Annotated in this window: 52 protein-coding genes (1 of these 52 only partly in view); 18 read left to right on the top strand and 34 right to left on the bottom strand. The window is 70.9% G+C overall.

What is annotated here, in order from left to right:
• The 4 genes from KZC57_RS08390 to KZC57_RS08375 all read right to left on the bottom strand — a co-directional run.
• A protein-coding gene (locus KZC57_RS08390) for a carbohydrate ABC transporter permease (protein ID WP_199787660.1) crosses the window boundary here: on the bottom strand, window positions 1-283 show its beginning. The gene continues 638 nt to the left of window position 1, outside the view; 283 of the gene's 921 nt are visible here — the first part of the coding sequence; it begins with the start codon at window positions 281-283; its stop codon lies off the left edge, out of view.
• Entirely contained in the window at window positions 280-1,227 is a 948-nt protein-coding gene (locus KZC57_RS08385) for a carbohydrate ABC transporter permease (protein WP_025105358.1), read from the bottom strand. The genes KZC57_RS08390 and KZC57_RS08385 overlap by 4 nt, the downstream gene beginning before the upstream one ends.
• Window positions 1,228-1,230: 3 nt before the next feature.
• A complete protein-coding gene (locus KZC57_RS08380) occupies window positions 1,231-2,544 on the bottom strand; it encodes a sugar ABC transporter substrate-binding protein (protein ID WP_060923268.1) in 1,314 nt (437 codons plus the stop codon).
• Window positions 2,545-2,606: 62 nt separating this feature from the next.
• The gene (locus KZC57_RS08375; RefSeq protein ID WP_247641472.1) at window positions 2,607-3,842 is read right to left on the bottom strand and encodes an aminotransferase class V-fold PLP-dependent enzyme; all 1,236 of its coding nucleotides are present in this window, start codon (window positions 3,840-3,842) and stop codon (window positions 2,607-2,609) included.
• 166 nt (window positions 3,843-4,008) lie between these two features.
• On the opposite strand from KZC57_RS08375, the gene KZC57_RS08370 reads away from it, so the two are divergent.
• Window positions 4,009-4,686 carry a FadR/GntR family transcriptional regulator gene (locus KZC57_RS08370; protein ID WP_085605550.1) on the top strand — a complete coding sequence of 226 codons (678 nt, stop codon included), beginning with the start codon at window positions 4,009-4,011 and terminating at the stop codon, window positions 4,684-4,686.
• 104 nt (window positions 4,687-4,790) lie between these two features.
• On the opposite strand, the gene KZC57_RS08365 is transcribed toward KZC57_RS08370, so the two are convergent.
• From KZC57_RS08365 to KZC57_RS08345, 5 genes are all read right to left on the bottom strand, one after another.
• A complete protein-coding gene (locus tag KZC57_RS08365; protein WP_062637081.1) occupies window positions 4,791-5,306 on the bottom strand; it encodes a glycine cleavage system protein R in 516 nt (171 codons plus the stop codon).
• A gap of 21 nt (window positions 5,307-5,327) precedes the next feature.
• Window positions 5,328-6,386, bottom strand: coding sequence for a PLP-dependent cysteine synthase family protein (locus KZC57_RS08360; protein ID WP_102209423.1), 1,059 nt, complete (start codon window positions 6,384-6,386; stop codon window positions 5,328-5,330).
• A gap of 74 nt (window positions 6,387-6,460) precedes the next feature.
• Window positions 6,461-7,273, bottom strand: a complete 813-nt coding sequence (locus KZC57_RS08355; RefSeq protein ID WP_247641471.1) for a GntR family transcriptional regulator — start codon at window positions 7,271-7,273, stop codon at window positions 6,461-6,463.
• Entirely contained in the window at window positions 7,273-7,677 is a 405-nt protein-coding gene (rbsD, locus tag KZC57_RS08350; RefSeq protein WP_025105365.1) for a D-ribose pyranase, read from the bottom strand. The genes KZC57_RS08355 and rbsD overlap by 1 nt, the downstream gene beginning before the upstream one ends.
• A 14-nt stretch (window positions 7,678-7,691) precedes the next feature.
• Window positions 7,692-8,654: a ribokinase gene (locus tag KZC57_RS08345; protein WP_247641470.1), complete on the bottom strand. Its 963-nt coding sequence runs from the start codon at window positions 8,652-8,654 to the stop codon at window positions 7,692-7,694.
• Window positions 8,655-8,772: 118 nt separating this feature from the next.
• Here KZC57_RS08345 and KZC57_RS08340 point away from each other — a divergent pair, with 118 nt between their 5' ends.
• Window positions 8,773-9,435: a transaldolase family protein gene (locus KZC57_RS08340; RefSeq protein ID WP_247641469.1), complete on the top strand. Its 663-nt coding sequence runs from the start codon at window positions 8,773-8,775 to the stop codon at window positions 9,433-9,435.
• Window positions 9,436-9,439: 4 nt separating this feature from the next.
• Here KZC57_RS08340 and KZC57_RS08335 read toward each other — a convergent pair whose 3' ends face one another.
• Window positions 9,440-10,117 (bottom strand): FadR/GntR family transcriptional regulator, encoded by a 678-nt coding sequence (locus KZC57_RS08335; RefSeq protein WP_025105368.1) that lies wholly within the window; start codon window positions 10,115-10,117, stop codon window positions 9,440-9,442.
• 47 nt (window positions 10,118-10,164) lie between these two features.
• On the opposite strand from KZC57_RS08335, the gene KZC57_RS08330 reads away from it, so the two are divergent.
• Entirely contained in the window at window positions 10,165-11,064 is a 900-nt protein-coding gene (locus tag KZC57_RS08330; RefSeq protein WP_247641468.1) for an amidohydrolase, read from the top strand.
• A gap of 358 nt (window positions 11,065-11,422) precedes the next feature.
• Here the strand turns inward: KZC57_RS08330 and KZC57_RS08325 are convergent, their stop codons facing one another.
• Window positions 11,423-12,214, bottom strand: a complete 792-nt coding sequence (locus KZC57_RS08325; RefSeq protein WP_247641467.1) for an SDR family NAD(P)-dependent oxidoreductase — start codon at window positions 12,212-12,214, stop codon at window positions 11,423-11,425.
• Window positions 12,196-13,056 (bottom strand): fumarylacetoacetate hydrolase family protein, encoded by an 861-nt coding sequence (locus tag KZC57_RS08320; RefSeq protein WP_247641466.1) that lies wholly within the window; start codon window positions 13,054-13,056, stop codon window positions 12,196-12,198. Before KZC57_RS08320 ends, KZC57_RS08325 begins: the two co-directional genes overlap by 19 nt.
• Before the next feature lie 123 nt (window positions 13,057-13,179).
• On the opposite strand from KZC57_RS08320, the gene KZC57_RS08315 reads away from it, so the two are divergent.
• The 3 genes from KZC57_RS08315 to KZC57_RS08305 are packed head-to-tail and all read left to right on the top strand — an operon-like array spanning window position 13,180 to window position 15,872.
• Window positions 13,180-14,475: an L-fuconate dehydratase gene (locus KZC57_RS08315; protein WP_060922366.1), complete on the top strand. Its 1,296-nt coding sequence runs from the start codon at window positions 13,180-13,182 to the stop codon at window positions 14,473-14,475.
• Window positions 14,462-15,430 (top strand): aldo/keto reductase, encoded by a 969-nt coding sequence (locus KZC57_RS08310; RefSeq protein ID WP_247641465.1) that lies wholly within the window; start codon window positions 14,462-14,464, stop codon window positions 15,428-15,430. The genes KZC57_RS08315 and KZC57_RS08310 overlap by 14 nt, the downstream gene beginning before the upstream one ends.
• Before the next feature lie 22 nt (window positions 15,431-15,452).
• Window positions 15,453-15,872 (top strand): RbsD/FucU family protein, encoded by a 420-nt coding sequence (locus KZC57_RS08305; protein WP_025105374.1) that lies wholly within the window; start codon window positions 15,453-15,455, stop codon window positions 15,870-15,872.
• 95 nt (window positions 15,873-15,967) lie between these two features.
• Here KZC57_RS08305 and KZC57_RS08300 read toward each other — a convergent pair whose 3' ends face one another.
• Window positions 15,968-16,969, bottom strand: coding sequence for a LacI family DNA-binding transcriptional regulator (locus KZC57_RS08300; protein WP_247641464.1), 1,002 nt, complete (start codon window positions 16,967-16,969; stop codon window positions 15,968-15,970).
• A 188-nt stretch (window positions 16,970-17,157) separates the two neighbouring features.
• Between KZC57_RS08300 and KZC57_RS08295 the strand changes: the two genes are divergently transcribed.
• The 4 genes from KZC57_RS08295 to KZC57_RS08280 all read left to right on the top strand — a co-directional run bounded on the left by KZC57_RS08295 (window position 17,158) and on the right by KZC57_RS08280 (window position 21,878).
• Window positions 17,158-18,027, top strand: coding sequence for a sugar phosphate isomerase/epimerase (locus KZC57_RS08295; protein ID WP_105950513.1), 870 nt, complete (start codon window positions 17,158-17,160; stop codon window positions 18,025-18,027).
• Window positions 18,028-18,205: 178 nt separating this feature from the next.
• The gene (locus tag KZC57_RS08290; protein ID WP_025105377.1) at window positions 18,206-19,708 is read left to right on the top strand and encodes a sugar ABC transporter ATP-binding protein; all 1,503 of its coding nucleotides are present in this window, start codon (window positions 18,206-18,208) and stop codon (window positions 19,706-19,708) included.
• Window positions 19,708-20,742 carry an ABC transporter permease gene (locus KZC57_RS08285; RefSeq protein WP_174521432.1) on the top strand — a complete coding sequence of 345 codons (1,035 nt, stop codon included), beginning with the start codon at window positions 19,708-19,710 and terminating at the stop codon, window positions 20,740-20,742. The genes KZC57_RS08290 and KZC57_RS08285 overlap by 1 nt, the downstream gene beginning before the upstream one ends.
• A 134-nt stretch (window positions 20,743-20,876) precedes the next feature.
• Window positions 20,877-21,878 carry an ABC transporter substrate-binding protein gene (locus KZC57_RS08280; protein WP_060922356.1) on the top strand — a complete coding sequence of 334 codons (1,002 nt, stop codon included), beginning with the start codon at window positions 20,877-20,879 and terminating at the stop codon, window positions 21,876-21,878.
• Between the two features lie 166 nt (window positions 21,879-22,044).
• Here the strand turns inward: KZC57_RS08280 and KZC57_RS08275 are convergent, their stop codons facing one another.
• The 7 genes from KZC57_RS08275 to KZC57_RS08245 all read right to left on the bottom strand — a co-directional run bounded on the left by KZC57_RS08275 (window position 22,045) and on the right by KZC57_RS08245 (window position 28,430).
• A complete protein-coding gene (locus KZC57_RS08275) occupies window positions 22,045-22,341 on the bottom strand; it encodes a putative quinol monooxygenase (RefSeq protein WP_060922355.1) in 297 nt (98 codons plus the stop codon).
• Between the two features lie 23 nt (window positions 22,342-22,364).
• Window positions 22,365-23,333 (bottom strand): phosphotriesterase, encoded by a 969-nt coding sequence (locus KZC57_RS08270; RefSeq protein ID WP_247641463.1) that lies wholly within the window; start codon window positions 23,331-23,333, stop codon window positions 22,365-22,367.
• The gene (locus KZC57_RS08265; RefSeq protein WP_060922353.1) at window positions 23,333-24,283 is read right to left on the bottom strand and encodes a shikimate dehydrogenase; all 951 of its coding nucleotides are present in this window, start codon (window positions 24,281-24,283) and stop codon (window positions 23,333-23,335) included. The genes KZC57_RS08270 and KZC57_RS08265 overlap by 1 nt, the downstream gene beginning before the upstream one ends.
• On the bottom strand, window positions 24,280-25,281 hold the full coding sequence (locus KZC57_RS08260) for a phosphoglycerate dehydrogenase (protein WP_247641462.1): 1,002 nt from the start codon (window positions 25,279-25,281) through the stop codon (window positions 24,280-24,282). The genes KZC57_RS08265 and KZC57_RS08260 overlap by 4 nt, the downstream gene beginning before the upstream one ends.
• The gene (gene xylB / locus KZC57_RS08255) at window positions 25,257-26,747 is read right to left on the bottom strand and encodes a xylulokinase (protein ID WP_060923619.1); all 1,491 of its coding nucleotides are present in this window, start codon (window positions 26,745-26,747) and stop codon (window positions 25,257-25,259) included. The genes KZC57_RS08260 and xylB overlap by 25 nt, the downstream gene beginning before the upstream one ends.
• Window positions 26,748-26,756: 9 nt before the next feature.
• A complete protein-coding gene (locus KZC57_RS08250) occupies window positions 26,757-27,332 on the bottom strand; it encodes a glucose-6-phosphate isomerase family protein (RefSeq protein WP_060923618.1) in 576 nt (191 codons plus the stop codon).
• Window positions 27,333-27,455: 123 nt separating this feature from the next.
• Complete coding sequence (locus KZC57_RS08245; protein ID WP_083370936.1) at window positions 27,456-28,430, bottom strand: acetylxylan esterase; 975 nt, start codon at window positions 28,428-28,430, stop codon at window positions 27,456-27,458.
• Window positions 28,431-28,510: 80 nt separating this feature from the next.
• On the opposite strand from KZC57_RS08245, the gene KZC57_RS08240 reads away from it, so the two are divergent.
• On the top strand, window positions 28,511-29,320 hold the full coding sequence (locus KZC57_RS08240) for a DeoR/GlpR family DNA-binding transcription regulator (protein WP_025105387.1): 810 nt from the start codon (window positions 28,511-28,513) through the stop codon (window positions 29,318-29,320).
• Window positions 29,321-29,331: 11 nt separating this feature from the next.
• Here KZC57_RS08240 and KZC57_RS08235 read toward each other — a convergent pair whose 3' ends face one another.
• The 6 genes from KZC57_RS08235 to KZC57_RS08210 form a co-directional block, all read right to left on the bottom strand.
• Window positions 29,332-30,219, bottom strand: a complete 888-nt coding sequence (locus KZC57_RS08235) for a LacI family DNA-binding transcriptional regulator (protein ID WP_231919662.1) — start codon at window positions 30,217-30,219, stop codon at window positions 29,332-29,334.
• A 68-nt stretch (window positions 30,220-30,287) separates the two neighbouring features.
• Entirely contained in the window at window positions 30,288-32,549 is a 2,262-nt protein-coding gene (locus KZC57_RS08230; protein ID WP_247641461.1) for an FAD-dependent oxidoreductase, read from the bottom strand.
• A gap of 37 nt (window positions 32,550-32,586) precedes the next feature.
• Complete coding sequence (locus tag KZC57_RS08225) at window positions 32,587-34,392, bottom strand: BNR-4 repeat-containing protein (RefSeq protein WP_247641460.1); 1,806 nt, start codon at window positions 34,390-34,392, stop codon at window positions 32,587-32,589.
• A gap of 11 nt (window positions 34,393-34,403) precedes the next feature.
• Window positions 34,404-35,729: an extracellular solute-binding protein gene (locus tag KZC57_RS08220; RefSeq protein WP_060922928.1), complete on the bottom strand. Its 1,326-nt coding sequence runs from the start codon at window positions 35,727-35,729 to the stop codon at window positions 34,404-34,406.
• Between the two features lie 50 nt (window positions 35,730-35,779).
• Complete coding sequence (locus KZC57_RS08215; protein ID WP_025105392.1) at window positions 35,780-36,685, bottom strand: carbohydrate ABC transporter permease; 906 nt, start codon at window positions 36,683-36,685, stop codon at window positions 35,780-35,782.
• The gene (locus KZC57_RS08210) at window positions 36,682-37,536 is read right to left on the bottom strand and encodes a carbohydrate ABC transporter permease (protein WP_174235390.1); all 855 of its coding nucleotides are present in this window, start codon (window positions 37,534-37,536) and stop codon (window positions 36,682-36,684) included. The genes KZC57_RS08215 and KZC57_RS08210 overlap by 4 nt, the downstream gene beginning before the upstream one ends.
• A gap of 245 nt (window positions 37,537-37,781) precedes the next feature.
• On the opposite strand from KZC57_RS08210, the gene KZC57_RS08205 reads away from it, so the two are divergent.
• The 4 genes from KZC57_RS08205 to KZC57_RS08190 all read left to right on the top strand — a co-directional run bounded on the left by KZC57_RS08205 (window position 37,782) and on the right by KZC57_RS08190 (window position 43,726).
• A complete protein-coding gene (locus KZC57_RS08205; protein WP_105950504.1) occupies window positions 37,782-38,225 on the top strand; it encodes a hypothetical protein in 444 nt (147 codons plus the stop codon).
• Between the two features lie 161 nt (window positions 38,226-38,386).
• The gene (locus KZC57_RS08200; RefSeq protein WP_247641459.1) at window positions 38,387-42,460 is read left to right on the top strand and encodes an Ig-like domain-containing protein; all 4,074 of its coding nucleotides are present in this window, start codon (window positions 38,387-38,389) and stop codon (window positions 42,458-42,460) included.
• Window positions 42,451-43,056: an SGNH/GDSL hydrolase family protein gene (locus KZC57_RS08195; RefSeq protein WP_247641458.1), complete on the top strand. Its 606-nt coding sequence runs from the start codon at window positions 42,451-42,453 to the stop codon at window positions 43,054-43,056. Before KZC57_RS08200 ends, KZC57_RS08195 begins: the two co-directional genes overlap by 10 nt.
• Before the next feature lie 19 nt (window positions 43,057-43,075).
• Window positions 43,076-43,726, top strand: coding sequence for a GntR family transcriptional regulator (locus tag KZC57_RS08190; RefSeq protein WP_060922931.1), 651 nt, complete (start codon window positions 43,076-43,078; stop codon window positions 43,724-43,726).
• Between the two features lie 253 nt (window positions 43,727-43,979).
• Here KZC57_RS08190 and KZC57_RS08185 read toward each other — a convergent pair whose 3' ends face one another.
• The 8 genes from KZC57_RS08185 to KZC57_RS08150 form a co-directional block, all read right to left on the bottom strand.
• Window positions 43,980-44,789 (bottom strand): amidohydrolase, encoded by an 810-nt coding sequence (locus tag KZC57_RS08185; protein WP_247641457.1) that lies wholly within the window; start codon window positions 44,787-44,789, stop codon window positions 43,980-43,982.
• Window positions 44,790-44,810: 21 nt separating this feature from the next.
• Complete coding sequence (locus tag KZC57_RS08180; RefSeq protein ID WP_247641456.1) at window positions 44,811-45,755, bottom strand: aldo/keto reductase; 945 nt, start codon at window positions 45,753-45,755, stop codon at window positions 44,811-44,813.
• Entirely contained in the window at window positions 45,725-46,507 is a 783-nt protein-coding gene (locus KZC57_RS08175) for a dimethylmenaquinone methyltransferase (RefSeq protein ID WP_060922547.1), read from the bottom strand. Before KZC57_RS08175 ends, KZC57_RS08180 begins: the two co-directional genes overlap by 31 nt.
• Complete coding sequence (locus tag KZC57_RS08170; protein ID WP_247641455.1) at window positions 46,504-48,420, bottom strand: hypothetical protein; 1,917 nt, start codon at window positions 48,418-48,420, stop codon at window positions 46,504-46,506. Before KZC57_RS08170 ends, KZC57_RS08175 begins: the two co-directional genes overlap by 4 nt.
• The gene (locus KZC57_RS08165; RefSeq protein WP_017204137.1) at window positions 48,417-49,271 is read right to left on the bottom strand and encodes a carbohydrate ABC transporter permease; all 855 of its coding nucleotides are present in this window, start codon (window positions 49,269-49,271) and stop codon (window positions 48,417-48,419) included. Before KZC57_RS08165 ends, KZC57_RS08170 begins: the two co-directional genes overlap by 4 nt.
• Window positions 49,271-50,254, bottom strand: coding sequence for a carbohydrate ABC transporter permease (locus KZC57_RS08160; protein ID WP_231919661.1), 984 nt, complete (start codon window positions 50,252-50,254; stop codon window positions 49,271-49,273). Before KZC57_RS08160 ends, KZC57_RS08165 begins: the two co-directional genes overlap by 1 nt.
• A gap of 99 nt (window positions 50,255-50,353) precedes the next feature.
• A complete protein-coding gene (locus tag KZC57_RS08155) occupies window positions 50,354-51,622 on the bottom strand; it encodes an ABC transporter substrate-binding protein (protein ID WP_060922545.1) in 1,269 nt (422 codons plus the stop codon).
• A 140-nt stretch (window positions 51,623-51,762) separates the two neighbouring features.
• Window positions 51,763-52,299: a CGNR zinc finger domain-containing protein gene (locus KZC57_RS08150; protein ID WP_105950498.1), complete on the bottom strand. Its 537-nt coding sequence runs from the start codon at window positions 52,297-52,299 to the stop codon at window positions 51,763-51,765.
• 38 nt (window positions 52,300-52,337) lie between these two features.
• Here KZC57_RS08150 and KZC57_RS08145 point away from each other — a divergent pair, with 38 nt between their 5' ends.
• From KZC57_RS08145 to KZC57_RS08135, 3 genes are all read left to right on the top strand, one after another.
• Window positions 52,338-53,282: a DMT family transporter gene (locus KZC57_RS08145; RefSeq protein ID WP_186326373.1), complete on the top strand. Its 945-nt coding sequence runs from the start codon at window positions 52,338-52,340 to the stop codon at window positions 53,280-53,282.
• 194 nt (window positions 53,283-53,476) lie between these two features.
• The gene (locus KZC57_RS08140) at window positions 53,477-54,142 is read left to right on the top strand and encodes a GntR family transcriptional regulator (RefSeq protein ID WP_025105405.1); all 666 of its coding nucleotides are present in this window, start codon (window positions 53,477-53,479) and stop codon (window positions 54,140-54,142) included.
• Entirely contained in the window at window positions 54,139-55,665 is a 1,527-nt protein-coding gene (locus tag KZC57_RS08135; RefSeq protein WP_144881981.1) for an MmgE/PrpD family protein, read from the top strand. Before KZC57_RS08140 ends, KZC57_RS08135 begins: the two co-directional genes overlap by 4 nt.
• The last annotated feature ends 117 nt before the right edge of the window (window positions 55,666-55,782 follow it).

Genomic DNA, 55,782 nt, shown 5'->3' with positions numbered 1-55,782 from the left:
AGCTCTTCTCGAACAGGCTCGTGAAGTTGTCCAGCGAGGGCTCGCTCGGCCAGTACTCGATCGGGAAGCGGTTGATGGTCCCCGGCGACTTGAACGCGGTGAGCGTGATCCAGTACAGCGGGAACAGCGTGATGAGCAGCCACAGCCCCAGGCCGACGATACGCACCACGCCGCCCACCGTGACGCGGGGCTTGGGGCGCGGAGCGGCTTTCGGGTCGGGCACCGTGATGCGACGGGTCTCCGTGACCGAGGAGCCGGTCCGGATGGATGAGGTGATGGTCATCGCTGCACTCTCCGCATCGCCATCAGGTAGAACGCGCAGAACACCATGAGGAACGCCACGACGATGAGCCCGATGGCGCTCGCGATGCCGTAGTTGCCCTGCTGCGTGTAGTTGATCATCCACGTCGTGATGATGTGGGTCTGGTTGGCGGGGCCGCCGTTCGTCATCGCGTAGATGATGTCGGGGAAGTTGAAGATCCAGATCACGCGCAGCAGGATCGTCAGCAGCAGCGTCATCGAGATATACGGGATGATGATCGAGAACAGCTGCCGCACCTTGCCGGCGCCGTCGAGGCTCGCCGCCTCCAGCATCTCGTCCGGCACCGACTGGAGAGCCGCGAGGATCATGATCGCGAAGAAGGTCACGCCGTACCAGATGTTCGCGACGATCACGGCGAACATCGCGAGTTTCGGGTCGGCCAGCCACGGCAGCGGCGCGTCGATCAGGCCGGCCTTCATGAGCAGGTCGTTGACGACGCCGAACTCGGCGTTGAACATCCAGCGGAACAGCATGCCGATGAGGAAGCCGGACACTGCCCACGGGAAGAAGACCAGCGCCTGGTAGAGACCGCGGAAGCGGAACCGCTTGCGCAGGGCGAGCGCGATGAGGAACCCGATCACGAGCTGCGGCACGAGCGAGCCGACCACCCAGAGCACGGAGTTCCAGGCCACGGTCGGGAACGCCGGGTCGCGGAAGACGGCGAGGAAGTTGTCGAAGCCCACGAACGGCGTCGACGTGAGATCCCACAGGTTCCAGTCGTGGAAGGCCATGCGGGCGCCCTGCAGCATCGGCCAGTAGGTGAACCAGCAGACGAAGACGATCGCCGGCGCGAGGAACGCCAGCAGCGTGAGTGCGGTGCGGCCCCGGAAGGGGCGACGACGCGATGCCGGGGAGGCCCCGCCGGCGGTGCCGACGGAGCCCCCTTCACGGATGGTGCGGGCCACGGATCAACCCTTCTCCGCGGCGTACTTCTCGGTCCAGAACGCGTCCCACGAGGCGAGGAGGTCCTTGGTGGACATGTTGCCGAGCAGCACGCTCTGCACGTCCTGGTCGGACTTCTGGATCCACTCGGTCCACCAGCTCACGCCGCGCGGCTGACGCACGTTGACGTAGGTCTCCGGGTCCTCGGTCATGGTGACGTAGCTGGTCCAGGGGCCGGTGGAGTAGAACTCGTCGTCCGCGGCGGCCGCGATGATCGGGACGAGGCTGTTCGCCTGCGCGAACTCGGTGGCGGGCTCGGCGGACGACAGGAACTCGACGAGCTTCACCGCCGCCTCCTTGTGCTCGCTGTTCTCCGCGACACCCCAGCCGGCGACGGCGAGGGGCTGTGCGGCCTTGCCGGACGGGCCGACGAGCAGCGGCGCGGTGTCCCACTGGTCCTCGGTCAGCGAGGAGTCCTGCACCGTCGCGATGACCTCCGGGTCCTGCAGGAGGAAGGCCGTGGTGCCGTTGGTGAACCCGGCGACCATCTCGGGGTAGCCCCACGAGACGGCGGACGGCGGCGAGGCCTCCTTGAACAGGTCGAAGTAGTCGTCGACGGCCTCCTGCGCCTCGGGGGCGGCGAAGATCGTCGAACCGTCCTCCATGAGGAACGCGTCTTCCGTGTCGAGACCGTCGATCGTGTAGGCCTCGATCGCGGCGACGACGTTGCTGTTCGCGTTCTGACCGCCGCGGAACGCGTACCCGTAGATGTTGTTCGACGGGTCCTGGATCGCCGACGCCTGCTCCAGCAGGTCCTTCCAGCTGTGCGGCGGGCCGTCGAAGCCGGCCTGCTCGACGAGGTCGGTGCGGTAGAACAGCGACAGGCCGTAGAAGCCGTAGGGGACGAAATAGCTCTTGCCGTCCTCCGCGACCGAGGCCGACTGCGCGTTCTCGGTCAGGGCGTCCCAGCCGTCCCACTTCTTCAGATCCGGACCGAGGTCGTAGAGCCAGCCGTTGTTCGCGAACGGTCCGACGGTGATGTCGCGCACCTCGAGCACGTCGACGCCCTTGCCGGACTGCAGCATCTGCTGGATCTTCTGGTCGGCCTGCTCGGTGGGCGGGGAGACGAGGTTGACGGTGATGTCGGGGTTGTCCTTCTCGAACTCGTCGAGCAGTCCGCGGAGCAGCTCGGTGCGCGCCGGGTTCGTCAGGCTCTCGACCATCTGGAGGGTGACGCTGCCGTCGCCGCCGGACGAGCCGGAGCCTCCGGAGCAGCCGGTGAGTGCGAGGACGGCGACGGTGCCGACTCCGGCTGCGGTCGTCAAGATCTTGTTCTTCACGATGTGCCTCTCGGTGGGGGTGGGTGGGTGTTCGGGTGGGTCGTGCGGGAAGGTGAAGCGGGTCAGGGGAGGATGAGGGCGTCCGCGGGGCGGATGCCGGCGCGGCGCAGGATCGCGGGGACGCAGCGCTCGACGAACGCCTCGATGTCGGAGGCCTCCGTGTACAGGTGCGCGGACAGGCGGAAGTAGCCGACGCCGCGGAAGCTGGTGAACGCGGTCTCCACGCCGACCTCGTCGAGGAGGTCCATGCGCAGCGCGTCGGCTTCCTCTCGGGTGGCGCCGAGGCCGAGCGGCAGCCGGATGAGCCGCATGGACGGCACCGGCGAGGGGAGAGGGGTCAGCGGGTCCTCGTCGCTGAAGGGGCGCAGGGCTTCGGCGATGAGCTCGGCACCGGCGTCTGCCCGTGCGGCCATGGCGTCGCGCGCGGCCGCCCATCCGAACTCCACCTCGATGAACTCGATCGCGGTGGGGGTGGCGAGGTAGGTCGTCGCGTCGATCGTGCCCTGGGTGTCGAAGCGCTCGGGATACGGCTCGCGCGCGGCCCAGGAGTCGATCAGCGGCCAGAGCTCGTCGCGGTCGGGGGCGGTGGTGACGAGGAGGGCGGAGCCGCGCGGGGCGCAGGGCCACTTGTGCAGATTCCCGAACCACCAGTCGCCGCCGGCGACGGCCGCCGCGTCCGGGATGAGGCCGGGGGCGTGGGCGCCGTCGACGAGGGTGCGCACGCCGCGCTCGGCCGCGAGGTCGGCGATGCGGCGGGTGGGCAGCAGGCGGGCCGTGGGCGAGGTGATCTGGTCGACGACGAGCAGCCGCGTGTGTGGGGTGAGGGCGTCGGCGAAGAGCTGCACGATCTCGTCGTCGTCGGCGAGCAGGGGCAGGGCGACCGTGCGGACGGAGGCGCCGAAGCGTCGGGCGAGGCGCTCGGCGCCCATGGTGATGGCGCCGTAGCCCTGGTCGGTGACGAGGATCTCGTCGCCGCTGTCGAGCTGGAGGCCGTTGTAGACGACGGTGGCCGCGGCGGAGGCGTTGGGCACGAACACGCTGTCCTCCGCGCGGGCGCCGACGAACGGAGCCGTCCGCAGCCTCGCCTCCTGCACGCGCTCCGCGATCCGAGGGAACCACTCCACGGGGCTCAGGTCGGCGCGGCGGCGCAGGGCGTCCTGGTGGGCGACCACCACCGACGGCACAGCCCCGAAGGACCCGTGGTTGAGGTGGATCACGGTCGGGTCGAGCGGCCAGGCATCGCGCGCCCGCAGGCCGGAGTTCAGCGTGAGCGGAGCGGGGAACTGCGGAGCGGGCATCGGACCTCATCGGTGAGTGGGGGCGAGTTGTTGCACAACTTTGCCACACGCCTTCGGTTTTGGCTACGAAACCGCGAAGATGAAACATAGTTGTCATACGAGTTTGCGGCGCCCGGGGCGTCCGACAGACTTCACGAGGGGTGGGGGAGTGGCAGAGAGGATGACGATGAGCGCACTCGACACGGCGCTGCACGGGCTGCGGGCCCTCATCGCCGACGGCGCTCTGCGCCCCGGCGACCGGCTGCCGAGCGAGGGGGAGCTGTGCGAACGGCTCGGGGTCTCGCGGGGATCGCTCCGCGAAGCCATCCGCACGCTCGCCGCACTGGGCGTGCTGGAGACGCGGCACGGTTCCGGCAGCTACGTCAGCGAGCTCCGCGCCGCCGACCTCATCGGCAGCCTGTCCCTCACGGTCGGACTGCTGCCGATGGCCGGAGTGCTGGAGTTGACGGAGCTTCGACGGGTGCTCGAGCCCCATGCGGCGGCGCTCGCCGCGGCCCGCATCGACGAGGACACGGTGGCCGCGCTCGACGAGGTGCTCACCGAGATCGAGTCGACGACGGACTTCGAGGCGCAGTCCCGCCTCGACCACGAGTTCCACATGGCCATCTCGTCGGTCGCGGGGAACGAGGCCCTGACGAGCCTGATCGACGTGCTGCGCTCCCGCTCCCGCGCCTACCGGATCTCCGACCCGGAGGATGCCGCGGAGCTCAAGATCCACTCCGACGCCGGCCACCGCGCGATCCTGCGCGGTCTCGCCGCCGCGGATCCGGTGGCCGCATCGGCCGCCGCGTCCGCTCACGTCGCCTACACCGAGTATTGGGTGCGGCGGTACTCCGGCCTCTGACTCCTGGTTTCCCGGCCGAGCCACCCTCTTTCGTGCGCCCCGGCCCTATTCGGACGTCCGGAAGGGGGTGGGCGGCACCGAAGGGGGTGGGTCGGCGAACGGGGTCAGCCGAGGTTGATGTCGACCTGGATCTCGGACGCGAGGCGCTCGAGGTCGGCACGCAGGGCGTCGAGGTCGACCGTCGGCGGGACCTTCGCGATCACCGACGCCTCGAAGAGCCTTCCGCCGGCCATCGCCGCCTCGCGGGTCTCGGTCGTGAGCTCCTCGATGCTCAGGGCGTGCGCGTTCAGCACCGCCGAGACCTCGCGCACGATGCCGGGGCGGTCGTTGCCGAGCACCTGCATCACGAGCAGCTGCTCCTCGTCCTCGGACGGCCCTGGCGTGCCGGTGAGCACCGAGAGCGTGAGGAGACCCTGGCCCTGGATCCCTCGCAGCGCGGTCTCGAGCTCCCCGGTGCGCTCCGTCGGCACGGACACCTCGATGACACCGGCGAACGTGCCGGCGAGCTCGGCGAGGGAGCTGTTCTCCCAGTTGCCGCCGTGGGCGTCGACGACATCGGCGACGGCGGCCACGAGGCCCGGACGATCGGCACCCGCGACAGTGAGGATGAGTGTGGTCATGGGGTCAGCGTAACCCGAGGATCAGTCCGCCCAGACCCCGGTCTCCAGGAACCGCTCCAATCGTGCACGGTGCGGCGCGAGGTCCCACCCCTGCTGCGCGACCCACTCGTCCGAGTAGTACGTGCCGGCGTACCGCACACCGCTGTCGCAGATCAGCGTCACGACGCTGCCGGTCTCGCCCGCGGCACGCATCCGGGCGATGAGCTGGAACGCGCCGTAGAGGTTCGTGCCGGTGGAGCCGCCCGCCCAGTGCAGGGTGCGCTCGCGGAGGAGGCGGATCGCGGCGATGGAACCCGCGTCCGGCACCTGGATCATCTCGTCGATCACGGACGGCACGAAGGAGGCCTCCACCCGCGGCCGCCCGATGCCCTCGATGCGGCTCGGCCGTCCGGCAGGCGGGTCGACCGTGCCTGCCCAGCCGTCGTAGAAGGCGGAGCCCTCGGGATCGACGACGGCGATCCGGGTGTCATGGCGGCGGTACTTCACGTAGCGGCCGAACGTGGCGCTGGTGCCCCCGGTCCCGGCGCCCGTGACGATCCAGCGGGGGATCGGATGCCGCTCCTGGGCGAGCTGGCCGAACACGCTGTCGGCGATGTTGTTGTTGCCGCGCCAGTCGGTCGCACGCTCCGCGTAGGTGAACTGGTCGAGGTAGTGCCCGGTGCAGTCCGCCGCCAGGCGCTGCGCCTCGGGTGACATGTCCTCCGCGCGATCCACGAAATGGCAGGTGCCGCCGTAGAACTCGATGAGGTCGATCTTCTCCTGCACCGTCGACCGGGGCACGACCGTGATGAACTTCAGCCCCAGCATCCGGGCGAAGTAGGCCTCCGACACCGCGGTCGACCCGCTCGACGACTCCACGAGGGTCGTGTCCTCGCGGATGCGCCCGTTGACGAGTCCGTAGAGAAGGAGGGAGCGCGCGAGGCGGTGCTTGAGGGAGCCGGTCGGGTGCACCGACTCGTCCTTGAGGTAGAGGTCGATGCCCCACTCCGGCGGCAGCGGGAACAGGTGCAGGTGCGTGTCGGCGCTGCGGTTCGCATCGGCTTCCAGCAGGGCGATCGCGGTGCTGGTCCAGTCGCTCATGCCCTCGAGCGTACCGGGGCCGACACCGTCATTCCGGCATGGGAGAACAGCCGCCCCCGCCCGGGCGAGGGGGCTCAGCCCACCGTGCCCGCGGGGGAGGCGCCGCCCGAACCGTCCACGTGCATCAGCGAAGCCTGGGACTGCTCCTGCTGGAGCTGGAACTCGAAGCGCGAGCGGTCGCCGCGGTGATACGCGATGAAGTACTCGATGGGCAGCCCGTCCTCGCTGCGGCTGATGCTGCCCAGGCGGAGGAGGGCGGAGCCGGCGCTCACGCCGAGGTGCTGGGCCTGCTCGTGCGTGGCGACCGTCGCCTCCGCGGAGCGGACGCCGTGCGTGGCGATGATGCCGTGGTCGGCGAGGAGCCGGTACAGCGACGCCTCGGTGAGGTCGGCGCCGAGCGTCACCGCCCCCACGGCCTCCGGCATCCACGTGGTCGAGAGCGACCAGGGCTCGCCGTCCACGTGCCGCAGCCGCTCCAGCACGATCACCGGCGATCCGACCGGCACCTCCAGGGCGAGGGCGACCTCCTCGTCGGCGACGGTCTGCTCGTGCCGGAGGACGTCGCTGTGCACGTGGCCGCCGCGCCGCTCGACGTCGTCGTACAGCCCGACCAGCGTGTGCACGAGACTCTCGCTCGTGCGCGGGCGGGAGACGAACGTGCCCTTGCCCTTCACGCGCTCGACGAGTCCCTCGTGCTCGAGCTGGGCGAGCGCCTGGCGCACGACCGTGCGGGAGATGCCGTAGCGCTCGCACAGCCGGTGCTCGCCGGGAAGCGGATCGCCCGGCTGCAGACCGTCGCGGGCGATGCCGTCGATGATGAGCTGCCGGAGCTGGTCGTACATCGGCGCCGCGCTGTGGCGGTCGATCGCATCCTCGATGAGAGACATCAGTACGCCACCCCCGCGTGCAGGATCACGTTCGCGTAGGGGGTGAACTCCCCCGAGCGCACGAAGGCGCGGGCGGCGTGCGTGCGCTCCTTGAACTCGACGTGCGGGACGAGCTCGATCTCGAAGCCTGCGTCGGCGAAGCGCTCGCGCAGGGCGTCGAGCACCTCCGGGCTCTTCTCGGCGACCTCGGCCGACACCGTCGCCCCCTCGACCACGAGCTCCGCGAGCACCGTGTCGAGCACGTCGAGGAAGGCGGGGGCGCCGGGACGGTAGGCGAGGTCGATGCGCTCGGAGCCCGGCGGGATGGGCAGCCCGGCGTCGGTCACGACGATCAGATCGGTGTGCCCGGTCTCGCTGATGACGCGGGAGAGCGCCGGGTTGATCGTGGTCGAGGTCTTGCGCATCGTGTGCTCCTGGTTCAGTTCGCGACGGGGGCCGCGGTGCGCGCGGCGAGGAAGGCCTCGACGTCGGCGCGGTGGGGGAGGCTCGGCGAGGCCCCCTGCTTCGTGACGGTGAGGGCGCCCGCGGCGGTCGCCAGCCGCACCGCATCGGTGAGGGCCGCTCCGCTCGCGAGCGCGGCACCGAGGTAGCCGGCGTAGGCGTCGCCCGCGGCGGTGGTGTCGACGGCCTCCACGGGGAAAGGCGGGACGACGGTGGCCCCCTCGGCGGTGACGACGCACGACCCCTGCCCGGCCAGGGTGATGACCGCGGCGCCCACGCCCTGCTCCAGGAACCAGTGCCCGGCGCGTTCGGCGGAGGCGGCGTCGGTCACCTCGATGCCGCTGATGAGCGACGCCTCGGTCTCGTTCGGGGTGACGATGTCGATGCTGCGCCAGATCTCCGGTGCCAGCTCCGCCGCCGGTGCCGGGTCGAGGATCACGGTCATCCCGTGCTCGCGACCGCGCGCGGTGATGTGCGCGGTCAGCACGGACGGGGTCTCGAGCTGGGTGAGCAGGACGGAGGTCGTCGGGGCGAGAGCCGCGAGGGCCTCGTCGATCTGCGCCGTGCTGAGGGCGGCGTTGGCGAGCGGCACCATGACGATGTCGTTCTGCGCGGAGGCGTCGACACGGATGTGCGCGATGCCGGTCGGGCCCGGCACGGTGCGCAGGTGCGCGAGGTCGACGCCGGCCGCCGTGAGCCCGTCCACCACGAGGTCGTGGAACAGGTCGTCGCCGACGCAGCCGACGAAGCTCGTGCGGGCTCCGGAGCGTCCGGCCGCGACAGCCTGGTTCGCGCCCTTGCCGCCGAGCATCAGCGTGAACTCGTCGCCGAGGATGGTCTCGCCGCGGGCGGGGAGCCGCTGCGAGAAGGTCGTGACGTCGGCCGTCACGCTGCCGACGATGACGACGCCGGAGCGGTCGCCGGGGTGTGCGGGTGTCATCTCGCTCCTGATCCTCCTCGACAGCGCGGGGCTCCCGGTCTTTGACAAGGTTCGGGAGCTGTCATTACATTAGCCGAAGCCCCACCTGTAACGACAGGTTGCCCGCGAGGAGACCCCGATGACCGCGATCGCGCCCCGCCTGTACGTCGACAGCGCCGACACCGACCGCGTCTCGCGGCTGCTCTCCGCCGGGGTGGTGCACGGCGTCACGACGAACCCCACGATCCTCGAGCGCGGCGGGCGGACGGCCGCGGAGATCCCCGACCTCTATGCCCGCTGGGTGGACGAGGGTGCACGGGAGGTCTTCTTCCAGACGTGGGGTGGCGACACGGACTCCTTCCTCCGGAACGCGGAGGGCATCCGCGCGCTCGGCGACCGGGTGGCGGTCAAGGTGCCCGCGACCGCAGCGGGGTTCGCGGCGGCCTCGGCCCTCGTCCGGGACGGGGCCACGGTCCTCGTCACCGCGGTGTACTCCGTCGCGCAGGCGCTCGCGTGCGCCTCGATCGGCGCCCAGTACATCGCGCCTTACCTCGGGCGCATGCGCGACGCGGGCATGGACGGCGACGCGCTCATCGCCCGGATGCAGGAGATGTGCGCGGGCAGCGGCTCCAACGTCCTCGCCGCATCGCTGCGCTCCGCCGACGACATCACGGGGCTGCGCGCAGCCGGGGTGCCCTACTTCACCGCCGCGCCCGACGTGCTCGACCAGCTGCTGTTCCACAAGGTGAGTGACAGCTCGGCGGCGGAGTTCGACGCGGCGATGCAGCGCCTCGGGGCCTGACGACTCAGGCCGACGCCGCCTGCCGCAGCCACCGCTCGACACCCGCAATGTGGGCCGTGGCGAGGGAGGTCGCCAGCGCCGAGTCACGCTGGGCGATCGCATCGGCGATGGCGCGGTGCTCCGACAGGGTGCGCTCCACGGCGCCGCCCTCCGTGAGACCCCGCCACACGCGCGCCCGGACCGTCTGGCTGCTCAGGTGCTCGATGAGGCTCGCGAGGTAGGCGTTGCCCGCCATGCCCACGATCTCGCGGTGGAAGCGGATGTCGTGGTCGACGAGCTCCTCGATCCCGACGGACGCGTCGACGGCCTCCACCTCCTCCTGAAGGGCGGCGATCGCCTCGTCCGTGCCGAGGGTCGCCGCGAGACCGGTGGCCTGCGATTCGAGCATCCGGCGGACGGCGAACATCTCCAGCATCGAGTCGTCGTCGTGCATGTCCACGACGAAGGCGATCGCCTCCAGCAGCAGGTGCGGCTCCAGGCTCGTGACGTAGGTGCCGTCGCCGCGCCGCACGTCGAGCACGCGGATGACCTCCAGCGCCTTGACCGCCTCGCGCATGGAGTTGCGGGACAGGCCGAGGCGCTCGGACAACTCCTTCTCCGGGGGCAGGCGATCGCCGGGGGCCAGTTCGCCCGACACGATCATCGCCTTGATCTTCTCGATCGCCTCGTCCGTGACTGCCATGGCGCTCATCCTCGCACAACATCCGATGTCTGCGGCAGGATGGGGACATGCGCATCCTCGACTCGCACCTGCACCTGTGGGACCCGGAAGCCCTCGGGTACACGTGGCTCGAAGGGCCGCTCGCGGGGCGCTTCGGCGCCGACGAGTTCGAGCGTGCGCGGGTCGAGCGGGCCACGGACGAGCGGGCCGTGTTCGTGCAGGCCGAGACCATCGAGGACGACTTCCTCGCGGAGGTGCGGTGGGTGGCTGGACAGGCGGAGCGGGTCGGGGTGGTCGGCATCGTCGCCGGCGCTCGGCTCGATCGCGGCACCGACACCACGGTGCACCTGGAGAGTCTCACCGCGGAGCCCCTGGTCGTCGGGGTGCGTCATCTCCTGCAGGGGGAGCCGGACGGCGTGATGCTCTCGTCGGCCTTCATCACCGGAGCCCGGGAGGTCGCGGCGCACGGGTGGACCTTCGACGCGTGCGTGCGTGCCGCGCAGCTCCCGGACCTCGCACGACTGTCGGGTGCGATCCCCGAGCTGCGGATCGTGCTCGACCACCTGGGGAAGCCGGAGGTCGGGACGGCTTCTGCTCCGCGCTCGCCCTCTGTGGAGTGGGAGCGCGACCTCGCCGAGCTGGCGCGACACCCCGGGGTGTTCTGCAAGGTGTCCGGACTGCCCGCGGAGGCCGGAGGGGACTGGAGCCTCGCGCAGCTCGAACCCTTCCTCGACACCGCGGCCGACGTCTTCGGTCCCGAGCGCCTGATGTGGGGGAGCGACTGGCCCGTGTCGGCGGTCGGTCCCGTGGAGCATGGCGGCACGCACGCTCTCGCCGACGGTGCACCGGTGTATCAGCCGTCCGCCCGCAGCCGCTGGGCCGACGCCGTGGCGACGTGGGCCTCCTCCCGCGGCATCGATCCCGACGCCCTCTTCCACGCCACCGCCACCTCCGTCTACTCCCTCTAACCCCACCCGCACCCCTAAGCGGAGCGGGTGCAATATGCCACCTCCGGAGCACCGTCCGGGCCCGATTTTGATCCGGGCCGCATGGGTGCCGTGCCGCTCACGGTCGTCCCGGCGGTGCGCCTTCTGGCGCGCGGGATGGGAAACGGCCCGCGGCAGCCGCATCGAGGAGCGATTCTGATCCCGGCCGCGCGGCGAGGCGGCGTGCGGGATGAGAAAGGGGCCTGTGGGGCGGGGTGGGGGAGCGGAATTGATCCCGGATGGGGACGGGATGGGGCCAATGGGGATGGGGATGGGATGGGTGGGGACGGGGACGGCCCGGGGTCTCGCGGGGAGACACCGGGCCGTCGGGAAGATCGGGTCACTCGGGGCGGAGGCGGAGCTGCGCCATCCCCCCGTCGACCTCGATGAAGGTGCCCGTGGTGGAGCCCGCGGCGGGACTCACGAGGTAAGCCACCGCGGCGGCGACCTCGTCGGGGCTCACCAGGCGTCCGTGGGGCTGTCGTGCCTCCAACGCGGCCCGCTCGGCGGCGGGGTCGGCCGCGGAGTCGAGCAGTCGTCCAACCCACGGCGTGTCTGCGGTGCCGGGGTTGACCGCATTGACGCGGATGCCCTCGCGCAGGTGGTCGGCGGCCATCGCGCGGGTCAGAGCCGACACGGCGCCCTTCGACGCGGAGTACAGCGCCCGCTGCGGGAGCCCGGTGGTCGAGGCGATCGAGGCCGTGTTGCACACCGCGGCGGCCGGGGACTTCCGCAGCCAGGGCAGTGCCGCCGATGTCACCCGTGCGATGCCGGTGACGTTGATGGAGAGGACGCGCGCCCACTCGTCGTCGTCGTTCGCGGCGATGTCGCCCTGCGCACCGATGCCGGCGTTGTTGACGACGATGTCGATGCGACCGAAGCGCTCGGCGACGGCGGCGACGGCGGCGTCCACGCTCGCGCGGTCGGAGACGTCGGCGGTGAACGCCGCGAAGCGCTCGTCGGCGTGTGTGGTGTCGCGGTCGAGGACCGCGACGGTGATGCCGTCCGCGTGCAGACGGTCGGCGATCGCCGCGCCGATGCCGGAGGCGCCACCGGTGACGATGGCCACGAGGCCTTCCGTGCCGGCGTCGGATCCCTGAGCCTGTCGAAGGGTCACTTCTCTGCCTCCCATGCGATGAAGTCCTGGCGCTGGCGGCCGAGGCCGTCGATCTCGACCTCGACCACGTCGCCCGCCGCCAGGTAGGGGTACTTGCCGGACAGGGCCACGCCCTGCGGCGTGCCCGTGAGGATCAGGTCACCGGGCTCGAGCGTCACGTACTGCGACAGGTGGTGCACGATCTGCTCGACCGTGAAGATCATGTCGCTCGTGTTCGAGTGCTGCCGCGGCTCGCCGTTCACGAAGCTGCGGAGGCCGAGCGCCTGGTGGTCGACCTCGTCGGGCGTGACCAGCCACGGACCCGTGGGGTTGAAGCCGAAGGCGATCTTGCCCTTCGACCACTGCCCGCCGGAGACCGCCATCTGGAAGTCGCGCTCCGACACGTCGTTCGCGGCGACGAAGCCGGCGACGTGCGCCATCGACTCGTCCGGGGAGTCGAGGTACGCGGTGCGGGTGCCGATGACGATGCCGAGCTCGACCTCCCAGTCGGTCTTCTCGCTCCCGCGCGGGATGGTCACGGCGTCGTTGGGGCCCACCACGGTGTTGGGCGTCTTGAGGAAGATGATGGGGATGGTCGGCGGCTCCGACCCCGACTCCGCGGCGTGGGCGGCGTAGTTCATCCCGATGCAGATCACCGCACTCGGGCGGGCGATCGGGGCGCCGATGCGCATCGTCGCGGCGTCCGGCAGCTCGGAGAGCTCCCCGGCGTCGCGGGCGGCGGCGACGCGGGCGACGAAGTCTCCCGCAAGGAAGTCGCCGTTGACATCGGATGTCACCGGGCGGAGGTCGAGGTAGCGGTCACCCTCCAGGAGGACGGGGATCTCCGCCCCCGGGGTGCCGAGCCGCGCGAACTTCATGATTCTCCTGATCGTTCGGGAGGCCGCTGCTCAGCGGCCGGTCTCGTTGACAGTATAGACATCGGATGTTTACACTCCAAGAGATCCGCGTGGAAGAACGACCCGCGCATGGAGAGGAACCCCGTGAGCCGTATCGTCGCCCTCGACACCACCGACATCCGCTTCCCCACGTCGCTGAGCCTGGACGGCTCCGACGCGATGAACCCGGACCCCGACTACTCCGCCGCGTACGTCATCGTCCGCACGGACGCCGGCGACGGCATCGAGGGGCACGCCTTCGTCTTCACGATCGGCCGCGGCAACGACGTGCAGGTCGCCGCCATCGACGCGCTCGCCGGGCACCTCGTCGGGCGTGAGATCGAGCCGCTGCTCGACGACATGGGCGGCACGTTCCGCGAGATCATCGGCGACTCGCAGCTCCGCTGGCTGGGCCCGGAGAAGGGCGTCATGCACATGGCCATCGGCGCGGTCGTCAACGCGCTGTGGGACATCAAGGCCAAGCGCGCGGGCCTGCCGCTCTGGCAGCTGCTCGCCCGGATGACCCCGGAGGAGCTCGTCGACCTCGTCGACTTCCGCTACCTCACCAACGCCCTCACCCGCGAGGAGGCGCTGGAGATCCTGCGCGCGGCGGAGCCCGGCCGGGCCGAGCGCGAGCAGCAGCTCCTCGCCACGGGATACCCCGGCTACACGACCAGCCCCGGCTGGCTCGGCTACTCCGACGAGAAGCTCGAGCGCCTCGCCCGGGAGGCCATGGCCGACGGCTTCACGCAGATCAAGCTCAAGGTCGGTGCCGATCTCAACGACGATATTCGCCGCTTCCGCAAGGCGCGCGAGGTGTGCGGCCCGGACTTCCCCATCGCGATCGACGCGAACCAGCGCTGGGAGGTGTCCGAGGCGATCGAGTGGGTGAACGCGCTCGCCGAGTTCCACCCCGCCTGGATCGAGGAGCCCACGAGCCCCGACGACATCCTCGGCCACGCCGAGATCGCCCGCGGCGTCGCGCCCATCCGTGTCGCCACCGGTGAGCACGCGCAGAACCGGATGATCTTCAAGCAGCTCCTGCAGGCCGACGCGATCTCGGTCATGCAGATCGACGCCGTCCGCGTCGCGGGGGTCAATGAGAACATCGCCAACCTGCTGCTCGCGGCGAAGTTCGACGTGCCGGTGTGCCCGCACGCCGGCGGCGTGGGGCTGTGCGAGGCCGTGCAGCACCTGTCGATGTTCGACTTCGTAGCCGTCTCCGGCACCCGCGAGGGCCGACTGATCGAGTTCGTCGACCACCTGCACGAGCACTTCGTCGTGCCGACCGACATCCAGGGCGGCTCCTACATGGCTCCCACCGCGCCGGGGACGGGCATGGAGATGAAAGCCGACAGCATCGCGGAGTACACCTGGACGGGTGCGCATGTCCACGCCTGAGCGCCTGACCGTCCCGACCCTCGGCTACGGTGCCGCGAACGTCGGCAACCTCTTCCGTGAGCTGTCCGACGACGACGCATGGGCGGTGCTGGACGCGGCGTGGGAGAGCGGCATCCGCTTCTACGACACCGCTCCGCACTACGGCCTCGGGCTGTCCGAGCGTCGACTCGGAGCCTTCCTGCAGACGAAGCCGCGGCACGAGTACGTGCTCTCGAGCAAGGTCGGCCGGCTGCTGCGCCCGAACCCCGACCACGCCGGCGGCCTCGACACCGCGAACGACTTCCACGTGCCGGACGACCTCCAGCGCGTGTGGGACTTCTCGGCGGACGGCATCCGGACGAGCCTGGACGAGTCCCGCGAGCGGCTCGGCATCGAGCGCATCGACCTCCTCTACCTGCACGACCCGGAGCGGCACGACCTCGACCTCGCGCTCGCCGAGGCCCTTCCCGCCCTGGAGCAGCTGCGCGCGGACGGCGAGGTGACCGCGATCGGCATCGGCTCGATGGTCTCGGAGGCTCTGGCGGCGTCGGTGCGCTCCGCCGACCTCGACCTCGTGATGGTGGCCGGTCGGTACACGCTGCTGGAGCAGCCCGCCGCCGTCGACGTGCTGCCCGCGTGCCGCGAGACCGGAACCGGGATCGTCGCGGCGTCGGTGTTCAACTCCGGACTCCTCGCGGCGAACGAGCCGCGTCGGGACGGCCGGTACGAGTACGGACAGCTCCCCGACGAGCTGTGGGACCGCCTCGTGCGCATCGCCGCGGTGTGCGCCGATCACGACGTGCCCCTGCCGGCCGCCGCGATCCGGTTCCCGCTCCAGTCCGACGTGGTGCGCTCCGTGGTGGTCGGCGGCAGTCGCCCGGCGCAGCTCCGGCAGAACGCCGAGTACGCTGCCCGGGAGATCCCGTCGGCCCTGTGGGAGAACCTCGCGGCCGAGGGCCTCATCCCCGCCTCCTGACCCCCGATCGAGAGGAGCCGCCGTGCTCGAAGGAATCCACCCGCTGCTGACCGGGGAGCTGCTGCTACATCTCGACCGGATGGGGCACTCCGACGCCGTGGTCGTCGCCGACGCGCACTTCCCGGCCTGGGGCCTCGGGGCGCGCGTGGTCGATCTTCCCGGCACCACGACACCCGAGGTCGTCGCGGCCATCCGCAGCGTACTGCCGCTCGACGACGCGCCCGGGATCGACCTGATGACCTCGGCCGACGGCGAGGTGCTGGACGTGCAGCGCGAACTGATGGCCGCCGCCGGCACGGAGCTCGACACCACGCGTTTCGTCGAGCGCTTCGCGTACTACGAGGTCGCGAAGGAGGCCTACCTCATGGTGCGCACGGGAGAGACGCGCAAGTACGGCAACGCACTGCTCCGGAAGGGCGTGGTCGGCCACCCCTCGGCCTGACGTCGTTCACAACTCAGGAGAAACGTCGGGGAAACAGCCGGACGGGCCGTTTCGACGCGGAGCGGCGCTCTTCTCCTGAGTTGTGAACGCGGGGTTCACCGCCCCACGGTCGACTCCCGCACGATGAGCTCGGCGGGGAACGGCGTGGGCGCCGGAGGCGCGGCGGTCGGATCGGCGAGGAGCTGCAGCAGCGCGGCCCCGGCGGCGCGGCCGATCTCGTAGCCGGGCTGCCGGACGCTCGTCAGCGGCACCACGCCCTGGTGCGCGGCGGCGATGTCGTCGAACCCGACGAGGGCGATCTCCTCCGGCACGCGGATGCCGTGGCGGAGCAGCTGCGTGAGCACACCGAGGGCCACCCCGTCGTTCGCGGCGAAGACCGCGTCTGGTCGCTCTTCCGACGGGAGGTCCGCCAGGTGCGCCCCGGCCCGGAGGCCGTCTTCGGTCGTGAGGTGTTCGACGTCGAGGACGGAGACGCGGGCGTCGGTCCCCGCCACCGCGTCGCGCAGCCCGGCGAGACGATCGTTCGACTGGCTCACCGTCGGGGCTCCGAGGAACAGGATGCGGCGACGGCCGAGGGAGAGCAGGTGCTCCCCGGCCAGCCGTCCGCCGCCGCGGTCGTCGAAGGTGACCGCGGCGACGGAGGGCGAATCCCGGATGGGGCCGACGACCACCGAGCGGATCCCGCGAGTCGCGAGCTGTTCCAGCCGTGGCACGACATCGCCGCGCGGGTAGATGACGATGCCCTGCACCCGGTGGGCCTCGAACATGTCGATGTTCTGCTCCTCGCGGGCGACGTCGCGGGCGCTGTCGCTGAAGAAGAGTGACCAGCCGCCCTCCCGAGCGACGTCGTCGACGCCGCGGGAGAGGTCGTTGAAGTACGGCAGCCAGGCGTCGAGGAGGATGAGGGCGAGGGCTTTGCTCGATCCCGCGCGGAGCTGGCGGGCCGACTCGTTCGGCACGAAGCCGAGCTCGGCGATCGCGGCGCGCACGCGCTCCCGGCTGGCGGCGCCGAGGACGTGCGGGTGGTTCAGGTAGTTCGACACGGTCGACGCCGAGACCCCCGCGAGAGCCGCGACATCCTTCACGCTCGCGGGCATGGGCCTCCTTCGGCGGTGGGGCCGCAGGCGCGCGGCCGGATGAGGCCCAGGCTAGCGGACCAGTTGTAACGTGCCAAGAAAGTTCTTGACACTTCCGCGGAGGGCGACGTAGCGTGACTCGAACACCGGACTTGTAACGTGCCAAGTCCGTGCGGCGACGGTGCCGGACACCCGCCGGAGGAGCGCTCATGAACATCGGCTGCCACGGACTCGTCTGGACGGGGACGTTCGATGCGGACGGTATCCGGCTCGCGGTCGAGAAGACGAAGCAGGCGGGCTTCGACCTCATCGAGTTCCCGCTCATGGATCCGTTCTCGTTCGACGTCGCCGCCGCCCAGGCCGCCCTCGCGGAGCACGGACTCGCGGTCAGCGCCTCGCTCGGGCTCTCCGACGAGACCGACATCACCAGCGGCGACCCCGCCGTGGTCGCCGCGGGCGAGGCGCTCCTGCTCCGCGCGGTCGACGTGCTCGCCGAGCTCGGCGGTACGCACTTCTGCGGGGTGATCTACAGCGCCATGAAGAAGTACATGGATCCGGTGACGCCGGAGGGTCTGGCATCGAGTCGTCGCACCATCGCGCGGGTCGCCGACCACGCCGCCGAGCGGGGAGTCTCCGTCTCGCTCGAGGTCGTGAACCGCTACGAGACCAACGTGCTGAACACCGCACGCCAGGCGCTGGCGTACCTCGGCGAGGTCGACCGCCCGAACCTCGGCATCCACCTGGACACGTACCACATGAACATCGAGGAGTCGGATATGTTCGCGCCGGTGCTCGATGCGGCTCCCGCCCTGCGGTACGTGCACATCGGCGAGAGCCACCGCGGCTATCTCGGCACCGGGACGGTCGACTTCGACACGTTCTTCAAGGCGCTCGGGCGCATCGGCTACGACGGCCCCATCGTGTTCGAGTCGTTCTCCTCGGCCGTGGTCGCGCCCGACCTCAGCCGCATGCTCGGCATCTGGCGCAACCTCTGGACCGACAACGACGAGCTGGGTGCGCACGCGAACGCCTACATCCGCGACAAGCTCGTCGCCGTGGATTCGATCCGCCTCCACTGACGCCGGGCGGCGGTTCGAGACCAAGATGTTATTACAGGTCTTCCCTCGCCGTCGATCGTTAGATACATTTAGATACAACTTGCACTGACCCGGGTGCAGGTCGCAGAATTGATCCGATGTTTACGGCGGAACGGTCCGCCGCAATCGCGACAGAACCTTCAAGGAAGCAGGTGAGCGCATGAGTGGACCCATCCTGAGGGTCGAGGGGATCAGCAAGGGATTCCCCGGTGTCCAGGCGCTGAAGGACGTGCATCTCGAGGTGCGCGCCGGCGAGGTGCTCGTGCTCGTGGGTGAGAACGGTGCCGGCAAGTCCACCCTGATGAAGATCCTCTCCGGGATCTACACCAAGGACGAGGGCACGATCACGTTCGAGGGGCAGGAGGTCGAGCTCACCAGCCCGCTGCAGGCGCAGGAGCTGGGGATCACGATCATCCACCAGGAGCTCAACCTGATGCCCGACCTCACGGTCGCGCAGAACATCTACGTCGGCCGCGAGCCCACGACGGGCCCGTTCCTGTCGGAGCGGAAGCTCAACCGGCAGACGGCCGAGCTGCTGCAGCGCCTGGACATCCACCTCGACCCCCGCCAGCGCGTGGGCGAGCTGACGGTGGCCGAGCAGCAGATGGTCGAGATCGCCAAGGCGCTGTCCTTCAACGCGAAGGTCCTCATCATGGACGAGCCGACGTCGGCCCTCACCGACAGCGAGGTCGAGACCCTCTTCGTCCTCATCGAGCAGCTCAAGGCCCGCGGCACCGGCATCGTGTACATCTCGCACCGCATGGACGAGCTGCGCCGCCTGGCGGACCGGGTGACCGTCCTGCGCGACGGCACATACATCGGATCACTCGACAAGTCCGAGATCACGATCCCGACGATCATCGAGATGATGGTCGGCCGGGTGATCGACGAGGGCACCCGCCCGCAGGCCCGGGAGCATCTCAACGACCCGATCGTGCTCGACGTGCAGGGGCTGTCCACGCGGAAGCTCCTCAAGGACGTGTCGTTCCAGCTCCACAAGGGCGAGATCCTCGGATTCGCCGGCCTCATGGGCGCCGGCCGCACCGAGACCGCCCGTGCCGTCATCGGCGCGGACCACCGCGACGGCGGCACGATCACGATCGGCGGGCGCACGGTCCGCATCGCGCAGCCCGCGGACGCGGTCAAGCACGGCGTCGGCTACCTCTCCGAGGACCGCAAGCTGCTCGGCCTCATGCTCGAGCAGGACGTCACCTTCAACACCGTGCTCGCGTCGCTCGGCTCCTACGCCAACGGCATCGGGTGGATGGGCGACAGCAAGGCCAAGAACCGCACCAAGGAGTACGTCCAGCAGCTGCGGGTGAAGACCCCCTCGGTCAACCAGGTCGTCAAGCTCCTCTCCGGAGGGAACCAGCAGAAGGTCGTCATCGCCCGGTGGCTGATGCGCGACTGCGACATCCTGATCTTCGACGAGCCGACGCGAGGCATCGACGTCGGCGCGAAGGAGGAGATCTACCGCCTCATGCAGCAGCTCGCCGACGCGGGCAAGTCCATCATCGTCATCTCGTCCGAGCTCCCCGAGATCCTCCGGGTCGCGAACCGCATCGCCGTGTTCGCGAACGGCCGCATCACCGGGACGCTCCGCAACGAGGAAGCCAGCCAGGAGAAGATCATGCAACTCGCAGCCCACGGGGAGGAAGACTGATGAGCACCCCACAGCAGTCCGGATCGTCGACGACGACGATCATCCAGACGGCCGTCAACGAGGACACCGACAAGCGCGACGTCGCCGGGTTCCTCAAGCGGCAATTCCAGCAGTCGCTCGCGTTCGGCACCCTGATCGTGCTGGTGATCTTCTTCTCGATCGCCAGCCCCAACTTCTTCACCTTCAGCAACATCGCCACGGTGCTGCTGTCGACCGCGGTCATCGGCATCCTCGCCCTCGGCACGACGTTCGTCATCATCACGGGCGGCATCGATCTGTCGATCGGCACCGGCATGGCGCTCTGCGCCGTGATGACGGGTGTCCTCATCACCAACATGGGCCTGCCCGTGTGGGTCGGTGTGCTCGGCGGCATCGCGACCGGTGTGCTCATGGGCCTGGTGAACGGCGTCAACATCACGTTCCTGCGGCTGCCTCCGTTCATCGCGACGCTGGCCATGATGATGATCGCCGGCGGCCTCGCCCTCGTCATCTCGAACGTCGCGCCGATCTACTTCTCGACTTCGGCTCCCGACTTCAAGAAGATCGCGCTCGGCGTGCTCATCCCCGGCATCCCGAACGCCGTGCTCATCACCGCGGCCCTCGCGATCGTCGCCTGGCTCGTGCTGTCGAAGACGCTGCTCGGCCGCTACACGTTCGCGATCGGATCGAACGAGGAGGCCACGCGCCTCTCCGGCGTCAACACCCGTCGCTGGACGATCCTCATCTACATGTTCGCCGGCGCTTTCACCGGCATCGCGGGCATCGTGATCGCCGCCCGCCTCGACTCGGCCCAGCCGCAGATCGGCACCGGCTACGAGCTGCAGGCCATCGCGGCCGTGATCATCGGCGGCACTTCGCTGCTCGGCGGCCGCGGCTCGATCCTCGGCACCGTGATCGGCGCGCTCATCATGAGCGTCCTCGTCAACGGCCTCCGGATCATGTCGATCCAGCCCGAGTGGCAGAACATCGTCGTCGGCGTCGTCGTCCTGCTGGCCGTCTTCCTCGACTCGCTGCGCAACCGCCAGCGGACCTGAGACACGGCGGCGGCGAAACCCGTGCCCGCCGCCGTCCCCGGCTCCGGCCGGACCCCGCGGAACCCTCCGCACAGGCACCACGAATGTCCACCCGCCGGTCCTGGCCGGCACCCACACAGAACAACGGAGTTTCCATGAAATTCGGCAAGAAGACCGCATTCGCGGCACTCGTGGCCGCATCCGCGCTCGTGTTCGCCGGCTGTGCCGGCGGCGGCGACGTGATCGAAGAGGGCTCGGGCAGCGACACCGGCAGCGGCGACGGCGAGATGTACATCGCCATGGTCTCGAAGGGCTTCCAGCACCAGTTCTGGCAGGCCGTCAAGAAGGGCGCCGAGGAGAAGGCCCAGGAGCTGGGCGTCAAGATCACCTTCGAGGGCCCGGCCGCCGAGACCGAGATCGCGCAGCAGCTCGAGATGCTGACCGCCGCGATCGACAAGAACCCGGACGCCATCGCTTACGCCGCCCTCGACCCCGAGGCGTGCGTCGCCCCGCTCGAGCAGGCGAAGTCGAAGGACATCCCCGTCGTCTACTTCGACGCCCCGTGCAACGGCGACGTCGGACTCAGCCTCTCCGCGACGGACAGCAAGGTCGCCGGCGCGCTGGCGGCCGAGCACATGGCCGAGCTGATCGGCGGCGAGGGCGAGGTCGCCATCGTCGGCCACTCGCAGATCAACTCGACGGGTGTCGAGCGTCGCGACGGCTTCGTCGAGAAGATCGAGGCGGACTACCCCGACATCGAGATCGTCGACATCCAGTACGGTGACGGCGACCACCTGAAGTCGGCCGACATCGCCAAGACGCTCATCGCGGCCCACCCCGACCTCAAGGGCATCTACGGCACCAACGAGGGTTCGGCCATCGGCGTCGTGAACGCCGTGAACGAGCTCGGCCTCGAGAAGGGCAAGATCACCATCGTCGGCTTCGACTCCGGTGCGGCCCAGATCAACGCCATCAAGGACGGCACCATGGCCGGCGCCATCACGCAGGACCCGATCGGCATCGGCGCCCAGGTCGTGCAGGCGGCCTACGACGCGGCCAACGGGGACGACGTCGAGGAGTTCTACGACACCGGTTCCTACTGGTACGACAAGAACAACATCGAGGACGACAAGATCGCCGCGGTCCTCTACGAGTGACCCGCACGACGGAGCCCCTCGCCTTCGGGCGGGGGGCTTCGTCGTGTCCGGGGGAACTCCGGCTCCGGTCCGTGGTCCGGGGCGGCTGCACGATCGGACCCGCGGTCTCCTCGTGCACCCGTGTCGGGGTCGTGCGGCTGAAACAGGGAGACGGAGAGGGGTGGGGTCAGAGGGGGCGGAGGAAGGTCAGGATCGAGGTGGGCTCGACGATGAGCTCCTGCAGGGCAGCGTTGAAGGGGATGCCGGCGGGTGCGTGCAGGTGGGCCTGGAAGGCGTCCTCGTCGCGGTAGACCTCGTACACGAAGAAGCGGTCAGGGTCGTCGACGAGGCGGTGGGCGTCGAAGACCATGTTGCCCTCCTCGGCGCGGACCACCTCGGCGAAGTCCCGCAGCAGCGCGGCGACCCGGTCGGCGGCTCCCGGCTGCGCGGTGAAGACGGCGTGGAGGACGGTGGGTTCGGGCATGACGACTCCTCGGGTTCGGGTGGTCAGGAGTGGAGGGTCAGGAAGCGCGCGGGCGTCGTCACGAGCATCCGGTGCACGGCGTCGTCACCCACGGCTTCGCGGAGCCGCGGAAGGTAGCGGTCGCCCAGGTAGGCGAGACCCGGCATGCCGCCGTACGCGATGTATCGGGTGCGGCGGGCGACGTCGCCCCCGAGCAGGATCCGGTCGCCGGCGCCGCGCTCCACCACGGCGACCGTGAGGGCCAGCAGCTCCGCGTCGGAGCGGGTGCGCGGGCGGGCGAAGCCGTCGTACCCGAGGTGGGCACCGCGCTCGGCCAACGCGACGTGCAGACCGGGGTCGGGGTCGCGGTCGGCGTGGGCCAGCACGACGCGATCCGCCGGCACCCCCTCGGCCCCCAGCAGGTCGAGGACCTCGTGGGCCGCGGTGCCGAACTCCAGATGCACCATGACGGGGGCTCCGGTCTCCCGGTGCGCCTGAGCGACGGCGACGAGGGTCGTCCGCTCGAACGGACTGAGACGCCAGTAGTCGGCCCCGCCCTTGAGCATGCCGGCGCGGACGGGCTGCCCATCGGGACCCGCGGCGAGAGGCACGTCGGGCGTCTCGAACACCGCGGTGTCGTCCGCCGGCATCCCCCGCGTGAGGTCGGACACGAACAGGGCGGCGAGGCGGTCCGCGCCCCACACCTGCATCGGGTGGTCGGGGCCGTAGTGGGCCTCACGGTGCCGACCCGTCGTGGCGACCACGTGCAGTCCGGTCGCGGCGCTGATGCGGGCGACGGCGGCCGGGTCCCGACGGAGGCCGAACGGGGTGGCGTCGACCATGGCCTCGAAGCCGCTCGCCCGCAGCAGACCGGCCTCCTCGCCGGACGCGGCCTCGTCGTCGAGCTCGTCCCCGACCAGCAGCGGCGACACCTGGAAGAGGTGCTCGTGGTAGTCCACGCGACCGAGCCGCGACGGGTCGAGGTCGCCGAGGACGGTCCGCACGGCGGGCATCAGCGCACCGACTCCGCGGCCTCCGCGAGGCGCTCGACGGTCTCCGGCGTGAGGTCGAGGTCGAACACGTCCGCCACGACCTGCGACCAGCCGTGGATGAAGTACCGCCAGCCGTCGACCACGTGCAGGCCGCGGTCGTCCTCCTGTGCTTCGGCCTGGTGCAGGAACTCCAGGGAGCCGCGGTAGTTGAACTCCCACACGTACGCGCCCTCGGGGAACACGACGGCGTCGGTCAGCGGGGAGCCGGGGCGGTCCTTGCCGAGCCCGGTGGCGTTCGCGATGACCGATCCCGCGGGCGCGGCGGCGACCAGGGCGTCGGCCTCCTCCGGCGTCTCGGTGACGACGTAGCGGAGGAGTCCCTCGGGGGTGCCGTGCTGGCGGTGCACCTCGCGGAGGTGGTCGAGCTTGTCCTGCGTGCGCGCGGTGACGGTGATGAGGGCCGGGGCATCCTCCCGCTCGGCGAGGGCCCAGCTCAGCGCGGTGCCCGATCCGCCCGCACCCAGGATGACGACCTCGGCACCGGTGCGCGCGAAGTGGTCGGCGGGGAGGAAGTCGCGCAGCGCCAGGTCGACCGTGATCGGGTCCTTCGCGCGGCCGGACAGCGTGGACCCGCGCTTGGCGATGCTGGAGATCTCGGCGCAGGACACGGCGAACGGGTCGAGCTCGTCGAACAGGTCGGACGCCGCCGCGTACACGTTCATCTTGTGCGTGGTGACCAGCGCGCCGCGGTGGTGCGGGTCGTCGCGGATCTGCTCGACCATCGCGCGGTACTGGGCGGGGTCGGCATCCATCGGCAGGTCGTGACCGACGAGGGTCCGGGTGGGGAGGCCGAGGATGTCGGCCCACAGCGGGAACACCTTCATGATCGACGACGAGGCGGTGGTGACGCCGACGAAGCCCATGTAGTCGGCGGTGGCGGACGGTGCGGCGGACGTCGCGGCGGTGGTCATCGGTTCTCCTCGGGGGCGGACGCGGGGACGGGGACGAGGTGGGCGGGGTCGGCGCCGCGGAGGACCGCGATCACGTCGTCGAGGGACAGCGCCCCCATGTTGTCGACGGCCTGGGTGGTCTGGGCGCCGAGGTGCGGGGTGACGATGACACGGTCGGCGAGGTCCGCGGCGAGCAGGGGGCTGTCGTGCGCGGCGGTGTCGCCGTCGAGCGTGTCGGCCGCGTACCCGGCGAGGATGCCGTCGCGGAGCGCGTCGGCCACGGCCAGCTCGTCCACGAGGTCGCCGCGGGCGGTGTTGACGAGCACGGTCCCCGGTCGCATCCCGGAGAGGCGGTCGGCGTCGACGAGCTGCTGCCCGCCGGGGGCGTGCAGGGTGATCACATCGGCGGTGCGGAACAGGTCGTCGAGGGTGACGGGTTCGGCGCCGCCGTCCCGCACGAGGTCGGCGGGCAGGAACGGGTCGGAGGCGAGCAGCCGCGGGCCGAATCCACTCAGTCGCCGCGCGACCCCCTGGCCGATCCGCCCGAAGCCGACGATGCCGACGGTCGCGGCGCCGAGCTCCCGCCCGCGGCGGACGCTCCAGTCGCCGGTCCGCACGCGGCGGTCGCCGTCCGGGATGGTGCGCAGAGCGGCGAGCATGAGGCCGACCGCGTGGTCGGCGACCGCATCCGCGTTCGCGCCGGGGGTGTTCGTGACCGGGATGCCACGGTCGCGCGCCGCCGCGAGGTCCACCGCCTCCGTGCCGACCCCGTAGCGCGCCACGACCTTGAGCTTCGGGCCCGCGGCCAGGTGCGCGTCGGTGACCGGTCCGGTGCCGGCGATCCAGGCGTCGGCGCCGTGCAGCAGCACGCGCAGCTCGTCGAGGTCGTGGTGGGCGGGGCCGCGGAGGATGCGGTGTCCGGCCTGCGCGGCGCGCCCGACCAGGTCGAGGTCGCCGTCCGAGAAGGAGCGGCTCGTGACGAGGATGACGCCCATCAGCGCGGCCTCCCGGCGAACCACGGTGCGAGGGCAGCGTACGCGTCGGTGAAGCGGGCGTGGCGCTCGGCGTAGACCGCATGCCGGGACGGGTCGGGCGTGAACTCGGCGGTGACCTCGCTGAGCGCCCGGGCGGCGGAGAAGTCGGTGAGGCCGAGGCCGACGGCTCCCGTGACCGCGGCACCGAGGCTGTTCGCCTCCTCCACGATCGTGCGGCGTCGCACCGGCACGCCCCACACGTCGGCGAGGACGGCGAGGTAGACGTCGCTCTGCGCCCCGCCGCCGACGGCGTCGATGCGGTCGATCGTCGCGCCGGCCTCGCGGAACGCCTGGATGCAGGTGAGGAGGTTGAACGCCGTCCCCTCCAGGACCGCGCGCACGAGGTGGGCCCGCCCGTGGTGGCGGGCGAGACCGACGAAGGCCCCGCGCGCATCCGGGTCCCACAGCGGGGAGCGCTCGCCGAGCAGGTAGGGGAGGAAGTAGAGGTCGTCGGTGTCGATGTCGCTCGCGGCCTCGGCGACGAGGCGCCCCGTCTCCGGGTGCGCGGGGTCGACGGAGAGGGCTTCGGCGATCCACTGCACCGAGGCGCCGCCGGCCTGCATGGTCGCGGTCGGCACGAACGACGCGGGCACGACGTTGTCGAACGTGAAGGTGCGCATCGCGGGGTCGTGCAGCGGGGCGTCCGCTGCGAAGGAGATCCACGAGGAGGTGCCGAGGCACACGTAGGCGCCGTCCTCCGGCGCCACGACGCCGGAGCCGACCGCGGCGAGCGGTCCGTCGCCCCCGCCCATCACGACCTGGACGCCGGTGTGCAGCCCGAGCGCCTCGGCCGCGGCGGGCGTGAGCGGGCCCGCGATCTGCGTCGACTCCAGGATCTCGGGGAAGAGGGCGGGATCGAGTCGCGCGGCCGCGAGGATCTCCGGCGACCACGTGCCCGCGACCTGGTCGTACGCATTGGTGCCCGAGGCGTCCGAGCGGTCCGTGGCGAGCCGCCCGGTCAGCCGCAGCACGATGAAGTCCTTGGCGACGCACACCCGGCGCACGCGCTGCCACACCGCGGGTTCGTTGTCGCGCACCCACATGATCTTCTCGAGGGAGTAGGTGGGGTTCAGGCGGTGGCCGAGGATCCCGTAGGCGCGCTCGGCGCCGACCGCCGCCTCGAGCTCGCGCTGCTGGGCGCCGGCGCGGGTGTCCGCCCAGATGATCGCGGGTCGTGCGGGCTCGCCGTCGGCGTCGAGCAGCACGGCGCCCATCATCTGTCCGCTGACCACGAGGCCCGCGACCTCGGCGGCGGCGGTGCCGGTGCGCGCGAGGAGGTCGCGGGTCGCCGTGACGACCGCGTGCCACCAGTCGGCCGGGTCCTGCTCGGCGACGCCGCCGGCCGCGAAGTGGGCCGGGTACGGCACGGTGACCGCGGCGATCAGGCGACCGTCGTCGTGGTGCAGGGACGCCTTGTTCCCGGTGGTGCCGAGGTCGTGGGCGATGATCATGGCCGGAGCCTATTCCGCGTAGGGGCGCAGGTCGACGCCGGACTCCGCGCGGTATGCCCGCGAGCCCATGCCGTGCTCCAGCACCCAGCCGTAGTCGTGGCCGGCGCCGCCCGGGTACACCGCGAGGAAGGAGTAGGGCTCGTCCCCGGTGTTCACGGAGCGGTGCGCCCAGCCCGGCGGGATGTAGCCGATGGTGCCCGGGAGCATGTCGAGCCACTCGGTGCGCTCGCCGTCGAACATGAGCAGTCCGCCGCGGCCGTGCAGCGCGAGGTAGATCTCGCCCTGATGGTCGGGGTGCTGGTGGCCCTTGGTCATCCAGAGCTCGCCGCCCGTGTCGCCGGGCATGATCGTGGTGATCGACTGCGGCAGCTCCCGCTCGATCTCGGGGACAGGGGAGCTGACGACCGTGTAGACGATCGGGTCCTCGCCCGCGGCGGCAGCCGCCCAGGCGTCGTGATCGCGGAACAGGCCCTCGAGGTCGGACATCCGCCGGGTCAGGGTGGGGCCTTCGGGGGAGAGGGTGAGCTTCTCGGCGTCGAAGGCGATCGCCATCGGGGAGATCGGCGGGGTCTGGTACTCGGGCATCCATGCTCCTCGAAACGGGTGCTGCGTCGTCGCGCAACCTGTAATGACAAGCTCACTGTACCTGTTATGACAGGTTGCGTCCAGTGCTCTCCTGCGCGGAGCAGGCCGCGCGCGCGATGGCCGTCAGCCGCCGAGCACCCGTTCCAGGTGCTCGCGCCCGCCGCGGATGGCGCCCGCCGTCACGTCCGCCGACCCCGGGTACTCGGCGTGACCGGCGGGAAGGACCGCGAGGTCGAGATCGCGCGCCCCGGCGGCGACCGCGAACTGCCCCTGCGGCGGCACGTACTGGTCCCACAGGGCCGCCTCCACCCGGACCGGCACCTCCGTGAAGCCGATCGCGGTCGAGGAGTCGAACCAGCGCAGCACCTCGCGGGCCTCGGGATTCCCCATGACGTGCTGACGCACGGTCTCCCCGCTCCCCAGGCACGGCACCGCCAGCCGTTCGTCGTACTGGCCGAAGCTCGGCACGATGAGGGTGGCTCCCACGAACCGGTCGTCCCACGGCAGGGCGAGCGCGCCGATGCCGCCGCCGAAGCTCTCCCCGACGTAGTAGAGAGGAAGCGCGCCGACGACCGAGGCGAGGACGTCGGCCGCCAGCCACAGGTCACGGGCGCAGAGGCCGAGCACGTAGCGCTCCGGGTCGTCGATGCCCGCGAGCACGTGCTCGGGGGTCGGCTCGGGCGCTCCGATCCCCGCGTTCAGCACGCCGAGCCCGCGGGCCACGGGATAGATCGCCGCCACATCGTCCGGCACCCGGGCGAGATCGACCGCGTCGCGACCCCCGTAGCCGTGGCCGTGCACGACGCCCGCGCGGGGAGAGCCGTCGAGGGGCTCGACCACCCAGGCCCGCAGCCGCACACCGTCGACGCCGGCATGCTCGACGACGGACACCCGACGGCCTTGCTCCTCGGAGGTGGAGAGGACGACGGGGGCCGCGTCCACCGCGGCGGCCTCGCGCCGCCAGCGCCGCCAGCGGTCGGCGAAACCGGGCGGCGCGGGCACGGGGCGGACGGCGCGGAGGTCGGCTTCGGTGCGGCCGTAGCTGCCGTCGAACGCGGCATCGGGGAACCAGGTGGCGTAGGGCTCGGGGAAGGTCATGCGGGCTGAGGGGTCCTGTTCCGGGAGTGGGGCGGGCTGGGGTGCGTGGCAGACTGGAGGCTCCATCGGAAGGAGACCGCGTGCTGGTCACGGAACGACGCGAGCGCATCCTGGCCCTGACCCGCGATCGCGGTACCGCCTCCATCGGCGAGCTCGCGGCCACGCTGCAGGTGAGCGAGATGACCGTGCGGCGCGACATCGATCAGCTGGCCGAGGAGGGCGCGGTCGAGCGCATCCGTGGCGGCGTGCGGGCGCGGGGCCTCCAGCGTCTGGTTCCGGCTCCGGCGGCCTCGGCCGAACGGCGGGCGATCGTCGCGGCGGCCGCGGATCTCGTGGAGCCGGGCATGGCGGTCGGCATCTCCGGCGGACCCACGGCCCTGGCGCTCGCGAGGGAGCTCGTGCGCGTCCCGGAGCTCACGATCGTCACGAACGCTCTGCCGGTCTCCGACCTGTTCTCGCCGCCGGACCGCGCGGACGCTCCGTACACGCAGACGGTCGTGCTCACCGGGGGCGTGCGCACGCCGTCGCAGGCCCTCGTCGGACCGGTCGCGGTGCGCGCCCTGGAGCACCTGCACTGCGACCTCGTGTTCCTCGACGCCCACGGCCTCGACGAGCAGGCCGGCATCACGACCATGAACCTGCTCGAGGCCGAGACCAATCGCGCGCTCATGGCCGCGGGCCGGGAGGTCGTCGTCCTCGCGGAGCACACCCGCTGGGGCGTGGTCGGGCTCACGACCGTGGCCGACCTCAGCGACATCGACCGCCTCGTCACCGACGACGGCCTCGACGACGGCGCGCGGGAGCTGCTCGCCGCGCACGTCGGCACCCTGCACGTCGCGCCGCGCGACGGCGGCGACGAGCGTGCGCTCGCGACGGCCCTCGCGGACTGAGTCCGCCGCCGTCATCGGGCCGTGCTCGCCCGCGGGATCAGCCGGGCGCCGACCGTCACGTGCCGCACCGGGAGATCCGCTCCCGGCGGCGCGGCGATCTGCCGTTCGAGCTCCGTGAACGCGGCGTCCACGAGGCGGGCGTGGTCGGGAGCGATGGTGCTGAGGGCGGGGACGGCGAAGCGCGCGGCCCGGATGTCGTCGATGCCGACGACGGCGACGTCACCCGGCACGCTCCGCCCCTGGGCCTGAAGGGCGGCCAGCGCACCGAGGGCGACGGAGTCGTTCGAGCAGACGATGCCGTCGAGGTCGGGGACCGCGGCGGCCATCGCCCCGGCGACGCGCTCACCCTCCTCCGCCGTGAAAGCGTCGACCTGCGCGGTGAGGGCGGGGTCGGCCGGGATGCCGGCGGCGGCCAGGGCCTCCAGGTACCCGGCGTGCCGACGGTCGGCGGCATCCGAGGGGCGGGCGTCGCGGCGTCCGACGAAACCGATGCGGCGGCAGCCGACCGCGAGCAGGTGCTCGGTGGCCGTGTAGGCGGCGGCCCGGTTGTCGATCGTGACGTGCGTGAACGGGCTCACCTGGATGTGCTCGCCCAGCAGCACGAGCGGCCCGGGGGAGGTGCGGCGCGTGAGGTCGGCGACCGTGAGCGAGCGCGGGATGTGGATCAGCCCGTCGATGGGCGGCAGACCGACCCCGTTGGCGACGTCGATCTCGCGGCCGTGGTCGCCCTCGGTCTGCACGATGAGCACGGCCAGCCCTCGGTCGTCGGCGCCGCGGACGATGCGCGAGCCGAGCTCCGCGAAGTACGGCTCCTCCAGATGCGGCACCGCGAGCGCGATGAGTCCCGTGCGGGTGGCCCGCGCGACGGGGAGCACGCGGCCGCCGGGCGAGGTGGTCACCTGCGGCCTCCTGGAGGGACGACGGTCTCCGCCGGGACGACGGATGCCCTTCACGTTAGCGCTCTCCGTCACGATTGCACTCGGAACGCGATCACGCGTGCCTCCGCGACGCCGTTCGTCCGCTCCACCACGAGGCGGGCGGCCGTGAAGGCACCGAGGTCATCCGGCAGGGGATGCACCCGCAGGCGATGACGGTTGTCCCGCTCCTCGGCCACGGTGCGCCACTCCTCGGAACCCGCCTGCTGCACCTCGACCCGGTAGTCGCGCACGAGCTGGGGCAGCACCTCGTCGGGGCTCCGGTGGTGGTGCAGGGTGTTGAGCTCGAGGTCCACGTCGTCGTCGAACACGAGGCGGATCTCGGAGGCCGTGACCGGCTGCTCCCAGTCCAGGCGCAGCCACTGCGGACCGTCGACCTCCGGGGCGGACGCCCACAGGTGCGGTCCGCCGAACGGGCGGTTGTACCCGGAGACGGCGCGCTCCGGCGCGACCGCCTCGGAGTCCGGGCTCGTGCGGAACGCGGGCACCCGTCCGCGCAGCGGCTTGGTCGGCCACTGCACGAGGAGACCGTCGCGGTCGACCTGCACGTTCCGGTCGTCGTTGTCGACCCGGTGCACGAGGGTGAGCACTCCGGGCGGGAGCTCGTCGGCGAGCTGCACCTGCACCTGCGGGTTCGCGCGGAGCACGATGATCGCGTTCTGCGGGTCCTCCGGGGTGAAAGGCGTCTCCGCCCGCACCCAGGACGGACCACCGGCGGGGACGTCGATCACAGTGCGGTGCTCGAGCACCGCGGGCACGATGTTCTGCGGACGGCCCGTGGACCAGACCTCCACCGTGACCTGCGTGTCGACCTCGGCGCCGAGCAGCAGCTCGGTCGCGTCGAGGCGCGGGTGCACGGGGACGACGATGCCGAGGTCGTCCGTCAGGGTGTGCGGGGTCGCCGCGGCCAGGGTGCTCTCCGGGGTGCCGATCGTGCGCAGGGTGCTGGACGCGGTGACGGCGGCGGTGCGGGCGAGGTCGGAGGGATCCTCGTTCGCGACTCCGATGAGGGAGGCGTCGGCGCGGAGCAGCGTCTGCCGGAGTTCCGCACGATGGTGCTCGTACAGCTCGCGGGGCGTGGCGTCGTGCGCGTAGCAGAGGGCGGCGGCGGTGCCCGCGGCCTCCCCCATCGCCGCGCACGTGGCCATCACTCGGGCGGCACCGAAGGCGATGTGCGTGGCCGAGATGTCGCGACCCGCCATGAGCAGGTTGTCGACGTTGACGGAGTAGAGCGAGCGGAACGGGATCTCGAAGACGCCGTCCGAGAAGCGCTGCACCGCGCCCGCCCCCGTCGCGTACATCCCCTCGGCGGGATGCAGGTCGATGGACCAGCCGCCGAACGCGATGCCGTCGTCGAACGACGTCTGCTCCAGGATGTCCTGCTGGCGCAGCGTGTAGTCGCCGATGAAGCGGCGGTACTCGCGCTTGCCGGGGATGTTGCCGATCCACTCCAGGGTCAGGTTGTCGGCGTCGAACTCGCCGGAGTTCTTGATGTGGTCCCAGATGCCGAGGATCACCGACCGCAGCTCGTCGCGGATGGCCTCGTTGTCGTCGACGATGTCGAGCGTGCCGCCCCACTCGATCCACCAGTAGTGCGCGCCGCTGTCGCCGCTGCGGATGATGCGCGACGAGGGGATCGGGGTGGTCGAGATGTCCTTCGCGCTCTCCGGCGCGACGTACTTCACCGGGTGCCCGAGATCCTTCGTATAGAAGAGGAGCGTCGAGCCGAGGAACTCGCGCACGGGCTGCTCGGGCGCCCAGTCCTCGCCGAACTCGCTGCGGCTCTCCTTGCCCAGTCGGTGCCGGGCGCCGACGAGCCGTCCGACCAGGCCGTCTCCGGTGCAGTCGAGGAAGAGCGGCCCGCGGAAGACGGTGCGGATCTCCGAGCCCATCGTCCAGCCGGTCACCGACCGGACCCGACGGGCGTCGTCGGGTCCGGTGGCCTCGGCCTCGAGCACCTCCGTGTTGAGGAACAGCGTGAGGTTGGGCTCGCGGCGCACGATGTCGAGCACCACGTCGTCCCAGTACACGGGGTTGCCCTCGGGGTTGCGGAACTGGTTCTCCCGGTACATCTCGCCGATGATCCCGGTCTCCCGCGCCCACCGCTGGTTGCCGTGGGCGGTCGCTCCGCACACCCAGACCCTCACCTCCGAGGAGGAGTTGCCGCCGAGCACCGGCCGGTTGTTGATCAGCACGGTACGTCGGCCGAGGCGGGCGGCCGCGACGGCGGCGCTCACTCCGGCGAGGCCGCCGCCGACGACGATGATGTCGGCTTCGACGGTCTGGGTGCGCATGGGGATGGGTTCCTTTCGGGAGGGGGGATGATGCCGCTCAGCGCGCGGCGATCGCTTCGATCTCGTAGACGCGGGCGACGTCGGTGGCGGAGTCGGACGGGTCGGTGATGACGAGGCGCACGGCATCGGCCGTCCGCCCCTGGGCATCGACCACGACCGTCGTCTGCGTGTTGCCGGTGACGGTGCCGACCGTGACCCAGCCGCTCGCGGTGCGCAGCTGGACGGCGAAGTCGCGCAGCACGGAGGTCTGCGGCGGGCCGACCGTGTACCCACTGCGGACCCGGACGACGTCGAGCGGCGCGGCCTCGTCCCACTCGACCGTGATGGTCGGCTGGGTGTCGGAGGCCGCCGAGATCCACCGGCTCGCATCCGTGCAGCCGCCGTCGATCGCCTTCTCCGGGCCGGTGTCGGCGCGGAGCTGGGACGAGGCGGTCGCGGTGCCGCCGAGCGCCAGGTTCTCGCCGCCGGCGTCGCCCCGGAGGGAGGCCACGATGGCGGAGAGGCTGGTGGTGCCGGGCTGCCCGTCGCGCGGGATCTCGGCATGCCGCAGCGTCCCTCCGCTGGGGACAGCAGGGGCGCTGAGGTAGACGACGTCGGTGCCGTCCGTGCGGGTCGCCGCCCGGAGGCGCTGCTGGCCCACGACAGGGTCGCCCACGGTGTCGGCGGTCCATCCGGACGCTCCGGCGGTCAGCAGCACCGTCTGACTGCGGGTGATGCCGCAGTCCTGCACCGACACCACGGCGTAGACGCGGGTCTCGCCGCCGGCGGTGGTGGTGTCGAGCGCCGCGATGGTCTGCACGCCGCCACCGAGGGCGTCCGTGTCCACGAGGGTCTCGCTCGTCCAGGCGGAGCCGGTCCAGGTCGCCCACCGCACGTCGAAAGCGTTCTCGGTCTCGTCCGCGTACCGGTAGGTCACGCCCACGAGCTCGCCGTCGGCCAGGGCCATCTTCGCGGTCTGCACCGCGGGCACGGCGTCGCCGATGGTCTCGCCGGGCTCGTAGCCGCGCCACACGACGGCGCCGGGGGTGTCCGGGCGGATCGGGGTCGGCAGCGCCTGCCCGGCGACGTCTCGGAAGCCGCCCGCGGCCGGGTCGTACACCGCGTACGAGCCGAGGTGGCGGTAGGGATCGGCGGGCCACGGGCCCCACTCCCACAGCACGTGCACCTTGCCGCCGGCGTCGACCTCGAGGTCGTCCGGGTAGAAGGAGTGGTTCACGGCGGCGGCGATCGTCGTCTCGCGGGTCCACGTCCCGGCCACGGGGTCGTAGTGGTACAGCACCCCGTCGCGGCGAGCCTGCGGGTCGGCGCCGATGCGCACCATGAGCCAGATGTCGCCGTCGGCTCCCTGCGCCGTGACCGGGTAGGAGACCGCGGCCCCGGCGTCGGGCATCTCCGCGCTCGCATCGACGAGCGAGGTCGCGTCGTACGGCGCGGTGGAGCGGAAGTACTTCCAGGGCTCGTGGTGCATCGAGACGAACGCGTGGATGTAGCCGTCGCCGTCGATCGCGATCGACGGCTGGTTGTGGCCGTTGTCGTCCGCGTACTCGGCGCAGGCCCCGGTCGCCAGACGCAGGCAGCCGGTGGTCCACGTGCCGTCGGCGGCGCGGACCGAGAGGTTCACCTGGTGCTTCGCGGCCACCGAACCGGGCACGTTGTACGCGAAGTACGTCTCGTCGCCGTCGACGACGAGCGGGTTCCACCAGCCGGACTGGTTGGAGCTGTCGACCGTGACGGGCACGGTCTCGACGTCCGGGGTCGCGGCGGCGGCCGGAGCGGGCACGGCGAGGACGAGCGCGGCGAGGGCGGCGGCAGCGGTGGCGCCGGCCTTCCAGCGGAGGGTCATGGCGATGCTCCTCAGCCCAGCAGCTTCTGCGCCTGGTCGCCGGCCTGCGCCATCGCGTCCTTGGCGCTCTGCTGACCGACGAGGACGGCCTGCACGCGGTCGGCGATCACGGTCTCGATCTGGGCGTACTGCGGGTACTGCCAGAACGGGTTGGTGGTGGCGGTCGCCGTGATCTTCTCGGCGAAGCGGGCGCCGAACGCGTCGGACGCCACCTCCTTCGAGGACTGCGCCTCCTCGGTCACGGGCGGCAGGCCGCGCAGCTCGTAGTCGCCGAGCACCGCCTTCAGGTCGCTCGTGGCCCACTGGCCGAAGTCCGCGGCCGTGCGGGTGCTGTCGCCGGAGCCGCCGCCGACGATGGCGATGGCGCCGCCCCAGACGAGGGCGCGCGGGGTGTCGCCCTTCTTCAGCACCGGGCGGGACTCGGGCACGAGCTTGGAGGCGAGGTCGGGATCCGGCGAGTCCTTCGTGACGGACGCGCGGCCCACGGGGGCGTCGTCGTAGATCGCGGCGCGGCCCTGGGCGAACAGGGAGCGGGCGTCGAAGCGGTCGACGTCGGCGGCGATGAGCCCCTGGTCGTACAGCGACTTGTACCAGGTCACCGCCTCGATGCTCGCGTCGTCGCCGATCGTGACCTTGCCGTCCTTGACGAGGTCGCTGCCGAACGTCTGCATCCAGATGAGGACGTCCTTGAGCTGGGCGGCCTTGGTCGAGGCGGCGTAGGGGATGAGGCCGCCGCCGAGGGCCTTGAGCTTCTTCAGCGCCGCCTCGAAGTCGTCGACGGTGGTCGGGAACGTGGAGATCCCCGCCTTCTTCAGGAGCTCGGAGTTGGTGATGAGCCCGATCGCGCCGATGGTCCACGGGAACGCGTACTGCTTCCCGTCGAGCTGCGTGGCCTCCAGGCTCGAGGCGGTGTAGCCGCGGCCCTTCGTGAGTGCCGAGACGTCCTCCAGCTTGCCGAGCGCGGCCAGCGAGGCGAGCCAGGCGACGTCGACGTGCGCGGCGCCGGTGAACTGCCCGCCGCGCACCTGCAGCATGAGCTGCTTGAAGTACTCGTTGTAGGGGAAGGAGACCTCGGTGATGCCGACGTCGTTGGTCTTCTTGTAGCCGTCGAGCAGCGCGCGGGTGGCCGGGGCGGCGGCCTCCTCGGTGAGCGACCAGCTGGAGAAGGAGAAGTCGGTGGCGGTGAAGTCGCCCGCGCCGAGCCCGGCGCCGGGGGAGGAGGACGGACTGCCGCTGCCGCCGCCGCTCGGCATGCAACCGGCGAGGAGGAGGCCGGCGGCGCCGAGCCCGGCGAACTGCAACAGCTGGCGACGGGAGACGGTGGTGTTCTCGGACATGAGGGTGCTCTCTCTTCTTCGAGGGACTGCGGATGAGGGGGTGGTGCGGGTCAGCCCTTGACCGCGCCGGCGGTGAGTCCGCCGACGAGGAAGCGCTGCAGGGCGATGAACGCGATGGCCACGGGGAGCGAGACCACGAGCGAAGCCGCCATGAGCTCGGGCCAGGCGGTGGACGCCTCGCCGATGAACGTGTTGACGAGTCCCGGTGGCAGGGTCTGCTTGTCGGGACCGGCGAGCGTGAGGGCGAAGATGAAGTCGTTCCAGCCGCGGACGAACGCGAACAGTCCTGCGGCGATGAGGCCGGGGGCGGCCAGCGGCAGCACGATCGAGTGGATGATGCGCAGGCGGGAGGCGCCGTCGACGCGGGCGGCCTCGATGAGCTCGTCCGGGATCGTGTCGAAGAAGCCCTTCAGCATCCACACGCACAGCGGCAGCGTGAACGTCGTGAACGACAGCACGAGCGCCGTGTAGGTGTTGAGCAGGCCGTAGGCCGAGAACACCGCGTAGAGGGTGATGAGCAGCAGCGCCTGCGGGAACATCTGCGACGCCAGCACGAAGTACATGAGGCTGCGGCGGCCGCGGTAGCGGAACTTCGAGAACGCGTAGCCCATGTACGCCGATACCAGCACCGAGAGGATCGCGGTGATGACGGAGACGACGATGCTGTTGCGGAGGTAGCCGAACAGGGCCGGGTTGTTCGCGAGGGCGGCGTAGGCCTCGAACGTGATCTCGGTGGGGAACAGCTTCGGCGGGTAGCTGAACACCTCGGTACGCGGGGTCAGCGAGGTCGCGAGCAGCCAGTACACGGGCAGCAGGGCGAACCCGCCGAACACGACGACGGCGATCCAGGCGCTCACGGTGGAGGCACGGCGGTCGGCGCGGTGGCGCCGACGGCGGGGCGCGGCGGGCGGGGCGGAGACGGCGGCCACCGTCTCCTCGGTCAGCACGGCGGTCATCGCTTCTCTCCCTTCTCGGACAGACGGACGTAGACGACGACGAGCGCCATCAGCAGGATCATCCAGAGCAGGCCGATCGCCCCGGCGTGGCCGAGGTCGAAGCCGTCGAACGCGGTCTCGTACACCGCGGTCGCGAACGTCTGGGTGGAGCCGGCGGGACCGCCGCCGGTGAGGACGTAGATGATGTCGAAGTGCTGGAAGTTCCAGATGAACTCCAGCAGGATCACGAGGCCGATGATGCCGCTCATCTGCGGGACCGTGATGGAGAAGAAGCGGCGGATGGTGCCGGCGCCGTCGATCTCGGCGGCCTCATGCAGCTCGATCGGCACGGTCTGCAGGCCGGCGAGGAGCATGACCATCATCCAGGGGAACGACTGCCACGTCTTCGCGACGATCACGGCGATCATGGCGGTGGTGGGGTTCGCGAGCCACGCCTGGGGGGAGTCGATGAGGCCGACGGTCTCCAGGGCCGCGTTGAGCACGCCGTAGTTGGCGTTGAAGATCCACATCCACAGGAACGACACGACCACGCCGGGGATCAGCCACGGGATGAGCATGAGGCCGCGGAGCACCTTGGCGCCGCGGATGCGCGTGTTCAGGGCGAGGGCGAGGCCGAAGCCGATCACGAACGGCGCGATGGTCGTGCCGAGGGTGAAGACGAGCGTCTGGGTGAGGAGCGGGAAGAACTCGCCGGTGAGCACGTCGACGATGTTCTGGAAGCCCACGAACTCGCGACCGGGCTCGACGAGGCTCTGCTTGTAGAACGCGGTGATGAGGGCCGTGATCAGCGGGTACACGACCACGGCGGCGAGGAGCGCGAGGCCGGGAGCCGTGAGGAGGAGCGCGAACATCCCGTCCGAGAGGCGACGGGGCCGGCGACCTGTTCCTATCTGTGAGGAAATGGTCTGTTCTGTCATCTAGGTCATCCTTGGCCTGGGGTGATGTGTCCGCACTCTCGCGGTGCGGTCTCGGGCTTCCTCAGTATTTCCGGCAGATTACGGCGACGTCAACTGGAGAGCGCAATAGTCAGAAAGTGGTGGAAAGTGTTTCTTTTGTGAAATGATTGCCCGGGAGTAGCCCTCGGTACGATCGCGACATGGGGTTCTCACTGCTCGGCCTGGCGGTGAGTCTCGCGATCTTCCTGCCGAACCTGCTGCTGATCCCCTTCCCGCCGAGACCGAAGCTCGAGAGCCCGGCGGTGCCCCGAGTGCTCCTGGTGTTCGAGAGGGCAGGGCAGGCGCTCTGCATGACGGTCCCTGCGATCACGGCGGCCGGCCCGATCGCGTGGGGGTGGGCGGTGCCGGTGGCGCTGGCGGTGCTCGCGTACGGGGCCCTCTGGATCCGCTACCTCCGCCGCGGCCGGCCCGGGTCGGCGCTGTTCGACACCGTCCTCGGCATCCCGGTCCCGATGGCCCTCGCGCCGGTGGCCGCCTTCCTCGGCACAGCGGCTTGGCTGCAGAACCCGTGGATCGCGCTGGCCGCGGTCGTCCTCGCGGTCGGGCACATCCCGACCTCCCTCCTCGCGGCCCGAGAACATTAGGAGCACCTGCTCGGCGTGGGGCGCGCGTCCTGACGCAGCGACGAACCGAAACGATCAGTATCGATCCTTGCTAGTCGATTATCGATTGGCTACGGTCGGAGCAGCCGCTCCCGCGGCGCCGCGCGCATCGGCCGTGCGGGAAGCGACAGTTCGGAGACGCGATGAAGCGTGTACTGGCAAGCCTGACCCTGGCGGCGGTGTTCGGATCCGCCCTCGCTGCGGCGGTCCCGTCGGCGGCTGCGGCCGCGGACGACGACGCCCTCTACCTCGCGCCGGGAGGTGACGACGCGGCCTCCGGCACGATCGACGACCCCCTCGCGACGCTGGAAGGCGCCCGCGACCGGATCCGCGCGCTGAAGGCGGACTCCGCGCTCCCGGACGACGGCCTCACGGTGTACCTCCGGGAGGGCACGTACCCCCGCTCGGCGTCGTTCGAGATCGGCGCGCAGGACTCGGGCACTGCCGACGCCCCCATCACCTACCGCTCGTACCCGGGGGAGACCGCCACCCTCACCGGCGGTCGCGAGCTGCCGCGCGACCAGTTCGCCGCGGTCGACGACGCGGCGGTGACCGAGCGCATCATCGACCCGGCTGCCCGCGACCGTGTCGTCGGGATCGACCTCGCCGACCTCGGCATCACCGACTACGGCCAGCTCAGCCGCCACGGCTACTGGAAGGCCAACGACGTCAGCACCACCCCGCCCATGGAGCTGTTCATCGACGGCCAGGGCATGACCCTCGCGCGCTGGCCCAACGCCGACGCGGCCACCCCGACCGTGCAGATGGGCGACATCATCGACGCCGGGCCGGACCGCAACGACGCCGACCTGCAGGAGCGCGGCGGCACGTTCAGCTACGGCTACGACCGCCCGAAGCACTGGACGCAAGCCGAGGACGTCTGGCTGGACGGCATCTTCGGCTACAGCTGGGAGTGGTCGTACAACAAGATCGAGAGCATCGACACCGAGGCGAAGACCATCACCCTCCGCTACGGCGAGATGTCCGGGATCATGAAGAGCTGGTTCCCCGACTTCCACTTCGCGCAGAACCTGCTGGAGGAGCTCGACGCCCCCGGCGAGTACTACATCGACCGCGACGCCGGGAAGCTGTACCTCATCCCGAACGCGGCCTTCACGTCCGGCCGCGGCGCCGTGACGGTCACGACGCTCGACGAGCCGATGCTGCGCGCCGACGGGGCCTCCTACGTGAACTTCGACGACCTCGTGATGGAGTACGGCCGCGCGACGGCCGCGGTGATCCTCGGCGGCTCGCACGTGACGATCTCGCACAGCGACATCCGCAACTTCACCGACGGCGGCGTGCTCATCAACTCGCCGGGGCGCTACACGTACGACGGCATTCCGGTGAACCGCGGCGGCCGCGACCACGCCGTGACCGACAGCCGGCTCACGCACGTCGGCGGCGTCGGCGTGGTGCTCCAGGGCGGCGACAAGACGACGCTCGAACCCGGCCGCAACCGGGTCGAGAACTCCGAGATCGCCGACTTCGCGTACTACCACAAGGCCTACAATCCGGGCGTGATGTTCGACGGCGTCGGCAACATCGCCAGGGACAACGAGATCCACGACGCCCCGCATCCCGGGATCATCGTGCACGGCAACGACCACCTGTTCGAACGCAACGAGGTGTACGACGTCTGCAAGCAGTTCCACGACCTCGGTGCCATCTACATGAACTCCGGCAAGACCCCGCAGCAGCGCGGCCACGTGTTCCGGGAGAACTACTTCCACGACATCGGCGTCGGCATGGCGGGCGTCGAGGGCATCTACGCCGACAACTTCACGTGGGATCTCACGATCGAGAAGAACGTGTTCGTGAACATGGGCAACGGCGCGATCAAGAGCGGCTCGGCCGACTACATCGAGGCACGCAACAACGTCTTCGTCGACGCCTACGCCCCGTACGACAACTACGAGCAGTGGATGGGCAATCAGGAGGGCAACGTCGTCGACCGCGACTACATGCCGGCCTGGGAGAAGGTGTTCGCCGACAACAACGACTTCGTCGGCACGCCGTATCTGACGAAGTACCCCGAGCTCGCGCACTTCTTCGAGGACGACCACTACTTCCCGAACCACAGCACGTTCGCGGAGAACGTCGTGTGGAACCCGAACCGCGCCCGGATGGCCGGCGTCAACGAACACGGCGCGAAGGACGGGAAGAACCTCCTGAACTACGAGGACAACTGGGTGGCCGACGCCGCCCCCGGCTTCGTGGACGCCGCGAACGGCGACTACACGCTGAAGGCCGATGCGGCCGTGTTCGACCAGATCCCGGGCTTCGAGGCCATCGCCTTCGGCGAGATCGGCGTCGACGGCGCGATCGGGCAGACGCAGCAGCCGCGGACCATCCCGCTCGAGGACATCGCGTTCGACAGCGACACGCTCACGATCGACGCGGGCGACGAGGTGCGCGTCCGGGCCGTGCCCCTGCCCTGGAACGCCGACGACGCCGCGGTGACCTACGCCTCGGCCGACGCCGCCGTCGCCACCGTGAACGACAAGGGCGTGGTGCTGGGCATGGGCCCCGGCACGACGACCATCACCGCGACCGCGAAGGCCGACGCCACCAAGACCGCCACGATCGAGGCGATCGTGGAGGAGGGCGATGGCGTGCTGCACTTCACCGACTTCGAGTCGGGGGCGAACGGCTGGCCGACCGACCCCAACCGCAGCATCCAGGTCGATGCGTCCGGCGACCGGGTGTACCGCATCCTCAAGGGCGCGAACAGCATCCTGCCGCGGGACTTCACCGAGTTCGTGCTCGACTTCGACGTCACGGCACCGGCGACCACGCCCACCAACGCCGGACTGATCGTCTACGACCGCAACGGCAAGGGCGGCGGCTACATCCGCTTCCGCCAGGCCGCGGCGGGGCCGACCTGGACGATCTTCGACGACGCCTGGAAGGTCGTCGCCGAGAAGGTCGTGCCGGCGGCGCAGGGCCTGACCCCCGGCGAGACCTCGCACGTCCGTATCGCGGTGCAGGACGGGCAGATCCGGATCTCCGTGAACGGGGCGATCGCGCTGGAAGGCGCCGACCCCGGGCCCGGCAAGGCCGGTCGGGTCGGGTTCTACGTGGAGAACTACGCCTTGCTCGACTTCGACGACATCGGGTTCTCGCTCTCCGGGGTGCCGGTGACGGGCGTGAGCCTGGACGCCGACGCCGTGGGACTGACCGTGGGGGAGCGGCGGTCCGTCGCGGCCACGGTCGCCCCGGAGGACGCCAGCGACGCCCGGGTCACCTGGACGACCGACGCGCCGGAGGTCGCCACGGTCTCCGGCGGACGCATCGCCGGGGTCACGGCCGGCACGGCGACGATCACCGCGACCTCGGTCGCCGATCCGAGCCTCAGCGACACGGTCACCGTGACCGTGGACGATGCCGAGTACCCGACCACCCGCCTGGACGGCCAGCTGAAGGACGGGGCGAACTGGAGCCAGTCCGACCTCATCGCGGTGGACGACACGGGTGTCGTGATCAGCGGTCAGGGCGTGCACGGCTACGAGGCCGAGCGCTTCGGCGACACCCTGCTGCAGTTCGAGGCGGAGTTCGGCGCCTTCGACGGGGGCTGGTACGGCTTCCAGGCGCGCTCCGACCAGACCGGCCTTCCCGCCTGGCAGAACTCCAACACCGGATACCTCGCGGTGATCAAGGAGGACGTGATCGAGTTCCAGAGCTGGACCCCGGGCCAGACCATGCTCGACAGCATCCCCAACACGGTCATCGAGCCGAACTCCACGCACCGGATCGAGTTCGGGGCCGTCGCCGAGGACGGCGGCACCCGCATCGTGCTCCGGGTCGACGACGTGACGGTGTGGAACATGGTCGACGCCAGGGAGAACCTCCGCGTCGGTGCGGACGGCTTCTTCAACGTCTACCACTACGGCAAGACGAACACCCTGGCCGTGCGGCCGACACCGCCGCCCGCGACGGTGACCGGCATCTGCTGGGCGCCCGAAGCCGACCCGAAGACCCGCTACGTGCGCGGCGAGGAGCTCGACGTGACCGGCATGCTGCTGGGCGTGGACTGGAGCGACGGATCCCGCACCACCCAGAAGGTGACGGCGGACATGGTCAGCGGCTTCGACAGCAGCAAGGTGCGCCCGCACCACACGCTCACCGTGACGTACGCTGGCGCGAGCGTCGAGCTCCCGATCTCGGTGCGACCGAAGCTCAAGAACGACGAACAGGACGTGCCACGATGCGGGTGACCTTCATCGGAGACTCGATCACCGACGCGGGGCGCGATCGCTCCGACCCGGAGTCTTTCGGGGACGGCTATGTGTCGCTCCTCGCCCCCGAGCTGCAGGCCGCTGGGGCCACGGTCCGCAACCTCGGGGTCGCGGGGGACCGCGCCCGCGACCTGGCCGCGCGGTGGGACGCGGAGCTGCTGCCGACGGCGCCGGAGCTGCTGACCGTGTACGTCGGCGTGAACGACATGTGGCGGCGGTTCGACAGCGACGACCCGACCTCGGCCGAGGACTTCGCCGCGACGCTCGGCGACCTCCTCGGCCGCGCGGTGGCCGCGCACGCCCCGCGGCTGATCCTCATGGAGCCGTACTTCCTTCCGGTGACGGAGGAGCAGCGCACGTGGCTCGACGACCTCGACGGGAAGCGGGCGGCGGTGCGGGCTCTCGCCGCGGAGCACGGGGCGGCGTTCGTGCCCCTGCACGAGGTGTTCACGGCGGCGACGGAGCAGTATCCGGTCGTCGAGCTCGCGCCGGACGGGGTGCACCCGACGCCCCGCGGATCCGCCCTCATCGCGGATGCCTGGCGCACGGCCGCGTCCATTAGCGATAGTCGATAATGGACGTAGACTGATGGTCATGACGGATGCTCTCGGCACGGCCGGACTGCAGCGCGGACTGCTGTCGGATCAGATCTACGCGCTCATCAAGGCGATGATCAAGGACTCGACGCTGGCCCCCGGCGAGCAGCTCGTGGAGTCGCAGCTCGCCCGGCAGATGCAGGTGAGCCAGGCGCCCGTGCGCGACGCCCTCAAGCGGCTCGCGCACGAGGGGCTCGTGTCGCACGTGCGGCATCAGGGCAACTTCGTCGCGAGCTACTCCGCGGAGGAGGCGGCGCAGGCCAAGGTCGCCCGCGTCGAGCTGGAGGGGCTGGCGGGACGGCTGGCCTGCGGGGCGCTCGACCCTGCTCGCCGCGCCGAGCTCGTCGGCCTCATCGCGCAGATGCATGAGGCGGCTGAGGCGGAAGACCTCGCCCGGTTCCGCGAGCTCGACTTCACCTTCCACCGTGCGGTGATCGAGGCCAGCGGCAACGTGTACCTCCCGCGCATGTGGGACCTCCTGGAGCCGAGCCTGCGCGTCATGCACGTGCTCGGCGACCCCACCTTCACGGGGGACTGGCACGAGGTCGCGGACTGGCACAAGGGCCTGCTCGACACCCTGGAGGCCGGTGACGAAGAGGCCGCGTCCGCCCTGTTCCGCGCCCACGCTGCCGGCACCCTCCTCGACTGATCCCCGCTTCCCGCCGCGCAAGGTCGCAGTTTCGCACCGAGGTCGCATGGCTGGCCGGAGTCCCTGCGACGCGGTGAGGATCTGCGACGGGGGTGCGGAAGTGTCCGGGGTGGGGAGTCCCTGCGCGAGGTCGCAGATTCGCACCGAGGTCGCATGGGTGGCCGGAGTCCCTGCGCGAGGTCGCAGATTCGGCACGCGGTCACACATCCATCCCCGGAATCCCTGCGACCTCGGGGCGAAACTGCGACGGGGGCTACGCGGTGAAGGGGGAGAGGCGGTCGGCGGTGCCGGACCAGAATGCTCGAGCCTCGGCAGGGGAGAGGGGAGGGAGAGCCTGCCGGGTCGCGGCGAGCACCTCCGCGTAGGTCGTGGTCCGCGTGGACATCGGCCAGTCGCTGCCGTACGTCAGTCGATCCGCGCCGAAGAGGGCGAAAGCGGAGCGCAGCAGTTCCCGCGACTCGTCCGACCCGCGCGCCGTGAGGTCGAGCCCGGAGACCTTCGCCGACACCCCGGGAGCCGACGCGGCCTCGGCGAGGGCGGAGAGCCATGCGCCATCGGCCGTCCGGGCGCCGAGGCCGAGGTGGCAGACGACGATCGCGGTGTCGGGGTGCCGTCGGGACAGGGCGGCGGCGGCGGGCAGCTGGTCCGGGCGGATGAGCAGTTCGAGGGTGCGGGAGGTCGCGCCGAGGTGGGCGGCGAGGGCGTCGAGGCCGTCCACATCCGAGAGATCCGCGGCGAACTGCGGCACCGCGGCGCGCACGCCGACCACGGCGGGAGAGAACGCGACCGCCGTGGCGCCGGCGGCTCGTCCCGGCGCGGGGGTGTACTGCAGCACCACGCGCCGCAGGAACGGGTCGCGGGCGGCGGTCGCGGTCAGCCACTCCGACTCCGCCACCGAGTCCGCCGCCTGCACGGCGATGGCGGAGGAGACGCCGGCGTCGGCCAGCTCCCGTCCGAGACGAGCGGCCGCGGCCTGCCGGGGGAGCCCGAGGTCGTCGCGGAACCACGGGATCGGCACGGCGTCCGCATCCCAGACGTGCACATGGGCGTCGACGATCCGCACGTCAGCTCCCGGGCCGCGCGATCATGCAGCCTCCGCATCGAGGGCGTCCCACAGTGCGGCGGGCAGCGCGGCGTCGAGGCCGTCCACGAACGCGTCCACCTCGGCGGGGGTCCGTGCCCCGACGACCACCGCATCCGCGCCCTGCCGCAGCGGGAACTGCACCGCGGCGTCCGCGAGGTGCACGCCGTACGAGGCGCAGACGGCCTGCAGACGCCGTGCCCGCTCTCGGAGCTCCGGGGGTGCCGGCTTGTACTCGAAGAAGGGGGAGCCGACCGGGTCGACGAGGATGCCGGAGTTGAACACCGCGGCCGCGAGCACCCCGATGCCGCGGGCCGCCGCGGTCGGCAGCAACCGGTCCAGGGCGGTGCGGTCGAGCAGCGTGAGCCGACCGGCCTCCATCACCACGTCGAGCGGCGCCTCGGCGACGTAGCGCTCCAGGGGGTCGAGCCGTCCCAGCCCCACGCTGATCGCGCGCACCACCCCTTCGTCGCGCAGTTCGACGAGGGCCGGAAGCGCCGTCGCGAACGCCGCCTCCACGTCCAGGGGATCGTGCAGGTGCAGCACGTCCACGCGATCGACACCCAGCCGGGCGAGGCTGCCGTCGAGGCTCCTCCGCACGCCGTCCCTGCTGAGGTCGACGACGGAGTCGTGCCCGCTCGCGGCGCCCGCGACGGGGCGGCCGTCCGCATCGACCAGCACCCGGCCGACCTTCGTCGCGATCACGTAGTCGTCCCGAGGTACGCCGCGCAGGGCGAGGCCGAGCTTCCGCTCGCTCTCGCCCGAGCCGTACAGCGGTGCGGTGTCGAAGAAACGGACATCGCGGGCGAGCGCGGCCTGCACGGTCGCCACCGCGTCGCCGTCAGGCACGGGGGCGAAGAGGTTGCCGATCGGCGCGCACCCCAGTCCGACGTCGTCGCGCGCGGCGACCTCGGGATTCAGCGGACGGAGCTCTGGACGGAACGCCATGCCTCGTACTCCTCGCGGCTGTCGGGGGTCAACGGGTAGTAGTCGCTCAGGCGTGCGCCCTCGTCGAGACGGCGGCGGCTGAACACCTCCCACTCCTCATGATCGCGCGCGTCGTCCACGACCCGCGGCGCCATGGCCTGCGGCACCACGACAGGGCCGTCGTCGTCCGCGACCACGAGGTCGCCCGGCATGCACAGCGCACCGCCCACCGCGACGGGCACGTCGTAGGCCCACGGCACCAGCTCCGACTGCGAGGCGTAGTGCGGGGTCGTGCCCGTCGACCACACCGGGATCCCGAGCTCGCGGATGCGGCCGGCGTCGCGGATGCGGCCGTCCACGACGATCCCCGCGCCCCCCTTGCGCGCGAAGTAGCGCGCCAGGATGTCGCCGATGCACCCGGAGAACCGGCTGCCGTACGCCTGGATCACCAGCACGTCGCCGGGTTGCACGGCCTCGAGCACGTGCCACAGGGCGGTGTGCCGCTCGGCGTACTCCTGCCCGTCGCCCGAGGCCATGTCCTCGCGCTGCGGCATGAACTGCAGGGTCAGCGCCGAGCCGACGACGCGCTGGCCGAGGCTCAGCGGCTCCGGTCCGTCGATGTAGCTGCGGCGGATCCCGAGTCCGTGCAGCTTGGCGCACGCGGTGGCGGAGGAGATCGCGTCGAAGGACTCGACCACCTCGGGCGAGGGCCGCTGGTAGGCCCCACCCCGCACGGGCAGGGCGAAGTCGGGTCGGATCAGATCGGCGCTCATGCGTCTCCTTCAGGGAACAGGTGGCGCGGCGAGCCGGTCGCACGCGCGATGGTCAGGTCGAGATCGGCGCTGTGCGCCGGGGGCAGGGTCACCACGAGGTCGTCGTCCACGTCGAAGGTCGTGGTGACGGTCGGGGCGTCCGGGGCCGTGTAGGTGCCCGAGGCGCCGGGCCAGAAGCCGGGCTCCTCGCCGGTCGCCGTGACCCGCACGATCCGGTCGAGGCCGAAACGCCCGCCGCGCAGCCGCACGGTGCGGGTGTGCACGGCAGAGGTGTTCACGAGCTGCACGCCGATGCCGTCGTCGTCGAGGCGGTGCACGAGCGCGGCGACGTCCTCCGGGAGTCCGGGCCGCGCGCGGTCGACGTCCTCGTAGCGGAGCGCCGTGAAACCGAGTCCGCCGTTGTAGAGCACCTGTGGCGCCCCGCCGACGAGCTGCGTCAGCACCTCCGTCACCACGGGATTCACGCGCTGCCAGAAGTGCAGGTGTGCGGCGTCGGGATCGCGGTCGTCGGCGAGCATCATCGCGGCGCGACGTGCCACCTGGCCGAGCGCCATCTCCAGCGCCCGCACCGGATAATCGGGCAGGTCGCCGGAGAGGTACGCGAACCAGCCGGCCTCGTGACCCGCCTCCTCCTTGTCGCGGAACGGCGCGACGAGGTCGGCGGAGGAGGGGAGGCCGGCGATCGCCGTCTCCAGCCGCTCCCGGTCGGACGTGCGTCGCGACCACCACCACAGCCACAGGGGGAGGTCGAGCTGCAGCGGACCGTAGTCGAACCAGCCGTCCGCGCCGTGGCGGTAGGGGACCAGCAGGGCGGGCTCGGTGGCGGCGGCGCCGAGCCGAGCCATCCACCCGCCGCGCAGGCTGTACGTGGACTCCGCGACGCTGCCGCTGCGCGCCTCGGCGAGCACGGTGTCGAGCATGGTGCGCACGAGGTCGAGGGCGCCGTCGTCGCCGGTGACGAGCGCGTGGTTGAGCGCGCCGATCAGGGCGCTCATGCTGACGGAGTGCAGCCCGTGCGGCCAGGCCCAGCCGTAGTGTCCGCCCCACCAGCGGCCGTCGTGGAGAGAGCCGACGGTGCCGTCGGGGCCGACGTTGTCGGGGAGCAGGCCCCCGTCCGCCCGCGCGCGCCAGCCGTCGACGTACCGGCGGATCCACGCGGCCGTCTCCTCGTCGCCGTCGTAGAGCCAGCGATTCGCGGCGAGGGAGGTCGCAGCCAGGTTCACGGCGATGTCACCCGCCGCGCGGCGCTGCATCTCCTCCGCCATCCGCTGGGCGTGGGCGGGGTCGGCGAGGTCGTCCCAGGAGGCGATGCCGTCCAGGCCGTGCAGCGGCAGACCGTAGGGGCGCATCTCGTCCCGGTCGGCCGTGTACGGCACGATCTTCTCGTCCAGCCCCTCGCGGGCACCCAGAGCGCCGTTGTGCGGCGAGCGGATCATGTTGCGCTCGGCGTCGTAGTTGCCCTTCGCGGGGTCGGTGAAGAGGGCCGAGAACCGGGCGGCACGCGCGGCGAACGCGGTGTCGGCCGGGTCGGCGGCGCAGATGCCGGCGAGGAACAGCAGCGACTCGCCCTGATGGAACCAGTCGTAGCCGTTGTCGTACTCCTCGGTGAGCATGCCCGCGTCGGCGAGCTGCACGGTCACGCCCTCCCAGTGCCGCTTGGCGTCGGCGAGCACCTCGTCGGAGCCGCCGAGCAGATAGAACGCGGGCCAGTTGAAGAAGGGCTCGTACAGGTCGTCCACGCCGTCGCGGTCGATGAACTCGGCGACGCCGCGGAGGCGGCCGTCCGGCAGCGTGTAGCGGTCGCGGAAGAGGCGGCGGGCCTCCTCGACCTCGGCGAAGAGCCGGCGCTGCAGCACGGCCCAGGCCGGGATCGTGCGCAGCGGACGGGTGAGCGGGGTCTCCGGCACGGTCATCCCTTCGTCGCTCCGGCGACCAGGCCGCCGATGATGTGGCGCTGCATCACGATGAAGAACACCATCGCGGGCAGCACGGCCAGCAGGAGGGTCGGGAACACTTGGGTGTAGTCGGTCGAGAACTGTCCGACCGCCGCGTAGACGCCGGTGGTCACCGTGTAGATCCCGGAGCTCGGCCCGAGGATGATCTGCGGACTCACGAAGTCGTTCCACACGCCGATCGAGTTGAGTACCACGACCGTCGCGACGACGGGCTTCATGATCGGGAAGATGCACGCCCAGAAGGCGCGGATGGGCCCGGCGCCGTCCAGCGACGCCGCCTCGTCGATGTCACGCGGGACGCTGCGGAGGTAGGCGGTGAACAGGAAGATCGTCACCGGCAGGGTCGCCGCGGTCTCGAAGAGGATGAACCCGGGGATCGTGTTGATGAGCCCGAGCACCCGCAGCACGAAGACCACGGGGATCAGCGTCACCTGGCCGGGGATGAAGAGCCCGGAGACGAAGAGGAGCAGCAGTCCCAGGTGCCACTTCGACCGTCCGCGGGCGATGACGTAGGCGACGGGCGCGGCGAGGGCGATGCAGCACAGGTTCACGAGCACGACGAACAGCAGTGTGATGCCGTACGCGGCGATCACGTTGAACTTGCTGCTCGTGATCGCGGCCCACAGGTAGTCGAACGTGAACATCTGCGGCGTGATCAGCAGCGGGTTCTCGATGATGTCGGCCTGCGGTTTGAACGCGTTGATCAGCATCGTGTACATCGGGATCAGCATCGTGATCGCGACGACGCCGAGGACGATCCACCGGATCGTGCTGACGGCGAGGGCCGGGCGGTTGCGGGTCTGCTTCATCAGTCGGTCGCCTTCTGCTCGGCGCGGCGTCGCACCAGCGTGACGGCGAGGCCGACGACCGCGGTGACGATGAGGAGGATCATGGACTGCGCGGCGCCGAAGCCGAGGGCCGAGTTCGCGAAGGAGTCCTTGAGGATCTGGTACACGATCGTCTGCGTCGAGCCGGCGGGTCCTCCGTCGGTGAGCGACAGCACCACGTCGTACGCCTTGAGGAGCCCGACGAGGGTGAGCACGAGGTTCACCGTGAAGACGGGGGCGATGAGCGGCAAGGTGATGGAGCGGAACTGCTGCCACCGCGAGGCGCCGTCCACGGTCGCCGCCTCGTAGTACTCCGCGGGGACGGACTTGATGCCGGCGAGGAACAGGATCATGTTGAAGCCGAAGTGCGACCACACGATCGTGAAGATCACGCTCGCCTTGGCGAAGGTCGGGTCCGTGAGGAACGGCATCGCCGGGAGGCCGAGCGTGCTGAGCAGGCCGTTGACGGCGCCGGTGGGGGAGAGCATCGCCGACCAGAGGAAGCCGATGATGAGGGCGCTGATCACGTACGGGTAGAAGAAGATCGTGCGCAGGATCGTGTTCGAGCGGCCGGGCCCGGAGATGAGAGCGGCGATCGCGAGGCCGATGGCGTTGCAGAGGATCGTGCCCACCACCGCGATGATGCCCGTGAAGATCGCAGCCTGGGTCGAGCGCGGGCTGCGGAACGCCTTGATGTAGTTGTCCCAGCCGATGAAGTTGAAGTTGAGGCTGTACCCGTTCCAGTCGGTGAAGCTGAGCACCGCCGCGAGGATCATCGGGATGACGAACATCGCGAGGAAGACCGCGACGGCCGGGCCGCCCATGAGGATGCCGGGGATCCGGTTCCGCCACTGCTGCAGCGCCGTGCGGCGGCGCGGGGCGGGGGGCGAGCTCATCGGCGTCGATGGTCCTGTCGGGGTGGCGGCGGCGGCCGGCGGCGGCGCGGTCGTGGTGGGCGGAGTCATGGCGGCACTCTCGTTCTCGGTGGCGCGTTCAGGGGGAGGCGCTGGGGCAGCGCCGGGACGGCGCCCGGGACGGATGTCGCGTCCCGGGCGCCGCGAGGGTCAACCGGCGTTGGCGGCGAACCAGTCGTCCATGGCCTGCAGCACCTGGTCGGCGGGTGCGCCGCCGAGCAGGGCCTGGGTCTGGGTGTTGATCTCGCCCGAGTAGCCGTCGGGGAGCGTGCGCTCGCCGTAGCCGCCACCGGTGGGCGTGTAGGCCTCAGCCGGGGTGTCGGCCACGATCTGCAGCAGCTCCTCGCCGAGCGGCGTCATGTCGTACTCGTAGCCATCGCGGAAGTTGCCGTCGACCGCGAGCTGGTCGCTCACCGCGGTCTGGTCGGTGGTGAGGAACTCGATGAGCTTCGCCGCCGCGTCCTGGTTCTTGCTCGCCTTGAGGATCGAGTACGGGCTGGCGATGTTGGCGCCCATCGCGGGCTGCTCGTCGGCGCTCATGGCGGGGGCGCGGAAGACGCCGATGTCCGCGGAGTCGGCGGCCTTCGCCTGGGTGCCGGCGAACCAGCTTCCCATCGAGTACACCGCGGTCTTGCCCGAGAGGAAGGCCTGCTCGGCGTCCGGGTACTTGATGCCCAGCGCGTCGCCCGGGATGTAGCCCTCGGACACCCAGTCCGCGTAGGTCTCGACCGCATCGCCGTAGGTCTCGCTGAAGGTGACGTCGCCCGCCGAGATGTCCTGGAACCACTCCGGGTCCTCGGCGATGATGGTCGGCAGCCCGAGCGCCTGCAGGGTGTGGCTCGTCATCCAGTCGCCACCGGTCTGGACGGGCGTCCACCCGGCGTCCTTGAGCTTGCCGAGGGCTTCGGTGAGCTCGTCGACCGTGGTCGGCACCTCCGTGATCCCCGCCTCCTCGAACGCGGTCTTGTTGTAGAAGAAGAGGCTCTGCAACTGCACGCCGATGCCGGCCATGTAGTTCTTGCCGTCGATCGAGTACTGGTCGGCGAGCGGACCGGACGACGCCCACTCGTACTGCGAGAGGTCGACGAGCTCGGGAGCGAGCTTGGTGGTGGGGGCGATGGACTGCACGACGTCGGGAGCGTCGCCGGCGGCCAGCAGGCGCGGCACGGCGGCTTCGACGCCCTCCGCACCCGGGTTCTGGATGACGACGTCGATGTTCGGGTTGGCGTCCTCGAACGGCGCGACGAGGTCGTTCCAGAACTCCTCGGTCAGGTTCGGGGTGACGTTCACGAGCATGCGGACGGTGACGTCGCCACCGGCATCGCCGCCGTCGTCGCCGGCGGTGGTCGAGCAGCCGGCGATGGCGAGGGCGGATACCGCCGCGATGCCGACGAGGGGGAGGACTCGGGCCTTGATCATCGTTGATCCTTTCCTGATGCATGAGGGAGGGCCGCTCGCGACATTACACTAATCGATAATCGTTTGTGAAGAGCGGGCAGCATCGATTCCGCTCGGACCGCTTTCCGGTCTGCGGTCTCCGAGCGGGGCGCGCAGCGGGGTCAGCCGGCGGCGCGGCGGGCGCGGTACGCCGCGACGGCGTTGCGGTTGGCGCAGCTCGTCGAGCAGTAGCGCTTGGAGCGGTTGCGGGAGAGGTCGAGGGCGATCGCCTGGCATGTCCCGTCCGCACAGACGGTGAGGCGAGAGCCCTCGTCCGTGCGGATGACGTCGATCAGGGCCATCGCGGTCTCCACGAGCACCCGTTCGGCGAGCGGGCGTTCGTCGGCGAGGCCGTGCAGGTGCCAGTCCAGCTCGTCGTGGCGCACGAGCCGCGGGGTCAGGCGCACCTCGGCGAGAGCGGCGTTGACGTGTGCGGCCATCTCGTCGCGCGGAGCGAGCAGCATGGCGCGGAGGCGCGACCGCAGAGCGCGGAGGTCGTCGAGCTCCACCGTGTCCCCGTCGACCCGTCCCGTGTACGGGAACACCCGAAGGAAGGCCTTCTCGTCGTCGATGTCGACCAGGGTGTCCGGGTCTTCCGCCGAGTTCGCGAGCCAGACCGCCGCGCGCAGCGCATCCTCTGTGTCATCGGTGAAGACCATGTTGACAGCTTACTCCGGCGGGCGTAGCGTCATCCCTCATGAGCACCGTGGCTGATGACACTCCGCGCACCCGGACCGGGGTGCGCCTCGGCCTGCCGCTCGCTGTCGCCGCCGCCTTCGCGTTCGGCTCCTCCGGGGCGTGGGCACGTGGACTCATCGACGCGGGATGGACGCCGGGCGCTGCCGTCACGGTGCGGGTCTGGGTCGCGGCGCTCGTGCTGCTCGTCCCCACGGTCCTCGCGCTCCGCGGGCGGTGGCGTGCCCTCGGGCAGAACGCGGGGATGGTCGCTGCCTACGGCCTCCTCGCCGTCGCCGCCACCCAGCTCTGCTACTTCCAGGCCGTGGCGTTGATGGACGTCGGGATCGCGCTGCTCATCGAGTACACCGCCCCGGTCGCCGTGCTCCTCTGGCTCTGGCTGCGCCGGGGCGAGCGTCCCACGCGGCGCAGCGTCCTCGGTGCCGGCATCGCCTTCGTCGGGCTCGTCCTCATGCTCGACATCGTCGCCGGGGCGCAGGTGGATGTCGTCGGTGTCCTCTGGGCACTCGGGGCGATGGTGGGGGCCGCGAGCTACTTCGTGCTGTCTGCCAGGGCCGACACCGGGATCCCGCCGATCGCCCTCGCGGGCAGTGGGCTGCTGCTCGGTGCCGTGGGTCTGAGCCTCGCCGCGCTCGTCGGCGTGCTGCCGTTCGCGTGGACGACGGCCGACGTCGACTACCGGTTCGGCGCGGTGCCGTGGTTCGTGCCGGTCCTCGCGATCGGCGTGATCGCCACGGCCCTCGCGTACGTGCTCGGCATCGTCTCGACGCGGATGCTCGGCTCCCGGCTGGCCTCGTTCGTCGCGCTCGCCGAGGTCGTGGCGGCCCTGCTCTTCGGCTGGCTCCTACTTGGGCAGCTCCCCGGCCCGCTGCAGGCCCTCGGGGGCGTGCTCGTGCTCGCCGGCGTGGTCGTCGTGAAGCTCGGCGAGCCCCGCCCCGCCCCCTGAGCGGCGTCCCGCGGGCACGACTTCGGAGATCGGAGCCGACACGCCGGCCCCCGGCGCCGCCGTACGGCGTGTCCCCGGCGCTCTCCGAAGCTGTGCCCGAGTGCGGGGCGGGTGGACGGAGATTATGTATACGAATCGACCGCCCGCGCCCGAGAAGCGGACCAGCTGGGGAGGTTTATGTATACACTGACGGAATGGTTCTTCCCGTCGAGCGCACGTCCATGGGCGATCGCGCCTATGCGGCGCTCCTCGACGGCATCCAGTCCGGGGAGCTGCCGGCCGGGTACGTGCTCGGCGAGGTGGAGCAGGCCGAGCGCCTCGGCGTGAGCCGGACCCCGCTGCGAGAGGCGCTGCGCCGCCTGGCCGCCGACGGCCTGGTGGTGCAGCAGTCGCCCCGCGTGACCGTGGTCGCCGACCTCGACGCCGACGACATCCGGTCCCTGTTCGAGATCCGTCGCGCGCTGGAGGAGACCTCCGCCCGACTGGCGGCCGTCCGGGGTGACGCCGACCGGTTCGCCGCGCTGGCCGCGGAGTTCGCCCACGTGGACCTCACCAGGGCGGAGGGCCGCGATGCCTACTACGCCCTGATCGCGCGATTCGATGCGGCCCTCGACGACGCCGTCGCCAACGACTACATCGCTGCGGCGCTGCGCACGGTCCGCACCCACCTCGTCCGCGTGCGGCGCATGGCGCGGGACAAGCCCGCCCGGCTCGCCGCCTCCGCGGCCGAGCACCGCACCATCGCCGAGGCCCTCGCCGCCCGCGACGGCGACCTCGCCGCCCATGCCACGCACGTGCACCTGCATAACGCGCTCACCGGCATCCTCGACTCCCTCCCTGACAGCGAAGGACACTCATGACCGTCACCCACCACGTCCGCGTGCACGCCAGCTCCGAGAACCTCGTCCGCGAGGATCAGCTCGCGTGGAAGATCGCCGAGGTCGCAGTCGACCAGGTCGAGGTCGAGCAGCCCGTCGTCGACATGATCATCAACCGCATCATCGACAACGCGTCCGTCGCCGCGGCCTCCCTCACCCGTGCGCCGATCGTCGCCGCCCGCGCGCAGGCGTTCAGTCACCCCGTCTCGACGGGTGGGGTCGGCGCCAACCTGTTCGGAACACCCCTCGACCGCCGCACCAGCCCGGAGTGGGCGGCCTGGGCGAACGGCGTGGCCGTGCGCGAGCTCGACTACCACGACACGTTCCTCGCCGCCGAGTACTCGCACCCGGGCGACAACATCCCGCCGATCCTCGCTGTCGCGCAGCACACCGGCAAGGACGGCCGCGCGCTCGTGCGCGGCATCGCCACCGGCTACGAGATCCAGATGGACCTCGTGCGCGCGATCTGCCTGCACAAGCACAAGATCGACCACGTCGCGCACCTCGGCCCGTCCGCCGCCGCAGGCATCGGCACCCTCCTCGGCCTCGATGTCGAGACGATCTACCAGGCGGTCGGTCAGGCGCTGCACACCACGACCGCCACGCGCCAGAGCCGCAAGGGCGAGATCTCCACCTGGAAGGCGCACGCCCCGGCCTTCGCCGGGAAGATGGCCGTCGAGGCCGTCGACCGGGCGATGCGCGGACAGACGAGCCCCGCGCCGATCTACGAAGGCGAGGACGGCGTGATCGCGTGGATGCTCGACGGCAAGGACGCGGCCTACGAGGTGCCGCTGCCCGCTGCCGGGGAGGCCAAGCGCGCGATCCTCGACTCGTACACGAAGGAGCACTCCGCGGAATACCAGGCGCAGGCGTGGATCGACCTCGCCCGCAAGCTCGGCACCGCGAACCCGGCCCTCCGCGACCCCGCGAACATCGCCTCGATCGTGCTGCACACCAGCCACCACACGCACTATGTAATCGGCTCGGGAGCGAACGACCCGCAGAAGTACGACCCGACGGCCTCCCGCGAGACCCTCGACCACTCCATCCCGTACATCTTCGCGGTGGCGCTGCAGGACGGCGGCTGGCACCACGTCGACTCCTACACGCCGGAGCGCGCAGGCCGCCCCGACACCGTCGCGCTGTGGCACAAGATCACCACGGCCGAGGACGCGGAATGGACCCGCCGCTACCACTCGGAGGACCCGGACGAGAAGGCCTTCGGCGGTCGCGTCGAGATCCGCCTCACCGACGGCTCGACCGTGGTCGACGAGATCGCCGTCGCCGACGCCCACCCCCTCGGCGCGCGCCCGTTCGCGCGGGAGAACTACATCGCCAAGTTCCGCCTGCTCGCGGAGCCCGTGCTCGAGCCCGCCGAGATCGAGCGGTTCCTGGAGCTCGTGCAGCGCCTGCCCGAGCTCACGGCCGCCGAGGTCGCCGAGCTCTCGATCGTCGCGAAGCCCGGTCTGCTCGACGACGCCGCGGCGCCCGCCGGTCTGTTCTGATGCCCACGCCGTTCATAACTCAGGAGAATCGGCGCGGAACGCGTCGGCCGACCGCCTACACGGCTCTCTCCCCCGCCGGTCTCCTGATTTGTGAACACCGATCGAAGGGGAGCAACT

This window comes from Microbacterium sp. KSW4-4 (genome assembly GCF_023091185.1).
Taxonomy (GTDB): domain Bacteria; phylum Actinomycetota; class Actinomycetes; order Actinomycetales; family Microbacteriaceae; genus Microbacterium; species Microbacterium paraoxydans.
The sequence above is the reverse complement of the archived record's forward strand: the minus strand, read 5'-3'. Positions and strand labels throughout refer to the sequence as shown.

Excerpts from the sequence above, each read along its gene's own strand:
- KZC57_RS08290 (WP_025105377.1), top strand. The coding sequence starts at position 18,206 with ATGAGTGGACCCATCCTGAGGGTCGAGGGGATCAGCAAGGGATTCCCC.
- KZC57_RS08175 (WP_060922547.1), bottom strand. The coding sequence starts at position 46,507 with ATGAGCGCCGATCTGATCCGACCCGACTTCGCCCTGCCCGTGCGGGGT.
- KZC57_RS08135 (WP_144881981.1), top strand. The coding sequence starts at position 54,139 with ATGACCGTCACCCACCACGTCCGCGTGCACGCCAGCTCCGAGAACCTC.
- KZC57_RS08220 (WP_060922928.1), bottom strand. The coding sequence starts at position 35,729 with ATGTCCGAGAACACCACCGTCTCCCGTCGCCAGCTGTTGCAGTTCGCC.
- KZC57_RS08170 (WP_247641455.1), bottom strand. The coding sequence starts at position 48,420 with ATGACCGTGCCGGAGACCCCGCTCACCCGTCCGCTGCGCACGATCCCG.
- KZC57_RS08360 (WP_102209423.1), bottom strand. The coding sequence starts at position 6,386 with ATGAGCGACTGGACCAGCACCGCGATCGCCCTGCTGGAAGCCGATGCG.
- KZC57_RS08340 (WP_247641469.1), top strand. The coding sequence starts at position 8,773 with ATGACCGCGATCGCGCCCCGCCTGTACGTCGACAGCGCCGACACCGAC.
- rbsD (WP_025105365.1), bottom strand. The coding sequence starts at position 7,677 with ATGCGCAAGACCTCGACCACGATCAACCCGGCGCTCTCCCGCGTCATC.
- KZC57_RS08275 (WP_060922355.1), bottom strand. The coding sequence starts at position 22,341 with ATGCCCGAACCCACCGTCCTCCACGCCGTCTTCACCGCGCAGCCGGGA.
- KZC57_RS08200 (WP_247641459.1), top strand. The coding sequence starts at position 38,387 with ATGAAGCGTGTACTGGCAAGCCTGACCCTGGCGGCGGTGTTCGGATCC.
- KZC57_RS08195 (WP_247641458.1), top strand. The coding sequence starts at position 42,451 with ATGCGGGTGACCTTCATCGGAGACTCGATCACCGACGCGGGGCGCGAT.
- KZC57_RS08330 (WP_247641468.1), top strand. The coding sequence starts at position 10,165 with ATGCGCATCCTCGACTCGCACCTGCACCTGTGGGACCCGGAAGCCCTC.
- KZC57_RS08150 (WP_105950498.1), bottom strand. The coding sequence starts at position 52,299 with ATGGTCTTCACCGATGACACAGAGGATGCGCTGCGCGCGGCGGTCTGG.
- KZC57_RS08365 (WP_062637081.1), bottom strand. The coding sequence starts at position 5,306 with ATGACCACACTCATCCTCACTGTCGCGGGTGCCGATCGTCCGGGCCTC.
- KZC57_RS08160 (WP_231919661.1), bottom strand. The coding sequence starts at position 50,254 with ATGACTCCGCCCACCACGACCGCGCCGCCGCCGGCCGCCGCCGCCACC.
- KZC57_RS08370 (WP_085605550.1), top strand. The coding sequence starts at position 4,009 with ATGAGCGCACTCGACACGGCGCTGCACGGGCTGCGGGCCCTCATCGCC.
- KZC57_RS08145 (WP_186326373.1), top strand. The coding sequence starts at position 52,338 with ATGAGCACCGTGGCTGATGACACTCCGCGCACCCGGACCGGGGTGCGC.
- KZC57_RS08225 (WP_247641460.1), bottom strand. The coding sequence starts at position 34,392 with ATGACCCTCCGCTGGAAGGCCGGCGCCACCGCTGCCGCCGCCCTCGCC.
- KZC57_RS08265 (WP_060922353.1), bottom strand. The coding sequence starts at position 24,283 with ATGACCACCGCCGCGACGTCCGCCGCACCGTCCGCCACCGCCGACTAC.
- KZC57_RS08300 (WP_247641464.1), bottom strand. The coding sequence starts at position 16,969 with ATGCCCGCGAGCGTGAAGGATGTCGCGGCTCTCGCGGGGGTCTCGGCG.
- KZC57_RS08190 (WP_060922931.1), top strand. The coding sequence starts at position 43,076 with ATGACGGATGCTCTCGGCACGGCCGGACTGCAGCGCGGACTGCTGTCG.
- KZC57_RS08165 (WP_017204137.1), bottom strand. The coding sequence starts at position 49,271 with ATGAAGCAGACCCGCAACCGCCCGGCCCTCGCCGTCAGCACGATCCGG.
- KZC57_RS08345 (WP_247641470.1), bottom strand. The coding sequence starts at position 8,654 with ATGACACCCGCACACCCCGGCGACCGCTCCGGCGTCGTCATCGTCGGC.
- KZC57_RS08215 (WP_025105392.1), bottom strand. The coding sequence starts at position 36,685 with ATGACCGCCGTGCTGACCGAGGAGACGGTGGCCGCCGTCTCCGCCCCG.
- KZC57_RS08210 (WP_174235390.1), bottom strand. The coding sequence starts at position 37,536 with ATGTTCGCGCTCCTCCTCACGGCTCCCGGCCTCGCGCTCCTCGCCGCC.
- KZC57_RS08280 (WP_060922356.1), top strand. The coding sequence starts at position 20,877 with ATGAAATTCGGCAAGAAGACCGCATTCGCGGCACTCGTGGCCGCATCC.
- KZC57_RS08180 (WP_247641456.1), bottom strand. The coding sequence starts at position 45,755 with ATGGCGTTCCGTCCAGAGCTCCGTCCGCTGAATCCCGAGGTCGCCGCG.
- KZC57_RS08355 (WP_247641471.1), bottom strand. The coding sequence starts at position 7,273 with ATGTCTCTCATCGAGGATGCGATCGACCGCCACAGCGCGGCGCCGATG.
- KZC57_RS08325 (WP_247641467.1), bottom strand. The coding sequence starts at position 12,214 with ATGGGAGGCAGAGAAGTGACCCTTCGACAGGCTCAGGGATCCGACGCC.
- KZC57_RS08155 (WP_060922545.1), bottom strand. The coding sequence starts at position 51,622 with ATGATCAAGGCCCGAGTCCTCCCCCTCGTCGGCATCGCGGCGGTATCC.
- KZC57_RS08140 (WP_025105405.1), top strand. The coding sequence starts at position 53,477 with ATGGTTCTTCCCGTCGAGCGCACGTCCATGGGCGATCGCGCCTATGCG.
- xylB (WP_060923619.1), bottom strand. The coding sequence starts at position 26,747 with ATGATCATCGCCCACGACCTCGGCACCACCGGGAACAAGGCGTCCCTG.
- KZC57_RS08205 (WP_105950504.1), top strand. The coding sequence starts at position 37,782 with ATGGGGTTCTCACTGCTCGGCCTGGCGGTGAGTCTCGCGATCTTCCTG.
- KZC57_RS08245 (WP_083370936.1), bottom strand. The coding sequence starts at position 28,430 with ATGACCTTCCCCGAGCCCTACGCCACCTGGTTCCCCGATGCCGCGTTC.
- KZC57_RS08270 (WP_247641463.1), bottom strand. The coding sequence starts at position 23,333 with ATGCCCGCCGTGCGGACCGTCCTCGGCGACCTCGACCCGTCGCGGCTC.
- KZC57_RS08285 (WP_174521432.1), top strand. The coding sequence starts at position 19,708 with ATGAGCACCCCACAGCAGTCCGGATCGTCGACGACGACGATCATCCAG.
- KZC57_RS08375 (WP_247641472.1), bottom strand. The coding sequence starts at position 3,842 with ATGCCCGCTCCGCAGTTCCCCGCTCCGCTCACGCTGAACTCCGGCCTG.
- KZC57_RS08295 (WP_105950513.1), top strand. The coding sequence starts at position 17,158 with ATGAACATCGGCTGCCACGGACTCGTCTGGACGGGGACGTTCGATGCG.
- KZC57_RS08250 (WP_060923618.1), bottom strand. The coding sequence starts at position 27,332 with ATGCCCGAGTACCAGACCCCGCCGATCTCCCCGATGGCGATCGCCTTC.
- KZC57_RS08320 (WP_247641466.1), bottom strand. The coding sequence starts at position 13,056 with ATGAAGTTCGCGCGGCTCGGCACCCCGGGGGCGGAGATCCCCGTCCTC.
- KZC57_RS08230 (WP_247641461.1), bottom strand. The coding sequence starts at position 32,549 with ATGCGCACCCAGACCGTCGAAGCCGACATCATCGTCGTCGGCGGCGGC.
- KZC57_RS08335 (WP_025105368.1), bottom strand. The coding sequence starts at position 10,117 with ATGGCAGTCACGGACGAGGCGATCGAGAAGATCAAGGCGATGATCGTG.
- KZC57_RS08310 (WP_247641465.1), top strand. The coding sequence starts at position 14,462 with ATGTCCACGCCTGAGCGCCTGACCGTCCCGACCCTCGGCTACGGTGCC.